The organism is Streptomyces sp. JN8 (assembly GCF_055808075.1).
In genome coordinates this window covers 3,533,828-3,588,156 of record NZ_CM147852.1, presented here as the reverse complement: position 1 = coordinate 3,588,156, position 54,329 = coordinate 3,533,828, and the positions used below count along the sequence as shown (strand labels likewise).

61 protein-coding genes and 4 tRNA genes (2 of these 65 running past the window's edge) are annotated in these 54,329 nt (G+C 69.7%); 56 read left to right on the top strand and 9 right to left on the bottom strand.

Annotated features, from left to right (window positions below; genetic code table 11):
• From ACY0MR_RS15575 to ACY0MR_RS15545, 7 genes are all read left to right on the top strand, one after another.
• On the top strand, positions 1-1,391 hold the 3' portion of the coding sequence (locus ACY0MR_RS15575) for an NADH-quinone oxidoreductase subunit 5 family protein (protein ID WP_473561220.1). 601 nt of this gene lie to the left of the window's left edge; only the last 1,391 of its 1,992 coding nucleotides appear in the window; its start codon lies beyond the left edge, outside the window; its stop codon occupies positions 1,389-1,391.
• Between the two features lie 27 nt (positions 1,392-1,418).
• Positions 1,419-2,972: a complex I subunit 4 family protein gene (locus ACY0MR_RS15570; protein ID WP_388794057.1), complete on the top strand. Its 1,554-nt coding sequence runs from the start codon at positions 1,419-1,421 to the stop codon at positions 2,970-2,972.
• Entirely contained in the window at positions 2,969-4,528 is a 1,560-nt protein-coding gene (locus ACY0MR_RS15565; RefSeq protein ID WP_473561218.1) for an NADH-quinone oxidoreductase subunit N, read from the top strand. Before ACY0MR_RS15570 ends, ACY0MR_RS15565 begins: the two co-directional genes overlap by 4 nt.
• A gap of 37 nt (positions 4,529-4,565) precedes the next feature.
• A complete protein-coding gene (locus tag ACY0MR_RS15560; protein WP_361858766.1) occupies positions 4,566-5,015 on the top strand; it encodes a large conductance mechanosensitive channel protein MscL in 450 nt (149 codons plus the stop codon).
• Between the two features lie 157 nt (positions 5,016-5,172).
• Positions 5,173-6,036, top strand: a complete 864-nt coding sequence (gene htpX, locus ACY0MR_RS15555; RefSeq protein WP_361858763.1) for a zinc metalloprotease HtpX — start codon at positions 5,173-5,175, stop codon at positions 6,034-6,036.
• The gene (locus ACY0MR_RS15550; RefSeq protein ID WP_361858760.1) at positions 6,033-6,437 is read left to right on the top strand and encodes a YccF domain-containing protein; all 405 of its coding nucleotides are present in this window, start codon (positions 6,033-6,035) and stop codon (positions 6,435-6,437) included. Before htpX ends, ACY0MR_RS15550 begins: the two co-directional genes overlap by 4 nt.
• 31 nt (positions 6,438-6,468) lie before the next feature.
• Positions 6,469-7,512: a hypothetical protein gene (locus ACY0MR_RS15545; protein ID WP_473561216.1), complete on the top strand. Its 1,044-nt coding sequence runs from the start codon at positions 6,469-6,471 to the stop codon at positions 7,510-7,512.
• Here the strand turns inward: ACY0MR_RS15545 and ACY0MR_RS15540 are convergent.
• The 4 genes from ACY0MR_RS15540 to ACY0MR_RS15525 form a co-directional block, all read right to left on the bottom strand.
• Positions 7,478-8,716: an APC family permease gene (locus ACY0MR_RS15540; protein WP_404079447.1), complete on the bottom strand. Its 1,239-nt coding sequence runs from the start codon at positions 8,714-8,716 to the stop codon at positions 7,478-7,480. The two genes, ACY0MR_RS15545 and ACY0MR_RS15540, sit on opposite strands and share 35 nt — an antisense overlap.
• 111 nt (positions 8,717-8,827) lie before the next feature.
• Entirely contained in the window at positions 8,828-9,463 is a 636-nt protein-coding gene (locus ACY0MR_RS15535; RefSeq protein ID WP_361862314.1) for an alpha-ketoglutarate-dependent dioxygenase AlkB family protein, read from the bottom strand.
• The gene (locus tag ACY0MR_RS15530) at positions 9,460-9,957 is read right to left on the bottom strand and encodes a methylated-DNA--[protein]-cysteine S-methyltransferase (RefSeq protein WP_473561213.1); all 498 of its coding nucleotides are present in this window, start codon (positions 9,955-9,957) and stop codon (positions 9,460-9,462) included. Before ACY0MR_RS15530 ends, ACY0MR_RS15535 begins: the two co-directional genes overlap by 4 nt.
• 118 nt (positions 9,958-10,075) lie before the next feature.
• The gene (locus ACY0MR_RS15525) at positions 10,076-10,567 is read right to left on the bottom strand and encodes a YajQ family cyclic di-GMP-binding protein (RefSeq protein WP_015035522.1); all 492 of its coding nucleotides are present in this window, start codon (positions 10,565-10,567) and stop codon (positions 10,076-10,078) included.
• Between the two features lie 170 nt (positions 10,568-10,737).
• Here ACY0MR_RS15525 and ACY0MR_RS15520 point away from each other — a divergent pair.
• Positions 10,738-10,819, top strand: a tRNA-Tyr gene (locus ACY0MR_RS15520).
• A gap of 60 nt (positions 10,820-10,879) precedes the next feature.
• On the opposite strand, the gene ACY0MR_RS15515 is transcribed toward ACY0MR_RS15520, so the two are convergent.
• Both ACY0MR_RS15515 and ACY0MR_RS15510 read right to left on the bottom strand, forming a co-directional pair.
• Complete coding sequence (locus tag ACY0MR_RS15515; RefSeq protein WP_388792678.1) at positions 10,880-11,536, bottom strand: NAD(P)H-binding protein; 657 nt, start codon at positions 11,534-11,536, stop codon at positions 10,880-10,882.
• Between the two features lie 2 nt (positions 11,537-11,538).
• Positions 11,539-12,819 carry an amidohydrolase family protein gene (locus ACY0MR_RS15510; protein ID WP_473561211.1) on the bottom strand — a complete coding sequence of 427 codons (1,281 nt, stop codon included), beginning with the start codon at positions 12,817-12,819 and terminating at the stop codon, positions 11,539-11,541.
• A 208-nt stretch (positions 12,820-13,027) separates the two neighbouring features.
• On the opposite strand from ACY0MR_RS15510, the gene ACY0MR_RS15505 reads away from it, so the two are divergent.
• The 9 genes from ACY0MR_RS15505 to ACY0MR_RS15465 all read left to right on the top strand — a co-directional run bounded on the left by ACY0MR_RS15505 (position 13,028) and on the right by ACY0MR_RS15465 (position 18,552).
• A tRNA-Thr gene (locus ACY0MR_RS15505) sits at positions 13,028-13,100 on the top strand.
• 44 nt (positions 13,101-13,144) lie between these two features.
• A tRNA-Met gene (locus ACY0MR_RS15500) sits at positions 13,145-13,217 on the top strand.
• An 86-nt stretch (positions 13,218-13,303) separates the two neighbouring features.
• The gene (rpmG, locus tag ACY0MR_RS15495; protein ID WP_003956487.1) at positions 13,304-13,468 is read left to right on the top strand and encodes a 50S ribosomal protein L33; all 165 of its coding nucleotides are present in this window, start codon (positions 13,304-13,306) and stop codon (positions 13,466-13,468) included.
• Between the two features lie 82 nt (positions 13,469-13,550).
• Positions 13,551-14,003, top strand: a complete 453-nt coding sequence (locus ACY0MR_RS15490; RefSeq protein ID WP_388792682.1) for an FAS1-like dehydratase domain-containing protein — start codon at positions 13,551-13,553, stop codon at positions 14,001-14,003.
• 2 nt (positions 14,004-14,005) lie between these two features.
• Positions 14,006-14,434 (top strand): MaoC family dehydratase, encoded by a 429-nt coding sequence (locus ACY0MR_RS15485; protein WP_361847412.1) that lies wholly within the window; start codon positions 14,006-14,008, stop codon positions 14,432-14,434.
• A gap of 90 nt (positions 14,435-14,524) precedes the next feature.
• Complete coding sequence (locus ACY0MR_RS15480) at positions 14,525-15,094, top strand: TetR/AcrR family transcriptional regulator (RefSeq protein ID WP_361847409.1); 570 nt, start codon at positions 14,525-14,527, stop codon at positions 15,092-15,094.
• 101 nt (positions 15,095-15,195) lie between these two features.
• Entirely contained in the window at positions 15,196-16,635 is a 1,440-nt protein-coding gene (locus tag ACY0MR_RS15475) for an MFS transporter (RefSeq protein WP_473561208.1), read from the top strand.
• A gap of 94 nt (positions 16,636-16,729) precedes the next feature.
• Positions 16,730-17,788 carry a UDP-N-acetylmuramate dehydrogenase gene (locus ACY0MR_RS15470; RefSeq protein ID WP_388792688.1) on the top strand — a complete coding sequence of 353 codons (1,059 nt, stop codon included), beginning with the start codon at positions 16,730-16,732 and terminating at the stop codon, positions 17,786-17,788.
• A gap of 50 nt (positions 17,789-17,838) precedes the next feature.
• A complete protein-coding gene (locus ACY0MR_RS15465; RefSeq protein WP_404079439.1) occupies positions 17,839-18,552 on the top strand; it encodes a hypothetical protein in 714 nt (237 codons plus the stop codon).
• On the opposite strand, the gene ACY0MR_RS15460 is transcribed toward ACY0MR_RS15465, so the two are convergent.
• Together ACY0MR_RS15460 and ACY0MR_RS15455 are read right to left on the bottom strand one after the other, a co-directional pair.
• Entirely contained in the window at positions 18,497-19,528 is a 1,032-nt protein-coding gene (locus tag ACY0MR_RS15460; protein WP_388792692.1) for an adenosine deaminase, read from the bottom strand. The two genes, ACY0MR_RS15465 and ACY0MR_RS15460, sit on opposite strands and share 56 nt — an antisense overlap.
• 118 nt (positions 19,529-19,646) lie before the next feature.
• Entirely contained in the window at positions 19,647-20,873 is a 1,227-nt protein-coding gene (locus tag ACY0MR_RS15455; protein WP_388792694.1) for a pyridoxal phosphate-dependent aminotransferase, read from the bottom strand.
• A gap of 207 nt (positions 20,874-21,080) precedes the next feature.
• On the opposite strand from ACY0MR_RS15455, the gene ACY0MR_RS15450 reads away from it, so the two are divergent.
• The 15 genes from ACY0MR_RS15450 to tuf all read left to right on the top strand — a co-directional run bounded on the left by ACY0MR_RS15450 (position 21,081) and on the right by tuf (position 39,767).
• Positions 21,081-21,153 (top strand) — tRNA-Trp (locus ACY0MR_RS15450).
• Positions 21,154-21,256: 103 nt separating this feature from the next.
• Positions 21,257-21,544 carry a preprotein translocase subunit SecE gene (secE, locus tag ACY0MR_RS15445; RefSeq protein WP_030318724.1) on the top strand — a complete coding sequence of 96 codons (288 nt, stop codon included), beginning with the start codon at positions 21,257-21,259 and terminating at the stop codon, positions 21,542-21,544.
• 44 nt (positions 21,545-21,588) lie between these two features.
• A complete protein-coding gene (gene nusG / locus ACY0MR_RS15440; protein WP_473561206.1) occupies positions 21,589-22,467 on the top strand; it encodes a transcription termination/antitermination protein NusG in 879 nt (292 codons plus the stop codon).
• A gap of 158 nt (positions 22,468-22,625) precedes the next feature.
• On the top strand, positions 22,626-23,060 hold the full coding sequence (gene rplK, locus ACY0MR_RS15435) for a 50S ribosomal protein L11 (protein WP_030318720.1): 435 nt from the start codon (positions 22,626-22,628) through the stop codon (positions 23,058-23,060).
• A 104-nt stretch (positions 23,061-23,164) separates the two neighbouring features.
• Entirely contained in the window at positions 23,165-23,893 is a 729-nt protein-coding gene (rplA, locus tag ACY0MR_RS15430) for a 50S ribosomal protein L1 (protein WP_361847389.1), read from the top strand.
• 113 nt (positions 23,894-24,006) lie between these two features.
• The gene (locus tag ACY0MR_RS15425) at positions 24,007-24,837 is read left to right on the top strand and encodes an SCO4651 family lipoprotein (protein WP_473561203.1); all 831 of its coding nucleotides are present in this window, start codon (positions 24,007-24,009) and stop codon (positions 24,835-24,837) included.
• 250 nt (positions 24,838-25,087) lie between these two features.
• Complete coding sequence (gene rplJ / locus ACY0MR_RS15420) at positions 25,088-25,618, top strand: 50S ribosomal protein L10 (protein ID WP_030318714.1); 531 nt, start codon at positions 25,088-25,090, stop codon at positions 25,616-25,618.
• Between the two features lie 109 nt (positions 25,619-25,727).
• Complete coding sequence (gene rplL / locus ACY0MR_RS15415) at positions 25,728-26,114, top strand: 50S ribosomal protein L7/L12 (RefSeq protein ID WP_361847383.1); 387 nt, start codon at positions 25,728-25,730, stop codon at positions 26,112-26,114.
• A 548-nt stretch (positions 26,115-26,662) separates the two neighbouring features.
• Complete coding sequence (gene rpoB, locus ACY0MR_RS15410) at positions 26,663-30,145, top strand: DNA-directed RNA polymerase subunit beta (RefSeq protein WP_148005756.1); 3,483 nt, start codon at positions 26,663-26,665, stop codon at positions 30,143-30,145.
• 109 nt (positions 30,146-30,254) lie between these two features.
• Positions 30,255-34,169 (top strand): DNA-directed RNA polymerase subunit beta', encoded by a 3,915-nt coding sequence (locus ACY0MR_RS15405; protein ID WP_361847380.1) that lies wholly within the window; start codon positions 30,255-30,257, stop codon positions 34,167-34,169.
• Positions 34,170-34,315: 146 nt separating this feature from the next.
• Complete coding sequence (locus ACY0MR_RS15400) at positions 34,316-35,143, top strand: ATP-grasp domain-containing protein (RefSeq protein ID WP_392861844.1); 828 nt, start codon at positions 34,316-34,318, stop codon at positions 35,141-35,143.
• 264 nt (positions 35,144-35,407) lie between these two features.
• A complete protein-coding gene (rpsL, locus tag ACY0MR_RS15395) occupies positions 35,408-35,779 on the top strand; it encodes a 30S ribosomal protein S12 (protein WP_003948652.1) in 372 nt (123 codons plus the stop codon).
• A 2-nt stretch (positions 35,780-35,781) separates the two neighbouring features.
• On the top strand, positions 35,782-36,252 hold the full coding sequence (rpsG, locus tag ACY0MR_RS15390) for a 30S ribosomal protein S7 (protein ID WP_015035567.1): 471 nt from the start codon (positions 35,782-35,784) through the stop codon (positions 36,250-36,252).
• Between the two features lie 39 nt (positions 36,253-36,291).
• Positions 36,292-38,421, top strand: a complete 2,130-nt coding sequence (gene fusA / locus ACY0MR_RS15385) for an elongation factor G (protein WP_055598868.1) — start codon at positions 36,292-36,294, stop codon at positions 38,419-38,421.
• 152 nt (positions 38,422-38,573) lie between these two features.
• Entirely contained in the window at positions 38,574-39,767 is a 1,194-nt protein-coding gene (tuf, locus tag ACY0MR_RS15380) for an elongation factor Tu (RefSeq protein WP_055598867.1), read from the top strand.
• Positions 39,768-39,862: 95 nt separating this feature from the next.
• Here the strand turns inward: tuf and ACY0MR_RS15375 are convergent, their stop codons facing one another.
• The gene (locus ACY0MR_RS15375) at positions 39,863-41,842 is read right to left on the bottom strand and encodes a PIG-L family deacetylase (protein WP_473561200.1); all 1,980 of its coding nucleotides are present in this window, start codon (positions 41,840-41,842) and stop codon (positions 39,863-39,865) included.
• Between the two features lie 213 nt (positions 41,843-42,055).
• Between ACY0MR_RS15375 and ACY0MR_RS15370 the strand changes: the two genes are divergently transcribed.
• From ACY0MR_RS15370 to secY, 24 genes are all read left to right on the top strand, one after another.
• A complete protein-coding gene (locus ACY0MR_RS15370; RefSeq protein WP_073910651.1) occupies positions 42,056-42,418 on the top strand; it encodes a YciI family protein in 363 nt (120 codons plus the stop codon).
• Positions 42,415-43,656, top strand: coding sequence for an RNA polymerase sigma factor (locus ACY0MR_RS15365; RefSeq protein ID WP_388792708.1), 1,242 nt, complete (start codon positions 42,415-42,417; stop codon positions 43,654-43,656). Before ACY0MR_RS15370 ends, ACY0MR_RS15365 begins: the two co-directional genes overlap by 4 nt.
• A gap of 445 nt (positions 43,657-44,101) precedes the next feature.
• Positions 44,102-44,410, top strand: a complete 309-nt coding sequence (gene rpsJ / locus ACY0MR_RS15360) for a 30S ribosomal protein S10 (RefSeq protein WP_003948644.1) — start codon at positions 44,102-44,104, stop codon at positions 44,408-44,410.
• Positions 44,411-44,423: 13 nt separating this feature from the next.
• Positions 44,424-45,068 carry a 50S ribosomal protein L3 gene (gene rplC, locus ACY0MR_RS15355; protein ID WP_361847362.1) on the top strand — a complete coding sequence of 215 codons (645 nt, stop codon included), beginning with the start codon at positions 44,424-44,426 and terminating at the stop codon, positions 45,066-45,068.
• 7 nt (positions 45,069-45,075) lie between these two features.
• Positions 45,076-45,726 (top strand): 50S ribosomal protein L4, encoded by a 651-nt coding sequence (rplD, locus tag ACY0MR_RS15350; protein WP_030318655.1) that lies wholly within the window; start codon positions 45,076-45,078, stop codon positions 45,724-45,726.
• A complete protein-coding gene (rplW, locus tag ACY0MR_RS15345) occupies positions 45,726-46,049 on the top strand; it encodes a 50S ribosomal protein L23 (RefSeq protein WP_024755407.1) in 324 nt (107 codons plus the stop codon). The genes rplD and rplW overlap by 1 nt, the downstream gene beginning before the upstream one ends.
• Positions 46,050-46,089: 40 nt before the next feature.
• Complete coding sequence (gene rplB / locus ACY0MR_RS15340) at positions 46,090-46,926, top strand: 50S ribosomal protein L2 (RefSeq protein ID WP_030208986.1); 837 nt, start codon at positions 46,090-46,092, stop codon at positions 46,924-46,926.
• Positions 46,927-46,938: 12 nt separating this feature from the next.
• Complete coding sequence (gene rpsS, locus ACY0MR_RS15335) at positions 46,939-47,220, top strand: 30S ribosomal protein S19 (protein WP_015035577.1); 282 nt, start codon at positions 46,939-46,941, stop codon at positions 47,218-47,220.
• Positions 47,221-47,262: 42 nt separating this feature from the next.
• Positions 47,263-47,610, top strand: a complete 348-nt coding sequence (rplV, locus tag ACY0MR_RS15330; RefSeq protein ID WP_004571827.1) for a 50S ribosomal protein L22 — start codon at positions 47,263-47,265, stop codon at positions 47,608-47,610.
• On the top strand, positions 47,610-48,458 hold the full coding sequence (gene rpsC / locus ACY0MR_RS15325; protein WP_017239578.1) for a 30S ribosomal protein S3: 849 nt from the start codon (positions 47,610-47,612) through the stop codon (positions 48,456-48,458). The genes rplV and rpsC overlap by 1 nt, the downstream gene beginning before the upstream one ends.
• A gap of 5 nt (positions 48,459-48,463) precedes the next feature.
• Positions 48,464-48,883: a 50S ribosomal protein L16 gene (gene rplP / locus ACY0MR_RS15320; RefSeq protein ID WP_015035580.1), complete on the top strand. Its 420-nt coding sequence runs from the start codon at positions 48,464-48,466 to the stop codon at positions 48,881-48,883.
• Complete coding sequence (rpmC, locus tag ACY0MR_RS15315) at positions 48,883-49,107, top strand: 50S ribosomal protein L29 (RefSeq protein WP_017239580.1); 225 nt, start codon at positions 48,883-48,885, stop codon at positions 49,105-49,107. The genes rplP and rpmC overlap by 1 nt, the downstream gene beginning before the upstream one ends.
• Positions 49,107-49,388: a 30S ribosomal protein S17 gene (rpsQ, locus tag ACY0MR_RS15310; RefSeq protein ID WP_015035582.1), complete on the top strand. Its 282-nt coding sequence runs from the start codon at positions 49,107-49,109 to the stop codon at positions 49,386-49,388. Before rpmC ends, rpsQ begins: the two co-directional genes overlap by 1 nt.
• A 100-nt stretch (positions 49,389-49,488) precedes the next feature.
• Positions 49,489-49,857, top strand: coding sequence for a 50S ribosomal protein L14 (gene rplN / locus ACY0MR_RS15305; RefSeq protein ID WP_003956455.1), 369 nt, complete (start codon positions 49,489-49,491; stop codon positions 49,855-49,857).
• Positions 49,858-49,859: 2 nt separating this feature from the next.
• The gene (rplX, locus tag ACY0MR_RS15300; RefSeq protein ID WP_015035583.1) at positions 49,860-50,171 is read left to right on the top strand and encodes a 50S ribosomal protein L24; all 312 of its coding nucleotides are present in this window, start codon (positions 49,860-49,862) and stop codon (positions 50,169-50,171) included.
• Positions 50,168-50,725, top strand: coding sequence for a 50S ribosomal protein L5 (rplE, locus tag ACY0MR_RS15295; RefSeq protein WP_361847418.1), 558 nt, complete (start codon positions 50,168-50,170; stop codon positions 50,723-50,725). The genes rplX and rplE overlap by 4 nt, the downstream gene beginning before the upstream one ends.
• A 5-nt stretch (positions 50,726-50,730) precedes the next feature.
• Positions 50,731-50,916: a type Z 30S ribosomal protein S14 gene (locus ACY0MR_RS15290; protein WP_003948630.1), complete on the top strand. Its 186-nt coding sequence runs from the start codon at positions 50,731-50,733 to the stop codon at positions 50,914-50,916.
• 222 nt (positions 50,917-51,138) lie between these two features.
• Positions 51,139-51,537, top strand: coding sequence for a 30S ribosomal protein S8 (gene rpsH, locus ACY0MR_RS15285; protein ID WP_015035585.1), 399 nt, complete (start codon positions 51,139-51,141; stop codon positions 51,535-51,537).
• Between the two features lie 21 nt (positions 51,538-51,558).
• Complete coding sequence (rplF, locus tag ACY0MR_RS15280) at positions 51,559-52,098, top strand: 50S ribosomal protein L6 (protein WP_148005764.1); 540 nt, start codon at positions 51,559-51,561, stop codon at positions 52,096-52,098.
• 3 nt (positions 52,099-52,101) lie between these two features.
• Positions 52,102-52,485 (top strand): 50S ribosomal protein L18, encoded by a 384-nt coding sequence (gene rplR / locus ACY0MR_RS15275; protein WP_352188391.1) that lies wholly within the window; start codon positions 52,102-52,104, stop codon positions 52,483-52,485.
• Between the two features lie 46 nt (positions 52,486-52,531).
• Positions 52,532-53,134 (top strand): 30S ribosomal protein S5, encoded by a 603-nt coding sequence (gene rpsE, locus ACY0MR_RS15270; RefSeq protein WP_015035588.1) that lies wholly within the window; start codon positions 52,532-52,534, stop codon positions 53,132-53,134.
• Positions 53,134-53,316, top strand: coding sequence for a 50S ribosomal protein L30 (rpmD, locus tag ACY0MR_RS15265; protein WP_015035589.1), 183 nt, complete (start codon positions 53,134-53,136; stop codon positions 53,314-53,316). Before rpsE ends, rpmD begins: the two co-directional genes overlap by 1 nt.
• A 1-nt stretch (position 53,317) precedes the next feature.
• Complete coding sequence (gene rplO, locus ACY0MR_RS15260; protein WP_030318646.1) at positions 53,318-53,773, top strand: 50S ribosomal protein L15; 456 nt, start codon at positions 53,318-53,320, stop codon at positions 53,771-53,773.
• A 213-nt stretch (positions 53,774-53,986) separates the two neighbouring features.
• Positions 53,987-54,329 carry the beginning of a preprotein translocase subunit SecY gene (gene secY, locus ACY0MR_RS15255; protein WP_030318644.1) on the top strand. Its footprint extends 977 nt past the window's final position, so 343 of the gene's 1,320 nt are visible here — the first part of the coding sequence; its start codon is at positions 53,987-53,989; the stop codon falls past the right edge of the window.

The following is a 54,329-nucleotide window of genomic DNA, read 5'->3' as shown; positions in this document are numbered from 1 at the left end:
GCGCCGTCGCGAGCGGCGGCCTCGACCACCCCACCCTGATCGCGCTGCTGCTGCTCGCCGGCGTGGCCGGCAAGTCGGCCCAGTTCCCGCTGCACACCTGGCTCCCGGACGCCATGGCCGGCCCCACCCCCGTCTCCGCGCTCATCCACGCGGCGACGATGGTCGCCGCCGGCATCTACTTCACGGCCCGGCTGCTGCCCGTCTTCGCCGAGTCCGCCGCCGCGATGACCGTGCTCGCCGTGATGGCCGCGATCACCATGGTCGGCTCCGCGCTCGCCGCGCTCGCCCAGGACGACATCAAGCGGGTCCTCGCCTATTCGACGATCGGCCAGCTCGGCTACATGGCCGGCGCCCTGGCCGTCGGCGACCGCGGGGCCGCCGTCTTCCACCTCCTCTCGCACGCCGCGTTCAAGGCCCTGCTCTTCCTCGCCGCCGGCACCGTCATCCACGCCGCCGGCACGAACTCGCTCACCGCCATGTCCCGTATGAGCGGCCTCGCGAAGCGCGTCCCGGACGCGTACTGGACGATGACCGTCGCCCTGCTCGCGCTCGCCGCGATCCCGCCCTTCGCCGGCTTCTTCTCCAAGGAGGCCGTCCTGGTGGCCGCCGAGCACACCGCGCTCGGTGACCGCACGGTCGCCCCCGCCGGAGCAGGCTGGACCGTCCTCGTCGCCGGCCTGCTGACCGCCCTCCTCACCGCCGCGTACGCGCTCCGCCTCTGGCTGCGGACCTTCCGCGGCCGCGGCGCCGAGGCCCCCGCGCACGGTCGCCAGCCGCTCGCCATGACGTCCGTCCTGTGGGTGCTCGCGGTCCCCTCCCTGGGCTTCGGCCTGACCGTCACGTACCTCGACGACTGGTTCGACGGGAACGCCCTCACCCCGACCCTCACCACGGCGGTCCTGGGCACCGGCCTCGCCGCCGCCGGCGCCGCCGTCACCTACGCGGTCTGGCGCACCCTCGCCGCGCGGACCCCGGCGGCGGCCGCCGCCCGGGTCCCCGCCCCGCACGTGGCCCACCCGGACGCCGACGCCGGACTCGTCGAGGCGGAGGCGCTGACCCTGCCGCAACCCGCCGAGGACCCGGCCGACCCCGGCCGCGCCCTCCTCGGCCCGCTGCACGGCCCCGCCGCCGACGGCTTCCACCTGGACGCCGTCTACCGGACGGCGTTCGTCCGCCCCGTCCTCGCCGCCGCCTCCCTGGTCCGCTTCCTGGACCGCGAGGTCGTCGACACCTACGTCCGCGGCGCGGGCGCCTCCGCCAAGGGACTCGGCTGGCTCGTCCGCCGCGCCCAGACCGGGAACGTGCAGACCTACCTCAGCGCCCTGCTCGCCGGCTCCGTCGTCCTGGCGATCGCCGCCGTCGCCCTCGCCAACGCCGTCGCCGGAGCGTGAGCCGTGATCGATATCAGCGAATCCGTGATGCAGTTCCTCCTGGCGTCGATCGTCGCCGGACCGCTCCTGGGAGCGGTCGCCGCCCTCCTCCCCGCCCCGCCGGGGCTGAAGGGGAAGTCGCCCGACCAGGCCGTGCTTCGCCACGGCGTCACCGTCACCGCCGTGATCCTGCTGGCCGCGATCGTCCTCGCGCTCGGCTTCGACCACGACCGGCCGTCGAGGATGCAGGCCACGACGGACATCAGCTGGATCCCGGCACTCGACGTGCGGATCCACCTCGGTGTCGACGGCATCTCCCTCCCCCTCCTGGTCCTGACCGCGCTCCTGAGCTTCCTCTGCGCGCTGTACAGCTACTTCAAGATGCCCTCCGGCCCTTCCCCCAAGGGCTTCGTGGCGCTGCTCCTCGTCCTGGAGTCCGGCACCCTCGCCACCTTCGCCGTCCTCGACCTGGTCCTGTTCTTCCTGGCCTTCGAGATGGTCCTCATCCCGATGTACTTCCTCATCGCCCGCTGGGGCGGCGCGGGCAGGCAGGCCGCGGCCTGGAAGTTCATCCTCTACACGCTGCTCGGCTCCGTCGTCATGCTGCTCGGCCTGCTCCTCATCGGCGTGAAGGCGGGCACGTTCGACATGGTGGCGCTGGCCGCTGACAACGGCCGGGGACTGACCACATCGGTGCAGGTCATCGCCGTTCTCGCGATCGGCCTGGGACTCGCGGTGAAGACCCCGATGTGGCCGCTGCACAGCTGGCTCCCGGACGCCCACACCGCCGCCCCGACGGTCGGCTCGGTCCTCCTCGCCGGCGTCCTGCTCAAGATGGGCACGTACGGCTTCGTCCGGATCGTCCTGCCGATCGCACCCGACGGCATGCGGGTCTTCGCCCCCTACCTCGCCGCCTTCGCCGTCGCCGGGATCATCTACGGATCGCTCGCCTGCCTCGCCCTCGCGCGCCCCGGCAACAAGGGCGACCTCAAGCGCCTGATCGCGTACTCCTCCGTCGGCCACATGGGCTTCGTGCTCCTCGGCATCGCCACCATGACCCCCACCGGGGTCAACGGCGCCCTCTTCGCCAACGTCGCCCACGGCCTCGTCACCGGCCTGCTCTTCTTCCTCGTCGGAGCGGTCAAGGACCGGTACGGCACCGCGGACCTCGACACCCTCGCCGGAGCCACCGGCGCTGCCCTCTACGGCCGCGCCCCCCGCCTCGGCGCGCTCCTCGCCTTCGCGGCCGTCGCCTCCCTCGGACTGCCCGGCCTGGCGGGCTTCTGGGGCGAGATGCTGGCCCTGTTCGGCGCCTTCGAACCCGCCGAGGGCCTCAGCCGCCCCGCCTTCCTCACCTTCATGGCGATCGGCGCCTTCGGCACCCTCCTCACCGCCGCGTACCTCCTCATCGTGGTCCGCCGCGTCTGCATGGGCGGCCCCCGCCCCGTCGGGGAGACCCCGATCGCCGACGTCCAGGGCTACGAGGTCGCCGCCTGGACCCCGCTCGTCGCCCTCACCGTCCTCGCCGGGCTCTGGCCCGCGATCCTCCTCGGCCTCACCGACCCGGCCGTCCAGCAGCTCCTCGCCGGAGGCACCCGATGACCCCAGTGACGGCGCTCGCCGGAGACTCCCTCGTCCAGTCCGTCGACTGGCTCACGATCGCGCCCCCCACCCTCACGGCCCTGGTCGCGCTCGTCGTGCTCGTCGCCGACCTGTTCGTCCCCCAGGAGCGCAAGCGGCTCCTCGGCTGGACCGCGATCGCCGGCCTCACGGCCGCCCTCGCCCTGCTCGTCCCGCTGCGGGCCGGCGACCGCTCCACCTTCTGCCTCACCGCGGACACCGGGGTCGCCGCGTGCAGCTACACGGCCGACCACTTCACCCTCGTCATCCAGCTGCTCGTCCTCGGCGGCGCACTCCTCACGGCCCTGCTCTCCCTCACCGAGACCCGCGACCGGCTCCCGGCCGGCGAGTACTGGTTCCTGCTGCTCTCCTCGGCCGCCGGCGCCGCCCTGCTGCCCGCCTCCCGGGACCTCGCGACCCTCGTGGTCGCCCTGGAGGTGGCCTCGCTGCCCGCCTTCGCGCTCGTCGGCCTCAAGCGCGGCGACCGCATGTCGGGCGAGGCGGCGCTCAAGTTCTTCCTGTCCTCCGTGACCGCGACCGCCGTCACCCTGCTCGGCGTCAGCTTCGTGTACGCGGCGACCGGCACCCTCCACCTCACCGAGCTCGCCCAGCGCCTCGACGACGTCCCCGGCCAGCTCCAGACGCTCGCCGAGGCGGGTGTGGCCCTCACCCTCGTCGGCTTCGCCTTCAAGACGGCCGCCGTCCCCTTCCACTTCTGGGTGCCCGACACCTACGTCGGAGCCCCGCTGCCCGTCGCCGCCTATCTGTCGGTGGTCGGCAAGGCCGTCGGCTTCACCGGGCTCATCCTCGTGACGGTCGTCGCCTTCCCCTCGTACGCCGACGTGTGGGGACCCGCGCTCGCCGCCCTCGCCGCGCTCACCATGACCGCCGGGAACGTCGCCGCCCTCCGGCAGCTGTCCACGCGCGCGCGGAGCGCCGTCCGGCTGCTCGCCTGGTCCTCCGTCGCCCAGGCCGGCTACCTGCTCGTACCGATCGCGGCCGCCGCGTACTCCAGCGACGACCAGATCGGCGCCACCGTCGCGTACGCCCTGATGTACGCCGTCGTGAACCTCGGCGCGTTCGCCGTCGTCGCGCTCGTCGCCCGCAGGCACCCCGGGAACCGGCTCGCGGACTACCGGGGCCTGTACGCGGCGAGCCCCGCCGCCGCCCTCGCGCTCGCCTTCTTCCTCCTGAATCTGGCCGGTTTGCCCCCGGGTATCATCGGCCTCTTCGCCAAGGTGACCGTCTTCTCGTCGGCCGTCGACGCGGGCCTCGGCTGGCTGGCCGTGGTCATGGGCGTCAACGTCGCCGTCGGGCTGTACTACTACCTGCGCTGGACGGCCCTGCTGTTCCGGCCGCCGGCGGGTCCGCACGGCACGCCGGACGGCGGACCGGCGGCCGCGTCCGAGGCACGGACCGTCCCCCACACGGTCCCCGCGCCGATCACCCTGGCGATCGCGCTGACCGCCGCCGTCGGAGTCGTCCTGTCGGGCTACCCGCAGATCGCGCTCCGCTTCGCGGCGAACAGCCTGTTCTGACCCCCCCACCGACGAAAGCCAGGGAGCGAGCACCACCGTGCTGAACGGATTCAAGGACTTCATACTTCGCGGGAACGTCATCTCGATGGCCATCGGCCTGGCCGTCGGCACGGCGTTCACGGCCGTCGTCACCGGCTTCAGCAAGGCCTTCATCACGCCCCTCATCGGCCTCGCGACCGGAACCGTGGGCAACTTCAACGACGCCCAGTTCCACGTCGGCAAGACCATCTTCCCGTACGGCCTGGCCATCTCCGCCGCCATAGCGTTCCTCATCACCGCCGCGGTCCTCTACTTCCTGATCGTCGCCCCGCTGGCGAAGGTCCAGACGAGGTTCGCCAAGCAGGAGGCCGCCGACCCGAAGTCCGAGAAGCGCGACTGCCCCCGCTGCTACACCGAGATCCCGGCCATCGCCTCCCGCTGCGCCCACTGCACCAGCGAGGTCGAGCCGACCGTCCTCCTGGAGGAGAAGGTCCCGGCCGCCCGCTGATCACCCGAACGGCTCACACCCCGCCACCGGCCTCCCCGGTGCGGCCGGGGGAACCGGAACCTCCCGCCTGGCGTTGACCAGTACGGAAGGGTCCACTGGACACGTGGACGACCACGAAGCAAAGGGTTCCCCTGCCGCACCACCTGGAGGGCGTACCGTGCACCGCCGGCACAACGGGCTGAGGACCGCCGTACTTCTCGGAGGGCTCTCCGCCCTCATCATCGTCATCGGCAGCTTCTTCGGACGTACGGGGCTGATCGTCGCGCTGTTGGTCGCGCTCGGCACCAACGCGTACGCGTACTGGAACAGCGACAAGCTGGCGCTGCGGGCCATGCGCGCCCGGCCCGTCAGCGAGTTCGAGGCCCCCGCCCTGTACCGGATGGTGCGGGAGCTCTCCACCCAGGCGCGCCAGCCCATGCCCCGGCTCTACATCTCGCCGACCCAGGCGCCGAACGCCTTCGCGACCGGCCGCAACCCGAGGAACGCGGCGGTCTGCTGCACCGAGGGCATCCTCGCGATCCTCGACGAGCGCGAGCTGCGCGGCGTCATCGGCCACGAACTGAGCCACGTCTACAACCGGGACATCCTCATCTCCTCGGTCGCCGGGGCGCTCGCCTCCGTGATCATGTTCCTGGTCAACTTCGCCTGGCTGATCCCGGTCGGCCGGTCCAGCGACGACGACCGCCCCGGACTGCTCGGCATGCTGCTCGTCATGATCCTCGGCCCGATCGCCGCCTCGGTCATCCAGCTCGCGATCTCCCGCTCCCGGGAGTACGAGGCCGACGCCTCCGGAGCCCAGCTCACCGGTGACCCGCTCGCCCTGGCCGCCGCCCTGCGGAAGCTGGACGCGGGCACCAAGCAGCTGCCCCTGCCCGCCGAGCCCCGGATCGAGACCGCGAGCCACATGATGATCGCGAACCCCTTCGGGCCCGGACAGGGCCTCTCCAAGATGTTCTCCACCCACCCGCCGATGGCCGAGCGCATCGCCCGGCTCGAACAGATGGCAGGTCGACGCCCGTGAAGACAGTCCTCAACATCATCTGGCTGGTGCTCTGCGGATTCTGGATGTTCCTCGGCTACATGCTGGCGGGCGTCCTGCTCTGCATCACGATCATCGGCATCCCCTTCGGACTCGCCGCGTTCCGCATCGGGGTGTACGCCCTGTGGCCCTTCGGCCACACGGTCGTGGACCGCCGCGACGCGGGCGCGCCCTCCTGCGTGGGCAACGTCCTGTGGCTGATCCTCGCCGGCTGGTGGCTCGCCCTCGGCCACATCACCACCGGCATCGCCCTCTGCATCACGATCATCGGCATCCCCCTCGGCATCGCGAACTTCAAGCTGATCCCGGTATCCCTGCTGCCCCTCGGCAAGGAGATCGTCCCCACGGACCAGGCCTACGGATACGGATACGCGGACCGCTAGCAGCGGACCGTCAGGAGGGGACGCCCCGATCGTGCAGAACGCCCGCTACGCGCTCCTCTCCGACGCGTACCCCGTCGCCCTCTGCCAGGACGTCGACGGCCTCTACGCGGACCCCGCGCCGACGCCGCCCGTGCGGTACGAGCTCCGCGGCTGCGAGCCCCGCGGCGAACTGGCCCGGGCCGTCACCGAGGCACTCGTGGAGGGCACGGCGCCGCTCGGCCCGCTCGACGTGGAGGTCCCCGACGGACTGTGGCGCCTCGACGGCGTCCGGGTCGTCGGCGCCCGCGGGGACGCCGTGACCGTCGAGACGACGGGGGAGCCCCGCCGCCGGACCCGCGCCGCGAACCCCGCCCGCTGCGCCAACCTCATACGGGTCCCGGACGAGCCGCCCGCGGCCCCCGCCCGCACCGGCGTCACCTTCCTCGGCTGCTCCCCGCGCGGGGCGCTGCGCGAGGCCCTCGCGGCCGGGGCGGAGGGCTTCGGTCCGGTCGACTACCGGGTCCTCGCCCGGATCGGCGACCTGCACCACGGCGGCGAGGCGGGCCGCGTCACCGGCTGGGCGGCCTCCGCCCGCCACCACGACCTGGTCGACCTGACCGTGGACTTCCCCCGGACCCGGCTCGTGCCCCCGCAGACCCGCGGGGTCTGGGAGCTGTTCTTCGGCGGCAGGCCCGCCGAGCCCGGCACCTGGCGGCGGTTCTCCGGCGCGGCGCGCGCGGAGTGGCTGCGGCAGGCCGCCCGGCGGCCGCGGGCCGCCGCCGCGCCCGTGCCGGGAGCCGTCTACGAGCTCGACGGCACGGACGTCGTCGACGAGGTGTCCTTCCTGTGCGCGCTCGGGGAGGCCGTGTACGGCCCCGGCCGGGACCCGGGGGCGGGGGCGCCGGGCGGCGCGGCGGGACCGGGGGCGCCCGGCGCGTTCGGGCCGGAGTGGGCGGACGTCACGCTCGTCTGGCACCGGGCCGACGTGGCCCGGGCCTGCCTGGGCGTGCAGCCGTGGAGCGGACCCCGTCCCGCGACCTTCCAGGAGCTCGCCGACGCCCTCAGGAAGGCGGGGGTGCGGCTCGTCCTCGACTGATCGCCCACGCCACCACGCCGGCCGCGACCACCCCGGCGCCGGCGAGGACCGAGCCGAGCGGCAGCGCGAGGGCGAGGGCCGCGCACCCGGCGAGCCCGAGGGCGGCGAGCGGCCGGTGCGCGGGCCCGAGGGTCCAGGCGGAGGCGTTCGCGATGCCGTAGTAGACGAGCACCCCGAAGGACGAGAAGCCGATGGCGCCCCGCACGTCCGCCGTCGCGGCCACCAGGGCCACCACCGCACCCACCGCGAGCTCTGCCCGGTGCGGCACCCGGGTCCGGGGGTGGACGGCCGCGAGCGCGGTCGGCAGACCGCCGTCCCGGGCCATCGCCAGGGTCGTACGGGAGACGCCGAGGATCAGCGAGAGCAGGGAGCCGAGGGCCGCCACGGCCGCACCCACCGCCACCACAGGGACCAGCCACGGGGCGCCCGCGGCCCGCGCGGTGTCCGTCAGCGGCGCGGGGGACGCGGCGAGGGCGGCGGGTCCGAGGACCGTGAGCACCGTCACCGCGACGAGCACGTAGACGGCGAGGGCGATGCCGAGGGCGAGGGGCACGGCGCGGGGGATCGTCCGGGCGGGGTCGCGGACCTCCTCGCCGAGCGTGGCGATTCGCGCGTACCCCGCGAATGCGAAGAAGAGCAAACCGGCGGCCTGGAGCACCCCGCCGGCGGTGAGGTCGGCGCCGAAGGCGGCGGGTGCGGCCCCGCCCGCCCCGAGGCCGACGGCGACGACCGCCGCGAGGACCGCCAGGACGAGCCCGACGATCACCCGGACGGCCAGCGCGGACTTCTGAACTCCCGCGTAGTCGACGGCGGTCAGCACGACCACGGCGGCCACCGCCACGGCGTGCGCCTGCTCCGGCCACACATAGCTGCCGACGGTCAGCGCCATGGCGGCGCAGGAGGCCGTCTTGCCGACCACGAACGCCCAGCCGGCCAGGTACCCCCAGAACGATCCCAGGCGTTCGCGACCGTACACATAGGTGCCGCCCGAACTCGGGTACCGGGCCGCGAGCCGGGCCGAGGCCATGGCGTTGCAGTACGCGACGACGGCGGCGATCCCGAGCGCGGTCAGCAGCCCGCCACCGGTCCCGGCGGCCCCCGCGGCCGGCCCGAGCGCGACGAAGATCCCGGCGCCGACCATGGCACCGAGCCCGATCACGACCGCGTCGAGGACACCGAGGGACCGGCGCAGCTCAGCACTCATGCGCGGCAGCCTAGAGGGTGTGGTCGAACGCCCGGCCGCCCGCGGGTGACGAGGGGCCGTCCGGCGACCGGGCACGGGCCGGCCCGTCCGGGTGTCGCATTCCTCCGCCGGTCAGGCCGGGGCGGGCAGCCCGGTCTCCCGCAGGGTGATGTTCAGCCGCCCCACCAGGCCGAGCGCGGGATCGGCCGTGCCCGGCCGGACCTTCGGGACGCCGTGGTGGGCCCAGCGCGAGGCCCCGCCGAAGACGAACAGGTCGCCGGAGGCGAGCTCGACGTCCTGGTAGGGACGGCCGCGCCCCTCCGCGTTCCCGAAGCGGAAGACGCACCGGTCACCGAGGCTCAATGACACCACCGGCGCACCCGAACGCTCCTCACGGTCCTGGTGCATGCCCATCCGCGCCCCCGGCGCGTAGAAGTTCACCAGGGCGGTGTCGGGAGTGAAACCGCCGTCGTCCCCGTACGCCTCGGCGACCGCCTCCCGGCCCAGGTCCACGAGCCACCGGGGCAGCGGGACCCCGACGGCGTCGAGATAGCGGTACGGCACCCACTGCCGGCCCAGGCACAGCGAGCGCACCGACATGACCCCGCCGCCGGGCAGCACGGTCTGCCGGTACGGAACCGGCCCGCGCCCCCACTCCCGGCAGGCCTCCACGAGCGCCCGCTGCCGTGCGGGCGGGAGCCACGCGGGCACGTGCACCGCGCCCGGCGCGATCGCCGCCCGCTCGCGGGGGAACAGTCCCTCGGTCACACCGGGGCCCCCTCCAGGCCGAGCAGCCGCTCCTTGCGCCCGATCCCCGCCGCGTATCCGCGCAGGCTCCCGTCGGCGCCGATCACCCGGTGACAGGGCCGCACCACGAGCAGCGGGTTGCGGCCGATCGCGGTCCCCACGGCCCGGACCCCGGCGCCGGGCGATCCGACCCGGCGGGCGATCTCCCCGTACGAGACGGTCGTGCCGTACGGGATCTCCTCCAGGGCCCGCCAGACGCGCCGCTGGAACGCGGTCCCGGCCTCGCCGTCGAGCGGCAGGTCGAACCGGTCGCGGCGGCCGGCGAAGTACTCGTCGAGCTGCCCGGCCGCCTCGGCGAAGGCCCCGGGCGCGAGGGTCCAGCCCTCCTCGACCTCCACGGCGCCCTTCTGCCCCGGCAGGGACAGCGAGCGCAGCACGGCACGGCCCCCTTCGGCGAGCCGCCCGACCAGCAGCATCTCGCCCAGGGGGCCGTCGACGTACGCGTACACGGTCATGGCTGGTTCCTCTCCCCGCACCGGGTCTTCCACAGACCCAGTGTGCGGGGACCGCCGAGCCCCGGGCTGGCGGTATTCGGACACGGCCCTCACGACCGGTGCACGGCCGGCCGCCGGGTCAGCGGTAGTTCACGAACTGGATCGCGAAGTCGAAGTCCTTGCCCTTGAGCAGCGCCTGCACGGCCTGCAGGTCGTCCCGGCTCTTCGAGCTGACCCGCAGCTCGTCGCCCTGGACCTGGGCCTTGACGCCCTTGGGGCCCTCGTCGCGGATGGCCTTCGCGACCTTCTTGGCGTTCTCCTGGGAGATGCCCTCGGTGACCGACGCGAAGAGCTTGTACTCCTTGCCGGACAGCTGCGGCTCCCCCTCGACGTCCAGCGACTTCAGCGAGATGCCCCGCTTGATCAGCTTGGTCTGGAAGATGTCGAGGATCGCCATGACGCGCTCCTCGCCGTTCGCCTGCATGAGGATCTTCTCGCCCGACCACGAGATCGAGGCGTTGGTTCCCTTGAAGTCGTAGCGCTGCGAGATCTCCTTCACGGCCTGGTTGAGGGCGTTGTCGACCTCCTGCCGCTCGACCTTGGAGACGATGTCGAAACTGGAGTCGGCCATGACTCGTGGCTCCTTGCTCGGATGCTTGGGGTACAGCGCAAAGCCTAGGGGGTGAGCCACGGCCCGAACCGCTGATCAATCCGGTGGCGAACCACCCCCGGGGATCAGGTATTGTTTACGTCGTTGCCACGGAACACCGCCGAAAAGCGGCTCCACGGCAGCGATCTCATGGCGATGTGCCCGAGTGGCCAATGGGAGCGGACTGTAAATCCGTCGGCTTAGCCTACCCAGGTTCGAATCCTGGCGTCGCCACGCGAAACGGAAGGTCCCCGGTGCTTGCACCGGGGACCTTCCTTCGTTTGTGGTGGGTGGTCAGTTTCCGGCCACGTCCTTCACCGCGACCGAGAGCGGGGTCGAGCCCGCGATGAGTTCCAGGGTCAGGCCGGCGGTCGCCGGGGTGTCCAGGAGTTCGGCGAGCGTCGCCGCCACGTCGTCGCGGGGGACCGGGCCGCGGCCCGTGCGCGCCTCCAGGCGGACCAGGCCCGAGCCCGCGTCGTTCGTCAGGGCGCCGGGGCGCAGGATCGTCCAGTCCAGGGCCGTCCGGGCGCGGACCGCGTCGTCGGCTGCGCCCTTGGCGCGCAGGTAGGCGTCGAAGACCTCGTCGCCCGGGTGCGCGGCGTCGGCGCCCATGGACGAGACGACGATGTACCGGCGTACGCCCGCGCGTTCCGCCGCGTCGGCGAACAGGACCGCCGCCGCGCGGTCCACGGTGTCCTTGCGGTCCACGCTGCTGCCCGGGCCCGCGCCGGCCGCGAAGACGGCCGCGTCGGCGCCCTGGAGCACGGCGGCGACCATCTCGACCGAGGCCGACTCCAGGTCCAGGACGACCGGCTCGGCCCCGGCGTCCCGCAGGTCCCCGGCCTGTTCCGGTCTGCGGATGATCCCCGCCACCTCGTGCCCGCCCGCCGAGAGCAGCCTCTCCAGGCGCAGGGCGATCTGTCCGTGTCCTCCAGCGATGACGATGCGCATACTCACGACCGTACGACGGGACCGGCCGGAGGGCTCCCCGGCTCGGGCGGTCGCTCCGGGCGCGCCTGGCGGGGCAGGTCCAGCGCCGCCGCCGAGTCGCAGTACTCGCGCACCGCGCTGGTCCGGGCCACCACCCGCCCCCGGTGCACCACGATGCGGCTGTACGCGAGGGACAGCACGCCCGACAGGCGCTCGCCGCGCACCGCGAGCAGCTCCGCCGGGAAGCCGGCCTCGACGCGCACCTCCGGCAGGCCCGTGACGGCCCGCGCCTCCCCGCCGACCGCCGCGTAGGCCTCGTCGACCGACAGGCCGCCGAGCGAGGCGAGGAGGTACGCGGCCTCCAGCGGGTCGCCGCGGCCCACCGGGTTGGCCACGTCCCGCATCGCCCCGCTGCCCGCCGCGACCCTGACCCCGGCCGCCCGCAGGAGCCGGACCGGTGCCGTGCCGCGCAGCCCGGTGCTCGCGCAGCCGCCCTGCGGCAGGCAGACCACGGTCACGCCGGCCGCCGCGAGTCCGTCGGCCGCGCGCCGGGCCGCGTCGGCGGGGAGCCGGCCGAGGCCCGCGCAGGGGCCGATCGTCACCCCGGGCCGCAGTCCGCCGGCCATCGCCGCGAGCCTGGCGAGCCGGGCCGGGTCGGCGCCGTCGGTGTGCAGGTCGACGGGGACGCCGTGCTCGGCCGCGACCTCCAGGACGGCCTCGACGTACCCGGCCGGGTCCGGGTCGAGGTCCGGGCAGCCGCCCACCACCCCGGCGCCCATCTTCACCGCGTCCCGCAGCATGGCGAGCCCGTCCGCGCCCGCGGCCCCGGTGAGCAGCCTCGGCACCGCGACCGCGGTGAGGTCCACGAGGCCGCGCAGCGAGCGCCGGGCCTGGAGGACGGCTTCGAGGGGGCCGAGTCCGTGGACGTCGCCGATCCGGACGTGCGCGCGCTGCGCGGTCGCGCCGTGGCCGAGCTGGAGCAGCGCGGCCTCGGTGGCCCGGCGCTGGACCTGCTCGGGGGCGTACGAGACGGGGCCGGGGGAGTCCGCGGTGAGTGCGGTGTCGGCGTGGGCGTGGGGTTCGGCGGCGGCGGGCAGCAGCAGGTAGCCGGTGAGGTCGACGCGTGCGCCCGTGGCGGTGAGGCTGCCGGCCGTGCCGACCGCCTCGATCCGGCCGCCGGCCATCCGTACGTCGACGTTCCGCCCGTCGGCGAGGCGTGCGTGGGAGAGCAGGAGCGAGGTCGAGTCGGCCGTGGCGGCGGCCCCGTCCTCGGGCGGCTGGGGCTGCTTGCTGTCGGCTGACATCCGGGGCTCCTCAAGGCTCCTCAAGATCAAGATCACGAAGCGTGGGGCCGAGCCTAGGGGCGCTCGGAGCGCGCTTCGCGGAGGAGCGCAATAGTCGTACCGATGAGGCCACGAGTGGCGTACGGGACCCCTGGTGGGGGCGGTCGCGGGGGCGTCCCGAAACGGATTTGGGTGATGGGCCGGAGACCGTGTAATGTCTTCCTCGCTCGCCCCAATAGCTCAGTCGGTAGAGCGTCTCCATGGTAAGGAGAAGGTCTACGGTTCGATTCCGTATTGGGGCTCTGGTGAGAAGGAACCCGTCCTCGGACGGGATCCGGATCATCAAAGCGGTGTAGCTCAGTCGGTAGAGCAAGCGGCTCATAATCGCTGTGTCACCGGTTCAAGTCCGGTCACCGCTACACACGGTAGCCGATTGCGGGGTCGGTCCTTCGATCGGCTACTCTTTTATGCGTTCATCCGTCCCATCCGTCCAAGGAGCACTCACGTGGCTGCCACCGACGTCCGCCCGAAGATCACGCTGGCCTGCGTGGAGTGCAAGGAGCGGAACTACATCACCAAGAAGAACCGGCGTAACAACCCGGACCGTCTTGAGATGAAGAAGCACTGCCCCCGCTGCAACTCGCACACTGCACACCGCGAGACGCGCTAATCAGGCTCGCACACGAGGCCGTCCCCACTCGGGGGCGGCCTCGTGTCGTTTGTCGGCAACAGATCCAGGAGGTATCGAGTCCATGGCGCTCGACCAGTCCTTCGTGGGCCGGACCTATCCGCCCACCCCGGCCTACGAGGTCGGCCGCGAGAAGATCCGCGAGTTCGCCGAGGCGATCGGGGACGCGAATCCGGCCTACGTCGACCAGGAAGCGGCCAAGGAGCTCGGGCACCCCGACGTGATCGCTCCGCCGACCTTCGTGTTCGCCATCACGTTCAAGGCGGCCGGCGCGGTCATCGAGGACCCCCAGCTGGGTCTCGACTACAGCCGGGTCGTCCACGGCGACCAGAAGTTCGCCTACAGCCGGCCCGTGCGGGCCGGGGACCGGCTCTCGGTCACTTCCACCATCGAGGCGATCAAGTCCCTCGCCGGCAACGACATCCTGGACATCCGCGGCGAGGTCCACGACGCCTCCGGCGAGCACGTCGTGACCGCCTGGACGAAGCTCGTCTCCCGCGCACCCGAGGGGGTCTGACCATGACCGCGAAGATCGCCTACGACGAGGTCGAGGTCGGCACCGAGCTGCCCGCGCAGTCCTTCCCGGTGACCCGCGCCACCCTCGTCCGGTACGCCGGCGCCTCCGGGGACTTCAACCCCATCCACTGGAACGAGAAGTTCGCGGTCGAGGTCGGCCTGCCCGACGTCATCGCCCACGGCATGTTCACCATGGCCGAGGCGATCCGCGTCGTCACCGACTGGGCGGGCGACCCGGCCGCCGTCGTCGAGTACGGCGTCCGCTTCACCAAGCCGGTCGTCGTCCCGAACGACGGGACCGGCGCGCTGGTCGAGGTCAGCGCCAAGGTCGCCGCCAAGCTGGACGACCAGCGGGTCCGGGTCGACCTCACGGCGACGAGCGCCGGGCAGAAGGTCCTGGGCATGTCGCGGGCCGTGGTCCGGCTCGCGTAACCACATCCTGCGCAGGGGGCGGGCGGCCGCGGAGAGCGGCCGCCCGTTCTTTCCCTTGCGGAGTTAGTGATTGCGTACTAACTTTGCCTCATGGTCAGGATGAGTGCGGAGGAGCGGCGGGAGAGCGTCATCCGCGCGGCGATGAGCGAGTTCAGCCGCGGCGGGTACCACGGCACCTCCACCGAGGCGATCGCCCAGCGCGTCGGCGTCTCGCAGCCGTACCTCTTCCGGCTCTTCCCCGGCAAGAAGGCCATCTTCCTGGCCGCCTCCGAGCGCTGCATCAGCGACACCGTCCGGGTCTTCGAGGAGGCCTCGGAAGGGCTGACCGGTGAGGAGGCCCTGCACGCCATGGCCACCGCGTACACCCGGATCATCGCCGAGGACCCCGACCGGCTCCTCATGCAGATGCAGGTGTACGTGACCGTCGCCGCCGCCGAGGCGGCCGGCGACCACGAGTTCGGCGAAGCCGTCCGGGCCGGCTGGACGTCCCTCTGGGAGACCGTCCACCTCGCGCTCGGCGCGGACGTCGAGGAGACCACCACCTTCCTGGCGTACGGGATGCTCATCAACACCCTCGTCGCCATGGGCTTCCCGTCCGAGCACCGCGTCTGGGAGGGGTTCTACCCCTCCATCCACCGCTCGGGCCGTTCCGAGGAGTAGCGCCGCCGCCCGCCTCCGCGCCATCCCGCGGGTCCGCCCCCGCCTCCCCGTGGGCATGAAAGTTAGTCAGCGATAACTAACCTGAGATCTGAGGGGCCGACATGCACCAGCCAGCAGCCCGCCGCGGTTCCGCCGCCTGGGCCCTCGTCATCACCAGCGCCGCCGGCTTCATGGCGGCCCTCGACAACCTCGTCGTCACCACCGCCCTCCCCTCGATCCGCGAGGACCTCGGCGGAGCACTCCACGACCTCGAATGGACGGTGAGCGCCTACACCCTCACCTTCGCCGTCCTGCTCATGTTCGGCGCCGCCCTCGGCGACCGCTTCGGCCGCCGCCGGCTCTTCCTCGTCGGACTCGCCGTCTTCACCGCCGCCTCCGCCGCGGCCGCCCTCGCCCCCGGCATCGACGCCCTGATCGCCGCCCGCGCCGCCCAGGGCGTCGGCGCCGCGATCATGATGCCGCTGACGCTCACCCTCCTCACCGCCGCCGTCCCGGCCGCCCGCCGAGGCGCCGCCTTCGGCATCTGGGGCGCCGTCCAGGGGCTCGCCGTCGCCTCCGGACCCCTCATCGGCGGCACCCTCACCGAACACCTCTCCTGGCAGTGGATCTTCTGGCTGAACGTCCCGCTCGGCCTCGCCCTGCTGCCGCTCGCCCGGCTGCGCCTGGCCGAGTCGCACGGCACCGGCGCCCGCCTCGACATCACGGGCACGCTCCTCGCCAGCGGCGGCCTGTTCGGCATCGTGTACGCGCTCATCCGCGGGCCCATCGACGGCTGGACCTCCGCGACCGTCCTCACCGGGCTGATCGCCGGAGCCGCCCTCCTCGGCGGATTCGTCCACCACGGCATACGCGCCAGGGCGCCCATGCTGCCCATGCGGCTCTTCCGCAACCGGGCCTTCTCCGGCATCAACGCGGCCAGCCTGCTGATGTTCCTCGGCATGTTCGGCTCGATCTTCCTGCTCAGCCAGTTCATGCAGGGCGTCCTCGGCTACTCGCCCACCGAGTCCGGGCTGCGGATGCTCCCCTGGACCGGCATGCCGATGCTCGTCGCACCGCTCGCCGGCGCCCTGTCCGACCGGATCGGCGGCCGCCCCGTCGTCGCCGCCGGCCTCGCCCTCCAGGCGATCGGCCTCGCCTGGTTCGCCCTCGTCCTGACCCCCGACGTCTCCTACGCCGCCCAGCTCCCCGCCCTCGTCGTCAGCGGAGTCGGCATGGCGCTGTACTTCGCACCGGCGGCCAACCTCGTGATGTCCAGCGTCCGCCCCTCCGAACAGGGCATCGCCTCCGGCGCCAACAACGCGCTGCGCGAGGTCGGCGGCGCGCTCGGCGTCGCCGTGATGGCCTCGATCTTCGCCGCCCAGGGCGGCTACGAGTCCGGCCAGAGCTTCGTCGACGGGCTGGTGCCCGCGCTGTGGGTCGGCGCCGGGGCCGTCGCCCTCGGCGCGGTGGCCGTGCTCTTCGCGCCCTCCCGCCGCCAGGAGGCCCGCCGGAAGGCCGAGACGGAGGCGGAGGCCGGCGAGAAGGACCTGGTCGGCGTGTGAGCGGGTCCTCGCGCCCCGCGTGAGCGGGTCCCGCGCCGTCCCGGCCGGGCGACGAAGCGTCTCCCGGCCGGGACGGCCCCGTACCCTTGAGCCCGTGCAGCCTCTTCTCGACGCCCCCCTCGCGCCCCTGACCACCTTCCGCCTCGGCGGCCCCGCGGCCCGGCTCGTCACCGCCACCACGGACGACGAGGTGGTCGCGGCGGTCCGTGAGGCCGACGCCACGGGAACGCCGCTGCTGATCATCGGCGGCGGCTCCAACCTCGTCATCGGCGACAAGGGCTTCGACGGCACCGCCCTGCGCATCGCCACCCGCGGCTTCGCCCTCGACGGCACGCGGCTGGAACTCGCCGCCGGCGAGGTCTGGACCGACGCCGTCGCCCGCACCGTCGAGGCCGGACTCGCCGGGATCGAGTGCCTGGCCGGCATCCCCGGCTCGGCCGGCGCCACCCCGATCCAGAACGTCGGAGCCTACGGGCAGGACGTCTCCGCCACCGTGACGGAGGTCGTCGCCTACGACCGGCGCACCGAGGAGACCGTCACCCTCACCAACGCCGAGTGCGCCTTCTCGTACCGCCACAGCCTCTTCAAGGAGCACCCCGAGCGGTACGTGGTGCTCCGGGTCCGCTTCGAGCTGGAGGACGCGGACGGGCTGTCCGCGCCGGTCAAGTACGCCGAGACCGCCCGCGCCCTCGGCGTCGAGGCGGGCGACCGGGTGCCGCTCGCCCGGGCCCGCGAGACCGTCCTGAGCCTGCGCGCCGGCAAGGGCATGGTCCTCGACCCGGCGGACCACGACACCTGGTCCGCGGGCTCCTTCTTCACCAACCCGATCCTCACGGCGGGGGAGTACGAGACCTTCCTCACCCGCGTCGCCGGACGCCTCGGCGCGGACGTCACCCCGCCGGCCTTCCCCGCCGGCGAGGACGGTGCCGTGAAGACCTCCGCCGCCTGGCTGATCGACCGGGCCGGGTTCACCAAGGGATACGGCTCCGGGCCCGCGCGCATCTCGACCAAGCACACGCTCGCGCTGACCAACCGCGGCGAGGCGACCACCGAGGACCTCCTCGCGCTGGCCCGGGAGGTCGTCGCCGGCGTCCACGAGGCCTTCGGGATCACCCTGGTCAACGAGCCCGTGACGGTGGGCGTCAGCCTCTAGGCCGGCTAAAGCGTTTGTGCCGGACCCGCGCGGGCCCGCAGGCTGACGGGATGCGACTCACGGCCCGGGAGCACCGGATCCGCGCGGGGCGGCACGAGCACCGGATCGTCCAGCCGTGGCCGCCGCTGCGGCACACCACCGTCAACTCGCCCCTCCACGACCGCTGGGGCTACCTGGTCGGCGACCACGACGGCCTCGCCCGGCTCGCCGGCCTCTTCTCCTTCGCCGCGTTCTCCCGGCACACCCTCGTCCACGTCCCGCTGCGCGACAGCCTGCCGCGCGACTACGCGCCGGGCACCCCCGTCGACCTCGTCCTCGCCCACCGGGACACCGCCGGCCTGCGCCCCTCCGCCTGGCCCGCGCTGCGCGCCCGGCTCCGGGACGGGCGGCCGCTGACCCTCCGTACGGACGAGCGGCGCACCGCCGACCGGGCCGCCGCCTGGGAGGCGGCCCCCGAGCGGGTCGCCGGACGGCTGCGGACCGCCGTGCACGCCCGCACGCTCTTCCTCCTCGGCGACCGGGACGTGCTCTGCGCCGCCGCCGGGGAGCTCGCCGTCGCGGCCGGACACGGGCCGCTGCACGAGCGGGCCCCGCAGGGCCACGACGTGCTGCTCGCCTCGCTGACCCCGCTCCTGGATCGGCCCGCGTCCGGGCCGGACCGCACCGAGCTGGACATCGGCTTCCAGGCGCGGCCCCCGCTGCACCGCTTCACCCCGCCGGGGCGGCCAGCCAGTCGTCGATCCCGGACAGCAGCTTCCCCCTGACGTCCTCCGGCGCCGCCGAGCCCCGGACCGACTGCCGGGCCAGCTCCGCCAGTTCCCCGTCCGTGAAGGCGTGGTGCCTGCGGGCGATCTCGTACTGCGCCGCCAGCCGGGACCCGAAGAGCAGGGGATCGTCCGCGCCGAGGGCCATCGGCACCCCCGCGTCGAAGAGCGTCCGCAGCGGGACGTCCTCGTGCTTCTCGTACACCCCGAGGGCCACGTTGGAAGCCGGGCAGACCTCGCAGGTCACGCCCCGCTCCGCGAGCCTGCGCAGCAGCCGCGGATCCTCGGCGGACCGGACCCCGTGGCCGACCCGGGACGCCCGCAGGTCGTCCAGGCAGTCCCGTACCGACGAGGGCCCCGTGAGTTCGCCGCCGTGCGGCGCCGCGAGCAGGCCGCCCTCGCGCGCGATGGCGAAGGCCCGGTCGAAGTCGCGCGCCAGGCCGCGCCGCTCGTCGTTGGAGAGCCCGAAACCGACCACGCCCCGGTCCGCGAACCGCACCGCGAGCCGGGCGAGCGTCCGCGCCTCCAGCGGGTGCTTCATCCGGTTCGCCGCGACCAGCACCCGCATCCCCAGCCCGGTCTCCCGCGAGGCCGAGTCGACCGCGTCGAGGATGATCTCCAGCGCGGGGATGAGACCGCCGAGGTGCGGGGCGTACGAGGTGGGGTCGACCTGGATCTCCAGCCAGCCCGAGCCGTCCCGGACGTCCTCCTGGGCCGCCTCGCGGACGAGCCGCTGGATGTCCTCGGGGGCGCGCAGGCAGGAGCGGGCGATGTCGTACAGCCGCTGGAAGCGGAACCAGCCGCGCTCGTCGGTCGCCCGCAGCTTCGGCGGCGTACCGCTGCTCAGCGCCTCGGGGAGGTGCACGCCGTACTTGTCGGCCAGCTCGATGAGGGTGGTGGGCCGCATCGATCCGGTGAAGTGCAGATGCAGATGGGCCTTGGGCAGCAGGGTGAGGTCGCGGTAGACGTGCTCCATTGGCTGATCCTGCCGCACCCGAACGGAGGAAGACACCCCGTTTCCCCGATCGGGTTCTTGCCCGAACGCAGAAACGGGCCCCCGGCTCCGAGGAACCGGGGGCCCGCGAGGAGTGCGGTCAGTCCGTCGCCTCGGCGAGGAGCTTCTGCAGGCGGGACACGCCCTCCGCCAGGTCCTCGTCGCCCAGCGCGTACGACAGGCGCAGGTAGCCCGGCGTGCCGAAGGCCTCGCCCGGGACGACCGCGACCTCGGCCTCGTCCAGGATCAGGGCGGCCAGCTCGACGGAGGTCTGCGGGCGCTTGCCGCGGATCTCCTTGCCGAGCAGCCCCTTCACCGAGGGGTACGCGTAGAAGGCGCCCTCGGGGGTGGGGCAGTACACGCCCTCGATCTCGTTGAGCATCCGCACGATCGTCTGGCGGCGGCGGTCGAACGCCGTCCGCATCTCCGCGACGGCGTCCAGGTTCCCCGAGACGGCGGCGAGTGCGGCGATCTGCGCCACGTTGCTCACGTTGGAGGTGGCGTGCGACTGCAGGTTCGTCGCGGCCTTCACGACGTCCTTCGGGCCCACGATCCACCCGACGCGCCAGCCGGTCATCGCGTACGTCTTCGCCACGCCGTTGACCACGATGCACTTGTCGCGGAGCTCGGGGACGATCGCCGGCAGCGAGGTGAACTTCGCGTCGCCGTAGACCAGGTGCTCGTAGATCTCGTCCGTCAGCACCCAGAGGCCGTGCTCGACGGCCCAGCGGCCGATCGCCTCGGCGTCGGCCTCGGAGTACACCGCGCCGGTCGGGTTGGACGGCGACACGAAGAGGACGACCTTGGTCCGCTCCGTGCGGGCGGCCTCCAGCTGCTCGACCGAGACCCGGTAGCCGGTGGTCTCGTCGGCGACGACCTCCACCGGGACGCCGCCCGCGAGGCGGATCGACTCGGGGTAGGTGGTCCAGTAGGGGGCCGGGACGATGACCTCGTCGCCCGGGTCGAGGATCGCGGCGAACGCCTCGTAGATGGCCTGCTTGCCGCCGTTGGTCACCAGGACCTGGGAGGCGTCGACCTCGTAGCCGGAGTCGCGCAGCGTCTTCGCGGCGATCGCGGCCTTCAGCTCGGGCAGGCCGCCGGCCGGCGTGTAGCGGTGGTACTTCGGGTTCTTGCAGGCCTCGACGGCCGCATCGACGATGTAGTCCGGAGTGGGGAAGTCGGGCTCACCCGCGCCGAAACCGATCACCGGGCGCCCGGCGGCCTTGAGGGCCTTGGCCTTGGCGTCGACGGCGAGGGTGGCGGACTCGGAGATCGCACCGATCCGGGCGGAGACCCGACGCTCGGTGGGAGGGGTAGCAGCGCTCATACGGCCCATCGTCCCAGACCTCATCAAGGCCCGGCACACAGGTTTCACGGACCGGACAGGAACGGTCATTCCCGGTCGTACGCGCGTCCGGGAGCAGGCCCGTCGTGGTTCCTGTTCGACGCGAGGGCCCCCGACCACGTATGCTCACTCCTCGTTGGCCCGCACCGACCACATCTCACGATGCGGTACGTTGAGGGACACCAACAAAGGGTCGTAGCTCAATTGGTAGAGCACCGGTCTCCAAAACCGGCGGTTGGGGGTTCAAGTCCCTCCGGCCCTGCTACACACACCGCCAGGTGTTGTGCGCATGTACGTACTTCATTGCACCGCCGTGCGGCTCCACCCGGGCGCGGCACGGCCGACCCGGAATCAGGTGAGAGATCGTGACGGACGCCGTAGGCTCCATCGACATGCCTGATGCCGATGACGAGGCCTCCGAGTCGAAGAAGAAGTCCCGCAAGGGCGGCAAGCGCGGAAAGAAGGGCCCTCTGGGTCGTCTCGCGCTCTTCTACCGCCAGATCGTCGCCGAGCTCCGCAAGGTCGTCTGGCCCACGCGCAGCCAGCTCTCGACGTACACCACCGTGGTGATTGTCTTCGTCGTCATCATGATCGGCCTTGTCACCGTGATTGACTATGGCTTCCAGGAAGCAGTCAAGTACGTCTTCGGCTGACTTTTTGTTCCACCCCATCTGTATCGCAGGAAGAAGCAGCCACCGTGTCTGACGCGAACCTGAACGACGCCTTCGAGTCCGAGTCCGCCGAGGACGAGCGGGACATCGTCGAGGCCGCCGACGAGGACCAGGCCGACGCTGCTGACGACGCCGCCGCCGAGGAAGCCGCTCTCGAGGTCGAGGACGCCGAGGACGAGGCGGAGACCGACGAGGACGCCGAGGGCGCGGAGGACGACGAGTCCGTCGCCGTCGAGGTCGAGGACGACGCCGCGGACGCCGACGAGGAGGCCGAGCCGGCCGCCCCGGTCGACCCGGTCGCCGCGCTCCGCGAGGAGCTGCGCACCCTGCCCGGCGAGTGGTACGTCATCCACACCTACGCGGGCTACGAGAAGCGCGTGAAGGCCAACCTCGAGCAGCGTGCCGTCTCGCTCAACGTCGAGGACTTCATCTACCAGGCCGAGGTCCCCGAGGAAGAGATCGTCCAGATCAAGGGCGGCGAGCGGAAGAACGTCAAGCAGAACAAGCTGCCCGGCTACGTTCTCGTCCGCATGGACCTGACGAACGAGTCCTGGGGCGTCGTCCGCAACACCCCCGGCGTCACCGGCTTCGTGGGCAACGCCTACGACCCGTACCCGCTGACCCTGGACGAGATCGTCAAGATGCTCGCCCCGGAGGCCGAGGAGAAGGCCGCCCGCGAGGCCGCCGAGGCCGAGGGCAAGCCGGCTCCGGCCCGCAAGCTGGAGGTCCAGGTGCTGGACTTCGAGGTCGGCGACTCGGTCACCGTCACCGACGGCCCCTTCGCCACCCTCCAGGCGACCATCAACGAGATCAACCCCGACTCGAAGAAGGTCAAGGGCCTCGTCGAGATCTTCGGTCGCGAGACCCCGGTCGAGCTCAGCTTCGACCAGATCCAGAAGAACTGATCTCACAAGTTTCCGACCAGGTCAGAGTGGCTCTCGCAGCCGCTCTGACCTGCTCGGTTTTTGGCCGCGCGTGTATACCCGTTATCGTTGTGCGGTATGCCTCCATCCGGATGACCGGATGGCGGGCTGAACACTCTCACTAGGACCCGGAGAGAGCAATGCCTCCCAAGAAGAAGAAGGTCACGGGGCTTATCAAGCTCCAGATCAACGCTGGTGCGGCCAACCCGGCCCCGCCGGTCGGTCCCGCGCTGGGCCAGCACGGCGTCAACATCATGGAGTTCTGCAAGGCCTACAACGCCGCGACCGAGTCGCAGCGTGGCATGGTCGTGCCGGTGGAGATCACGGTCTACGAAGACCGCTCCTTCACCTTCATCACCAAGACTCCGCCGGCCGCCAAGCTGATCCTCAAGGCAGCGGGTGTGGACAAGGGCTCCGGCGAGCCGCACAAGACCAAGGTCGCCAAGCTCACGGCCGCCCAGGTCCGCGAGATCGCCACGGTCAAGCTCCCCGACCTGAACGCCAACGACCTGGACGCCGCGTCCAAGATCATCGCTGGCACCGCCCGTTCCATGGGCATCACGGTCGAGGGCTGATCAGCCCCCTCGTGACCTAGTGGTAGGACCAGCGCCGGTCCGCACCACGACTCCATACCTGCCACGCGGCGACAGCCGCATGGTGTAACTGCACAGGAGAAGCAGTGAAGCGCAGCAAGGCCCTCCGCGCAGCGGACGCCAAGATCGACAGCGAGAAGCTCTACGCTCCGCTCGAGGCCGTCCGTCTCGCCAAGGAGACCTCCAGCACGAAGTTCGACGGCACCGTCGAGGTCGCCTTCCGCCTGGGTGTCGACCCGCGCAAGGCCGACCAGATGGTCCGTGGCACCGTGAACCTTCCGCACGGCACCGGCAAGACCGCCCGGGTCCTGGTCTTCGCGACCGGTGACCGTGCCGAGGCCGCGATCGCCGCGGGCGCCGACATCGTCGGCTCCGACGAGCTCATCGACGAGATCTCCAAGGGCAACCGCCTGAACGAGTTCGACGCCGTCGTCGCCACCCCGGACCTCATGGGCAAGGTCGGCCGCCTCGGCCGCGTCCTCGGCCCGCGTGGTCTCATGCCGAACCCCAAGGTCGGCACCGTCACCCCCGATGTCGCCAAGGCTGTCAACGACATCAAGGGCGGCAAGATCGAGTTCCGCGTCGACAAGCACTCGAACCTGCACTTCATCATCGGCAAGGTCTCCTTCGATGACACGAAGCTGGTCGAGAACTACGCCGCGGCGCTCGAGGAGATCCTCCGTCTGAAGCCGTCCGCCGCCAAGGGTCGCTACATCAAGAAGGCGACCGTCACGACGACGATGGGCCCCGGCGTCCCGCTGGACTCCAACCGCACCCGCAACCTCCTCGTCGAGGAGGACCCGGCCGCGGTCTGAGCCCATCAGGCTCACTGAGTGGTCAGCCGGCCCCGCACCTCCTCCGAGGTGCGGGGCCGGCTTCTTGTTACCGTCCGGAGGACGGAGATCGTCGATCAAGGGTGGGGAACGAGATGAGCAGGTCCGTGTGGAAGCGCGCCGGGGTGGCCCTGGCGGCCGCCGCCCTCCTGGCGGGCGCCGCGGGATGCCAGGACGGTGACACGGGGCCGGAGTCCTCCGGAGCCTCCGCGACGGCGAAGCCGGGCACGCAGGGCTCGGAGCAGGCCGCGGAGGCCCTCCGGGCCGCCCACGCCAAGGCCTCGGGGGCCAAGAGCGCCAAGGTCGAGATGCGGCTCAGCGTCGCGGGCGGCACGGCGCCCGGCAGCAGCACCTTCACCGGGGTGCAGGCCTGGGGCCCGCAGGCCGCCGAGCTGAAGGTCTCCGACTCCTCGTACCTGGCCGCCATCCCCGGCGCGCCCGCCGAGACGCGCGTGGTGACGACCGGCGGGACCACCTACGTGGACCTGGGCGCCGACCTGACCGCGCAGACGGGCGGCAAGCGCTGGCTGAAGGCGCAGCCCGAGGGGGCCGCCGCGGGCGACGAGCTGATGCTCCAGCTGACCGGCGGCCTCGCCGCCGTGAACATGGACCTGCCCAAGGAGCTCGGGCTGCTCGCCGGGTCCTCGGCGGTCGAGCACCTCGGACCCGCGAAGGGCGCCGACGTCCGGGCGGAGAGGTACCGGGGGGAGCTCCCCGACGGCCGGACCATGGAGGTCTGGATCGGTCCGGACGGGTTCCCGGTGAGGAGCGTCGTCCGCACGGAGAGCGGGGAGTCGGTCACCTCGCTCACCACGACCTACGCCGACTACGGCGCGGAGGCCGGCTTCCGCGCCCCGCCCGCGGGGGACACCGTCGACTTCGTCGAGCTGCTGAAGAAGGTCCTGGCCGGGGGCGGTCGGGGCTGATTTGCCCCCGGGCGTGTCGGTCACGTACTCTTCCGAGGAAGCCAAAGACCGCTGGTCGTCACTGTGCCGTCAAGGTGCGGTGGCCGAAGGATTCGCTGCGACGCGAACGACCCGCGCAGGTGATTGTGGAAGAGTTCCCGGATTCTCGTGATGCGGTTGAGCTGAGCCCCGAGCGCCTGCGCCCGGGGCGTTTTCGTTGTGGCAGCGCCTTCTGAGCGGTCCTCATCACCCGGAAGGAGGCCGACGCTCTATGGCAAGGCCCGACAAGGCTGCCGCGGTAGCCGAGCTTGAGGACAAGTTCCGCAGCTCGAACGCCGTCGTGCTGACCTCGTACACGGGGCTCACCGTGGCGCAGCTCAAGACGCTGCGTCGTTCGCTCGGTGAGAACGCCCAGTACGCCGTGGTGAAGAACACGCTGACCAAGATTGCGGCCAACCAGGCCGGCATCTCCGCGCTGGACGACCAGCTTGCTGGTTCGACCGCGGCCGCCTTCGTCACCGGTGACCCGGTGGAGTCGGCGAAGGCTCTGCGTGACTTCGCCAAGGAGAACCCGAACCTCGTCATCAAGGGCGGTGTCCTTGACGGCAAGGCGCTGTCCGCCGACGAGTTCAAGAAGCTCGCGGACCTCGAGTCCCGCGAGGTTCTGCTCAGCAAGCTGGCCGGCGCGTTCAAGGGCAAGCAGTCGCAGACTGCCTCGCTCCTCCAGGCGCTGCCGTCGAAGTTCGTCCGCACCGCGGAGGCGCTTCGCGTCAAGCTCGCCGAGCAGGGCGGTGCCGAGTAATTCGGCTCGCGTCATGATCTGCGCCGCCTAGGCGCAGGTCGTAGCGGGCCGTAACGCCCGCCTCTCTATACATCCGGCACCTGCCGAATTAGTGGAAGGATCGCCCATCATGGCGAAGCTCTCTCAGGACGACCTCCTCGCCCAGTTCGAGGAGATGACCCTCATCGAGCTCTCCGAGTTCGTGAAGGCCTTCGAGGAGAAGTTCGACGTCACCGCCGCCGCGGCCGTCGCCGTTGCCGCCCCGGGTCAGGGTGGTGGCGACGCCGCCGCCGCCGCCGAGGAGCAGGACGAGTTCGACGTCATCCTCGAGGGTGCCGGCGACAAGAAGATCCAGGTCATCAAGGTCGTGCGTGAGCTCACCTCCCTGGGCCTCAAGGAGGCCAAGGACCTCGTCGACGGCACCCCGAAGCCGGTCCTCGAGAAGGTCGCGAAGGAGGCCGCCGAGAAGGCTGCCGAGTCCCTCAAGGCCGCCGGCGCCTCCGTCACGGTCAAGTAAGACCGTTTCGGCTCGCTGAGCTGACTCCTGCCCCCGTGTAACGCGGGAGCAGCGAAAGGCGATCACCCTTGTGGGTGGTCGCCTTTCGGCGTTCCCCGGGAAGGGCGTGGCGGGGGCTCGACGGCCGCCGGGAGCGGAGTATGGTGATCTTCGCCGTGCGCCCCGCAGACCGGGGGGGCCTTGACGAACCGCACGCAGCGCGCAATTCTCAGGACGCGTCGTCACAACGATCCGTATCCGAGGCATGGATCGACGACTGAACGGGCAGTATCGAGGTGCGCCGCACGGCGCGAGGTACCGCGGAGTTGAGAGCAACGAGGGTCGCGAATTATTCGCCCTGGACATCAGTGAGCCAAGTGGCTACACTGACCCTTTGCGCTGCCTGTTAGCTGCCCCCTGCCCGTCACCAGGGGCATACCTTCGCATCCGCTGCATCGGCCGACCCCGTCTGACCTGGCCTTTCGGTCATCTCAGGAAACGTCTGCCATGAAGCTCTGCTGGGGACCGGTACGCGCGTAGTGAGTCCGAGCCCTCGGAAGGACCCCCTCTTGGCCGCCTCGCGCAACGCCTCGACCAATACGAACAACGGCGCAAGCACCGCCCCGCTGCGCATCTCCTTTGCAAAGATCAAGGAGCCCCTCGAGGTTCCGAACCTCCTCGCGCTGCAGACCGAGAGCTTTGACTGGCTGCTCGGCAACGCCGCCTGGAAGGCTCGCGTCGAGGCTGCCCTTGAGTCGGGACAGGACGTCCCCAGGAAGTCCGGTCTGGAGGAGATCTTCGAGGAGATCTCTCCGATCGAGGACTTCTCCGGGTCGATGTCGCTGACCTTCCGCGACCACCGCTTCGAGCCGCCGAAGAACTCGATCGACGAGTGCAAGGACCGTGACTTCACGTACGGCGCCCCGCTCTTCGTCACCGCCGAGTTCACCAACAACGAGACCGGCGAGATCAAGTCCCAGACGGTCTTCATGGGCGACTTCCCGCTCATGACGAACAAGGGCACCTTCGTCATCAACGGCACCGAGCGTGTCGTGGTGTCGCAGCTGGTCCGTTCGCCGGGTGTCTACTTCGACTCCTCCATCGACAAGACGTCCGACAAGGACATCTTCTCCGCCAAGATCATCCCGTCCCGGGGTGCCTGGCTGGAGATGGAGATCGACAAGCGCGACCTGGTCGGTGTCCGCATCGACCGCAAGCGCAAGCAGTCCGTCACCGTCCTGCTCAAGGCTCTCGGCTGGACCACCGAGCAGATCCTGCAGGAGTTCGGCGAGTACGAGTCCATGCGCGCCACCCTGGAGAAGGACCACACCCAGGGCCAGGACGACGCGCTGCTCGACATCTACCGCAAGCTGCGTCCGGGCGAGCCGCCGACCCGTGAGGCCGCTCAGACGCTGCTCGAGAACCTCTACTTCAACCCGAAGCGCTACGACCTCGCCAAGGTCGGCCGCTACAAGGTGAACAAGAAGCTCGGCGCCGACGAGCCGCTGGACGCCGGCGTGCTCACCACCGACGACGTCATCGCCACGATCAAGTACCTGGTCAAGCTCCACGCGGGCGAGACCGAGACGATCGGCGAGAACGGCAACGAGATCGTCGTCGAGACCGACGACATCGACCACTTCGGCAACCGTCGTCTGCGCAACGTCGGCGAGCTCATCCAGAACCAGGTCCGCACGGGTCTGGCTCGTATGGAGCGCGTCGTGCGCGAGCGCATGACCACCCAGGACGTCGAGGCGATCACGCCGCAGACCCTGATCAACATCCGGCCGGTCGTCGCCTCCATCAAGGAGTTCTTCGGCACCAGCCAGCTGTCGCAGTTCATGGACCAGAACAACCCGCTGTCGGGTCTGACGCACAAGCGTCGTCTCTCGGCGCTGGGTCCCGGTGGTCTGTCCCGTGAGCGGGCCGGCTTCGAGGTCCGAGACGTGCACCCGTCCCACTACGGACGCATGTGCCCGATCGAGACCCCCGAAGGCCCGAACATCGGTCTGATCGGTTCGCTCGCCTCGTACGGCCGCGTCAACGCGTTCGGCTTCATCGAGACGCCGTACCGCAAGGTCGTCGACGGCCAGGTCACCGACGAGGTCGACTACGTCACGGCCGACGAGGAGGACCGCTTCGTCATCGCGCAGGCCAACGCCGCGCTCAACGACGACCTGCAGTTCACCGAGCCCCGTGTCCTGGTCCGCAAGCGTGGCGGCGAGGTCGACTACGTCGAGCCGTCGGACGTGGACTACATGGACGTCTCGCCGCGCCAGATGGTGTCGGTCGCGACCGCCATGATCCCGTTCCTCGAGCACGACGACGCCAACCGTGCCCTCATGGGCGCGAACATGATGCGTCAGGCGGTGCCGCTGATTAAGTCGGAGGCCCCGCTCGTCGGCACCGGCATGGAGTACCGCTGCGCCACCGACGCCGGCGACGTGCTCAAGGCCGAGAAGGACGGTGTCGTCCAGGAGCTCTCCGCGGACTACGTCACCGTCGCCAACGACGACGGCACGTACATCACGTACCGCCTGCACAAGTTCTCGCGCTCGAACCAGGGCACCTCGGTCAACCAGAAGGTCGTCGTCGACGAGGGCGACCGCGTGATCGAGGGCCAGGTCCTCGCCGACGGTCCCGCCACCGAAGACGGCGAGATGGCGCTCGGCAAGAACCTGCTCGTGGCGTTCATGCCGTGGGAGGGCCACAACTACGAGGACGCGATCATCCTGTCGCAGCGCCTCGTGCAGGACGACGTCCTCTCCTCGATCCACATCGAGGAGCACGAGGTCGACGCCCGTGACACCAAGCTCGGCCCGGAGGAGATCACCCGGGACATCCCGAACGTCTCCGAGGAGGTCCTCGCCGACCTCGACGAGCGCGGCATCATCCGTATCGGTGCCGAGGTCGTCGCCGGCGACATCCTCGTCGGCAAGGTCACGCCCAAGGGCGAGACCGAGCTGACCCCGGAGGAGCGCCTGCTCCGCGCGATCTTCGGTGAGAAGGCGCGTGAGGTCCGTGACACCTCGCTGAAGGTCCCGCACGGCGAGATCGGCAAGATCATCGGCGTCCGCGTCTTCGACCGCGAGGAGGGCGACGAGCTTCCCCCGGGCGTGAACCAGCTGGTCCGCGTCTACGTCGCCCAGAAGCGCAAGATCACCGACGGTGACAAGCTCGCCGGCCGTCACGGCAACAAGGGCGTCATCTCGAAGATCCTGCCGATCGAGGACATGCCGTTCCTGGAGGACGGCACCCCGGTCGACATCATCCTCAACCCGCTGGGTGTCCCGTCCCGAATGAACCCGGGACAGGTCCTGGAGATCCACCTCGGCTGGCTCGCCAGCCGCGGCTGGGACGTCTCCGGCCTCGCGGACGAGTGGGCGCAGCGCCTCCAGGCGATCGGCGCCGACCAGGTCGCCCCCGGCACCAACGTCGCGACCCCGGTCTTCGACGGTGCGCGTGAGGACGAGCTGGCGGGTCTGCTCAACCACACCATCCCGAACCGCGACGGCGAGCGCATGGTGCTCCCGACCGGTAAGGCGAGGCTGTTCGACGGCCGCTCCGGCGAGCCGTTCCCGGACCCGATCTCCGTCGGGTACATGTACATCCTCAAGCTGCACCACCTGGTCGACGACAAGCTGCACGCGCGTTCGACCGGCCCGTACTCGATGATCACCCAGCAGCCGCTGGGTGGTAAGGCCCAGTTCGGTGGCCAGCGCTTCGGTGAGATGGAGGTGTGGGCGCTGGAGGCTTACGGCGCCGCGTACGCCCTCCAGGAGCTGCTGACGATCAAGTCCGACGACGTGACCGGCCGCGTGAAGGTCTACGAGGCCATCGTCAAGGGCGAGAACATCCCTGAGCCCGGCATCCCCGAGTCCTTCAAGGTGCTCATCAAGGAGATGCAGTCCCTGTGCCTCAACGTGGAGGTGCTGTCCTCGGACGGCATGTCCATCGAGATGCGCGACACCGACGAGGACGTCTTCCGCGCAGCGGAGGAGCTCGGCATCGACCTGTCCCGGCGCGAGCCGAGCAGCGTCGAAGAGGTCTGACGGGAGTCCGGTCGGGGGCTCGGCGATTTCACCGCCGAGTCCCCGGCCGGCCCCAGGACCCCCGTATCAGACCCCAAAGCCTTACAACCCTGAGAGGGATTGACGCATAGTGCTCGACGTCAACTTCTTCGACGAGCTCCGGATCGGTCTGGCCACCGCTGACGACATCCGTCAGTGGAGCCACGGCGAGGTCAAGAAGCCGGAGACCATCAACTACCGCACGCTCAAGCCCGAGAAGGACGGACTCTTCTGCGAGAAGATCTTCGGTCCGACCCGGGACTGGGAGTGCTACTGCGGCAAGTACAAGCGTGTCCGCTTCAAGGGCATCATCTGTGAGCGGTGTGGCGTCGAGGTCACCCGCGCCAAGGTGCGCCGTGAGCGGATGGGCCACATCGAGCTGGCCGCTCCCGTCACCCACATCTGGTACTTCAAGGGCGTTCCGTCGCGCCTCGGCTACCTGCTCGACCTCGCCCCGAAGGACCTGGAGAAGGTCATCTACTTCGCGGCGTACATGATCACGTACGTCGACGACGAGCGTCGTACGCGTGACCTGCCCTCGCTGGAGGCGCACGTCTCCGTCGAGCGCCAGCAGATCGAGAACCGTCGCGACTCCGACCTGGAGGCCCGCGCCAAGAAGCTCGAGAACGACCTCGGCGAGCTGGAGGCCGAGGGCGCCAAGGCCGACGTGCGCCGCAAGGTGCGCGAGGGTGCCGAGCGCGAGATGAAGCAGCTGCGCGACCGCGCGCAGCGCGAGATCGACCGTCTGGACGAGGTCTGGTCGCGCTTCAAGAACCTCAAGGTCCAGGACCTGGAGGGCGACGAGCTCCTCTACCGCGAGCTGCGTGACCGCTTCGGCACGTACTTCGACGGTTCGATGGGTGCCGCGGCGCTGCAGAAGCGCCTGGAGTCCTTCGACCTGGAGGAGGAGGCCGAGCGCCTCCGCGAGATCATCCGCACCGGCAAGGGCCAGAAGAAGACCCGTGCGCTCAAGCGCCTCAAGGTCGTCTCCGCGTTCCTGCAGACCGCGAACAGCCCCAAGGGCATGGTTCTCGACTGCGTGCCGGTCATCCCGCCGGACCTGCGTCCGATGGTGCAGCTGGACGGTGGCCGCTTCGCGACCTCCGACCTGAACGACCTGTACCGCCGCGTGATCAACCGCAACAACCGTCTGAAGCGTCTGCTCGACCTCGGTGCCCCCGAGATCATCGTGAACAACGAGAAGCGGATGCTCCAGGAGGCGGTCGACGCCCTCTTCGACAACGGCCGCCGCGGTCGCCCGGTCACGGGCCCCGGCAACCGTCCGCTGAAGTCCCTCAGCGACATGCTGAAGGGCAAGCAGGGTCGTTTCCGTCAGAACCTGCTCGGCAAGCGTGTGGACTACTCCGCGCGTTCCGTCATCGTCGTCGGTCCGCAGCTGAAGCTGCACCAGTGCGGTCTCCCGAAGGCCATGGCGCTGGAGCTCTTCAAGCCGTTCGTGATGAAGCGCCTGGTCGACCTGAACCACGCGCAGAACATCAAGAGCGCCAAGCGGATGGTCGAGCGCGGCCGCACGGTCGTGTACGACGTCCTCGAAGAGGTCATCGCCGAGCACCCGGTCCTGCTGAACCGTGCGCCCACGCTGCACCGCCTCGGCATCCAGGCCTTCGAGCCCCAGCTGGTCGAGGGCAAGGCCATCCAGATCCACCCGCTCGTCTGCACCGCGTTCAACGCGGACTTCGACGGTGACCAGATGGCCGTGCACCTGCCGCTCTCCGCGGAGGCGCAGGCCGAGGCCCGCATCCTGATGCTGTCCTCGAACAACATCCTCAAGCCGGCCGACGGCCGTCCGGTCACGATGCCGACCCAGGACATGGTCCTCGGTCTGTTCTTCCTGACCACCGACGGTGAGCTCCGTGACACCAAGGGCGAGGGCCGCGCGTTCGGCTCCACGGCCGAGGCGATCATGGCGTTCGACGCCGGCGAGCTCGCGCTGCAGTCGCAGATCGACATCCGCTTCCCCGTCGGCACCGTCGCTCCGCGCGGCTGGGTTCCCCCGGTCGCCGAGGAAGGGGACGACCACGTCGCCGCGGGCGAGTGGCAGCAGGGGGACTCGTTCCGCCTGCGCACCTCGCTGGGCCGCGCGCTCTTCAACGAGCTGCTGCCCGAGGACTACCCGTTCGTCGACTACTCGGTCGGCAAGAAGCAGCTCTCCGAGATCGTCAACGACCTCGCCGAGCGCTACCCCAAGGTCATCGTGGCGGCGACGCTCGACAACCTGAAGGCGGCGGGCTTCTACTGGGCGACCCGCTCCGGCGTCACCGTGGCCATCTCCGACGTCGTCGTGCCCGAGGCCAAGAAGGCCATCGTCAAGGGCTACGAGGAGCAGGACGAGAAGGTCCAGAAGCAGTACGAGCGCGGTCTCATCACGAAGGAAGAGCGCACTCAGGAGCTCATCGCGATCTGGACCAAGGCGACCAACGAGGTCGCCGAGGCGATGAACGCGAACTTCCCGAAGACGAACCCCATCTTCATGATGGTCGACTCGGGTGCCCGAGGAAACATGATGCAGATGCGTCAGATCGCGGGTATGCGTGGTCTGGTGTCGAACGCCAAGAACGAGACGATCCCGCGTCCCATCAAGGCGTCCTTCCGTGAGGGCCTCACCGTTCTGGAGTACTTCATCTCCACGCACGGTGCCCGTAAGGGTCTGGCGGACACCGCCCTGCGTACCGCCGACTCGGGTTACCTGACCCGTCGTCTGGTGGACGTCTCGCAGGACGTCATCATCCGCGAGGAGGACTGCGGCACCGAGCGCGGTCTGAAGCTGCGGATCGCCGAGCGCGGCGCCGACGGCGTCCTGCGCAAGACGGACGACGTCGAGACCTCCGTGTACGCGCGGATGCTCGCCGAGGACGTCGTCGTCGACGGCAAGGTCATCGCGCCGGCCAACGTCGACCTGGGTGACGTGCTCATCGACGCCCTCGTGGGCGCCGGTGTCGAGGAGGTCAAGACCCGCTCGGTCCTGACCTGCGAGTCCGCCGTCGGTACCTGTGCGTTCTGCTACGGCCGTTCGCTCGCCACCGGCAAGCTGGTCGACATCGGTGAGGCGGTCGGCATCATCGCCGCCCAGTCCATCGGTGAGCCCGGTACCCAGCTGACGATGCGTACCTTCCACACCGGTGGTGTGGCCGGTGACGACATCACCCAGGGTCTGCCCCGTGTCGTCGAGCTCTTCGAGGCCCGTCAGCCCAAGGGTGTCGCCCCGATCTCGGAGGCGGCCGGCCGCGTCCGTATCGAGGAGACCGAGAAGACCAAGAAGATCGTCGTCACCCCGGACGACGGCACCGACGAGACGGCGTTCCCGATCTCGAAGCGTGCCCGTCTGCTCGTGGGCGAGGGCGACCACGTCGAGGTGGGCCAGAAGCTCACCGTGGGTGCCACCAACCCGCACGACGTGCTGCGGATCCTCGGTCAGCGCGCGGTCCAGGTCCACCTGGTCGCCGAGGTCCAGAAGGTCTACAACTCGCAGGGCGTGTCGATCCACGACAAGCACATCGAGATCATCATCCGGCAGATGCTGCGCCGCGTGACGATCATCGAGTCCGGCGACGCGGAGCTGCTGCCGGGCGAGCTCGTCGAGCGCTCGAAGTTCGAGACCGAGAACCGTCGTGTGGTCACCGAGGGCGGTCACCCCGCCTCCGGCCGTCCGCAGCTGATGGGTATCACCAAGGCCTCGCTGGCGACGGAGTCCTGGCTGTCGGCCGCCTCCTTCCAGGAGACGACCCGAGTCCTGACGGATGCGGCGATCAACGCCAAGTCCGACAGCCTCATCGGCCTCAAGGAGAACGTCATCATCGGTAAGCTCATCCCGGCCGGTACGGGTCTGTCCCGCTACCGCAACATCCGGGTGGAGCCGACCGAGGAGGCCAAGGCCGCGATGTACTCGGCCGTCGGCTACGACGACATCGACTACTCGCCGTTCGGTTCGGGCTCCGGCCAGGCCGTTCCGCTGGAGGACTACGACTACGGTCCGTACAACCAGTAAGCGAGTCGCCTGACGCCAGGGCGGTCACCCCACGGGGTGGCCGCCCTTCGGCGTTCCCCGGGAGCGGCGGGCCGCCGGCCGGTCCGTCCGCGCGCTCCCGCGCGGGCGCCGGGTAGGTTGGCGGCCCCCGACCGAGGAGCCGCCCCGTGCCCGCCGCCCGCCCCCGCCTGCTGTACGTCACCGACCTCGCCTATCCGGCCCGGGGACGGCGCTACGGCGACGAGGACGTCCACCTCGCCGCGCGACTGCGCGAGGCCTTCGACCTGGCGCTCTGCCACCCGCTCGACGCCGCGGCCCTCATGGACGGCTTCGACGCCGTCGTCGTCCGCAACAGCGGCCCGGTCATCGGCTACCAGAAGGAGTACGAGGCCTTCCGCGAGCGCGCCCTGGCCGCCGGGACCCGGGTCTACAACCCGCTCCACGGGCGCGGGGACATGGCGGGCAAGCAGTACCTGCTGGACCTGACCGCCGCCGGGCACCCGGTCATCCCCACCGTGGACCGCCCCGAGGACCTCCACCGGCTGCCCGAGTCGGCCGCGTACGCGGTCAAGCCCAAGGCCGGGGCGGATTCCATAGGCCTGCGCTTCCTGGACCGTGAGGAGCTCGCCGGCCTGGCCTACGAGGGCCTCCTCGTCCAGCCGCGGATCGACTTCCGGTACGAGGTCTCCTTCTACTTCGTCGACGACCGCTTCCAGTACGCCCTGCACGCCCCCGACCCGGACCGCCGCTGGGTCCTGGAACCGTACGAGCCCACCGCGGAGGACCTCGCCTTCGCCCGCGGCTTCGTCGACTGGAACACCCTCGACCACGGCATCCAGCGGGTGGACGCCTGCCGCGCCCCCGGCGGCGAGCTGCTCCTCGTCGAGCTGGAGGACCTCAACCCGTACCTCTCGCTGGACCGCGTCCCCGCGGAGACGCGCGAGCGCTTCACGGTCGCCTTCAGGGACTCGCTGCACCGCTTCCTCGCGGCCTGAGGCGTAGCGCGCGGTGACGGAGGGTACGCGTGGCCATTTGTTTTGACCGGAGTCCATGCGATAGGTACGCTCAAGCCTTGTGCCTGGGGTGTGCCTGGGCTCGCGTGCGTGTCCTCAACCGCAGGGCGAGTCATATATCGGCCACCGTGATCCGCACCTTTCCGCCCTGGTGGAGAGGTCCGCGAGATTCGACACACCCGACCGCGTGGGTCGGCGAATGTTCCAGGTTAGTTTCACCGACGGCACACAGAAACCGGAGAAGTAGTGCCTACGATCCAGCAGCTGGTCCGGAAGGGCCGGCAGGACAAGGTCGAGAAGAACAAGACGCCCGCACTCGAGGGTTCCCCTCAGCGCCGCGGCGTCTGCACGCGTGTGTTCACGACCACCCCGAAGAAGCCGAACTCGGCCCTCCGTAAGGTCGCGCGTGTGCGTCTGACCTCCGGCATCGAGGTCACGGCCTACATCCCGGGTGAGGGTCACAACCTGCAGGAGCACTCGATCGTGCTCGTGCGCGGTGGCCGTGTGAAGGACCTGCCGGGTGTTCGTTACAAGATCATCCGCGGTTCCCTCGACACGCAGGGCGTCAAGAACCGTAAGCAGGCTCGCAGCCGCTACGGCGCCAAGAAGGAGAAGTAAGAATGCCTCGTAAGGGCCCCGCCCCGAAGCGCCCGGTCATCATCGACCCGGTCTACAGCTCTCCTCTTGTCACCTCGCTGATCAACAAGATCCTGCTGGACGGCAAGCGTTCCACCGCCGAGCGCATCGTGTACGGCGCCATGGAGGGTCTTCGCGAGAAGACCGGCCAGGACCCGGTCATCACGCTGAAGCGCGCTCTCGAGAACGTGAAGCCGGCCCTCGAGGTCAAGTCCCGCCGTGTCGGTGGCGCCACCTACCAGGTGCCGATCGAGGTCAAGCCGGGCCGCGCGTCCACGCTGGCCCTCCGCTGGCTCGTCGGTTACTCCCGCGCCCGTCGCGAGAAGACCATGACCGAGCGCCTCATGAACGAGCTCCTCGACGCCTCGAACGGCCTCGGTGCGGCCGTCAAGAAGCGTGAGGACACGCACAAGATGGCCGAGTCCAACAAGGCCTTCGCGCACTACCGCTGGTAGTCGCAACCCACATCGAGACCGAGAGAAGACTGAGCCGATATGGCTACCACTTCGCTTGACCTTGCCAAGGTGCGCAACATCGGCATCATGGCTCACATCGACGCGGGCAAGACGACCACCACCGAGCGGATCCTGTTCTACACCGGTGTCTCGTACAAGATCGGTGAAGTCCACGACGGCGCTGCCACGATGGACTGGATGGAGCAGGAGCAGGAGCGCGGCATCACGATCACGTCTGCCGCGACGACCTGCCACTGGCCGCTCGAGAATGTCGATCACACGATCAACATCATCGACACGCCGGGTCACGTCGACTTCACCGTCGAGGTGGAGCGTTCGCTGCGCGTGCTCGACGGTGCTGTCACCGTGTTCGACGGTGTGGCCGGCGTCGAGCCCCAGTCCGAGACTGTCTGGCGTCAGGCGGACCGCTACGGCGTGCCGCGCATCTGCTTCGTCAACAAGCTCGACCGTACGGGCGCCGAGTTCCTCCGCTGCGTCGACATGATCGTGGACCGCCTCGGCGCCGTCCCGATCGTCATGCAGCTCCCCATCGGTGCCGAGATGGACTTCCAGGGCGTTGTCGACCTGGTCCGCATGAAGGCGCTCGTCTGGTCCGCCGAGGCCAGCAAGGGCGAGATGTACGACGTCGTCGACATCCCGGCCTCGCACACCGAGCTCGCCGAGGAATGGCGCGCCAAGCTGGTCGAGACCGTCGCGGAGAACGACGAGGAGCTCATGGAGCTCTTCCTCGAGGGTGTCGAGCCCACCGAGGAGCAGCTGTACGCGGCTGTCCGTCGTATCACCATCGCCTCCGGCAAGGGCAACGGCGAGAAGACGGTCACCCCCGTCTTCTGCGGTACCGCGTTCAAGAACAAGGGTGTTCAGCCCCTGCTCGACGCGGTCGTCCGCTACCTGCCGTCGCCGCTGGACGTCGAGGCCATCGAGGGCCACGACGTCAAGGACGCCGAGCTGGTCGTCAAGCGCAAGCCGTCCGACGACGAGCCGCTGTCGGCCCTCGCGTTCAAGATCGCGAGCGACCCGCACCTCGGCAAGCTCACCTTCGTCCGGATCTACTCCGGTCGCCTGGAGGCCGGCACCGCGGTGCTGAACTCCGTCAAGGGCAAGAAGGAGCGCATCGGCAAGATCTACCGCATGCACGCGAACAAGCGTGAGGAGATCGACTCGGTGGGCGCCGGCGACATCGTCGCCGTCATGGGCCTCAAGCAGACCACCACCGGTGAGACGCTGTGCGACGACAAGAACCCGGTCATCCTGGAGTCCATGGACTTCCCGGCGCCGGTCATCCAGGTCGCCATCGAGCCCAAGTCCAAGGGTGACCAGGAGAAGCTGGGTGTCGCCATCCAGCGTCTCGCGGAGGAGGACCCCTCCTTCCAGGTTCACTCGGACGAGGAGACCGGCCAGACCATCATCGGTGGTATGGGCGAGCTTCACCTCGACATCCTCGTCGACCGCATGCGTCGCGAGTTCAAGGTCGAGGCGAACGTCGGCAAGCCGCAGGTCGCGTACCGCGAGACGATCCGCAAGGCCGTCGAGCGCGTGGACTACACCCACAAGAAGCAGACCGGTGGTACCGGTCAGTTCGCCAAGGTGCAGATCGCGATCGAGCCCATCGAGGGTGGCGACGCCTCCTACGAGTTCGTGAACAAGGTCACCGGTGGCCGCATCCCGAAGGAGTACATCCCTTCGGTCGACGCGGGTGCGCAGGAGGCCATGCAGTTCGGCATCCTGGCCGGCTACGAGATGACCGGCGTTCGCGTCATTCTTCTCGACGGTGGCTACCACGAGGTCGACTCCTCCGAGCTCGCGTTCAAGATCGCCGGTTCGCAGGCCTTCAAGGAGGCCGCGCGCAAGGCTTCCCCCGTCATCCTTGAGCCGATGATGGCCGTTGAGGTCGTCACGCCCGAGGACTACATGGGTGAGGTCATCGGCGACATCAACTCCCGCCGTGGCCAGATCCAGGCCATGGAGGAGCGCAGCGGCGCTCGCGTCGTGCGGGGCCTCGTGCCCCTCTCGGAGATGTTCGGCTACGTCGGCGACCTCCGCAGCAAGACCTCGGGTCGCGCAAGCTACTCGATGCAGTTCGACTCCTACGCCGAGGTTCCGCGGAACGTCGCCGAGGAGATCATCGCGAAGGCCAAGGGCGAGTAACTCTCCCGAGTTGACGCTTTAGGCTTGACACCAGTCGTCGGGGCTCGCCCCCCGAAACCCGAGGGAATCGGGCCCCGGCGAATGGCATCCCAGCAAAGATCACCTGGCGCCGATGAAGCAAGGCGTACAGAACCACTCCACAGGAGGACCCAGTGGCGAAGGCGAAGTTCGAGCGGACTAAGCCGCACGTCAACATCGGCACCATCGGTCACATTGACCACGGTAAGACGACCCTCACGGCCGCCATTACCAAGGTGCTGCACGACGCGTACCCGGACCTGAACGAGGCCTCGGCCTTCGACCAGATCGACAAGGCTCCCGAGGAGCGCCAGCGCGGTATCACGATCTCGATCGCGCACGTCGAGTACCAGACGGAGTCGCGTCACTACGCGCACGTCGACTGCCCGGGTCACGCTGACTACATCAAGAACATGATCACGGGTGCCGCGCAGATGGACGGCGCCATCCTCGTGGTCGCCGCCACCGACGGCCCGATGCCGCAGACCAAGGAGCACGTGCTCCTGGCCCGCCAGGTCGGCGTTCCGTACATCGTCGTCGCCCTGAACAAGGCCGACATGGTGGACGACGAGGAGATCCTGGAGCTCGTCGAGCTCGAGGTCCGTGAGCTCCTCTCCGAGTACGAGTTCCCGGGCGACGACCTTCCGGTCGTCCGTGTCTCGGCGCTCAAGGCGCTCGAGGGCGACAAGGAGTGGGGCGAGAAGCTCCTCGGCCTCATGCACGCGGTGGACGAGTCCATCCCGCAGCCCGAGCGTGACGTCGACAAGCCGTTCCTGATGCCGATCGAGGACGTCTTCACGATCACCGGTCGTGGCACCGTCGTCACCGGTCGTATCGAGCGTGGTGTCCTCAAGGTCAACGAGACCGTCGACATCATCGGCATCAAGACCGAGAAGACCACCACCACGGTCACCGGCATCGAGATGTTCCGCAAGCTGCTCGACGAGGGCCAGGCCGGTGAGAACGTCGGTCTGCTCCTCCGTGGCATCAAGCGCGAGGACGTCGAGCGCGGCCAGGTCATCATCAAGCCGGGTTCGGTCACGCCGCACACCAGCTTCGAGGCCCAGGCCTACATCCTGTCGAAGGACGAGGGTGGCCGTCACACCCCGTTCTTCAACAACTACCGCCCGCAGTTCTACTTCCGTACCACGGACGTGACCGGCGTCGTGACCCTCCCCGAGGGCACCGAGATGGTCATGCCGGGCGACAACACCTCCATGACCGTCGAGCTGATCCAGCCCGTCGCCATGGAGGAGGGCCTCAAGTTCGCCATCCGTGAGGGTGGCCGGACCGTCGGCGCCGGCCAGGTCGTCAAGATCAACGCCTGATCGTTGATCTGACCTGGTAGCTCCACGAGCTGCAGCAGAAGGCCCCGCACCTTTCGGTGCGGGGCCTTCTCGCATGTCCGCGCGGATCCCGGGGCCTACGGCCGCCAGCTCCACGGGTGCCCGTCCGGGCCCAGGCCCACCACCGTCGGTCCGGCCTCGCCCAGGTGCAGGGCCGCCGAGACTCCCGGTGCCCCGTCCGCGCGGGTCCGCACCCGGTCACCGGTCCGCACCCGGACCCGGCCGTCCTCGCCGGTGCCCAGGAGGACCGTCCCCCGTGCGGCGGACCGCGCGGCGACCACGCCGCCGAAGCCGTCGAGCCCCGTGTCCCCTCCGGGGCCGAGGAGTGCCCCGCTCGCCGGGCGCCGGTAGTAGAGGTCGCCGCCGACGGCCGCCACGGTGGATCCGGAGCGCGGCAGCGGGTCCGTCTGCTCGATCCCGTCGACCCAGTGCCGTACGGACTCCCGACCCGCCGCGTACAGGTGGGTCCGGCCGGTCCCGTCGACCGAGGCGGCGAGTCCGTCCTGGACCTCCGACGTCCCGGGGAGCGTCCGCCAGGGGCCCCAGCCGCCGTCCGCGGCCCGCACCCGGGTCGAGACGTTCCGGTCGGCGTTCCGCACGAAGAGGTGGACCCGGCCGTCCGGGGCGGCCACGGGCACCGGCGCACCGACCCGGCGGCCCCGGTCGTCCGTGCGCTCCGGGTTCCCGAGGCCCCGCCAGGCCAGGAACGGGCCGCCGGGGGAGCGCTGCTCCAGGAGCACGAGCTCGCGCCGGTTGCGTCCGCCGTGACCGTCGATCGCGGAGAACCGCACGCCGAACAGCAGCACCCTGCCGTCGTCGAGCACCGCCGAGCCGAGGGCGGGCGCCAGCGGCCCGCCGCCGAGGTCCGCCGGCTCGCTCCAGACGCCGGGCGCGGTCTCCCGCCAGCGGACCGCGCGCAGCCCGAGCACCCCGTAGGCGGCGAGCCGGCCGTCCGGCTGCTCGGCGAGGGCCGGCCCGGCGGTGGGCCAGCGGTGGTGGGTGGAGCGGACCCAGCCCTTGCGGTTGGTGAGGGGCCGCTCGCCGCCCACGCCGTAGTCGCCGCAGCCCGAGGGGTTGCCGCACTCCCAGGAGGGGTCCCCGCCGTACGGGACGAGGCGGGCGGCCTTCGCCGCGAGGAGCCGGGGAGGGAGGTTCTTGGGCCAGTGCCGGTTGTAGTAGCCGCGGAACGCGGTCGTCGTGAACGCCGGTATGGGTTCGCCGTCCCGGACGGCGTCCGCGACCCAGCGGCTCATCGCGGCCCAGGTGAAGGACGCGACGGCTGTGTGGTCGCCGTGGTCCGAGTAGCCGGGCTGCTCCGAGTCCCGTCTGCGGGTGGCCTCGTCGCTGAGCTGGATGTCCGGGTCGGGGTCCAGGGTGTGCACGACGGTGGGCCGGTAGCGGGCGAGCAGCCCCACGAGGACGCCGACCAGCTGGTCGTAGTCGTAGGTGTCGGAGCGGGTGACGGGCGACCCGGCCGACAGGTGGGTCCGCAGCTCCAGGGCGCGGTCCTGCCAGAGGGCCGGCAGGGCCATGTAGCGCCGGTTCGTGTGCATCGGCAGGTTGAGGAAGACCAGCTCGACGCGGCGGCGGCCGCGGTCGAGGGTGTCGATCTCGGCCCGGCGGCCCCCGGGGAGGGTGAGCACCCGGCGCCGCCAGGGCGTGAACAGCGGCAGGCCGAGCGCCGCCGCGTAGGACTGGCGCAGGCCCTGGTGGCGGGCCGAGGAGTAGGCGGCGCGGTCCGGGGGAGTGTCCGGCATCCCCGCGACCCGGTTGCGGCCGGTGTGCTCGCCGGCGGTGACGTACACGGAGACGAGCGGGACCCCGGCGTCGAGGAGGCGCTGGCTGTCCGGGTTCATGAAGTACAGGTCGTCGTCCGGATGGGCGGCTATCTGCAGGAGCAGCGCCCGCCTGGTGCGCGCGGAGGCGATGGGCTTGCCGGGCGCGGGGTCGGCGGTCGGCGCGGTCCTGCGCGGCTCCGGTACGGAGCACCCTGCGGCGGCCGTGGTGACGGCGAGGGCTGCGGCGAGAACCGTCCGCCGGCGGGGTGCTGTGGTCACGTGGGCGGTCCGTCCCCTGGGCAGTGCGGTCCCCGGTAAGACGAACGTTCGAAGTCTGGGGTTGTGTGCGGACAGGCCCGCGACTGGCAGGATGCGGCCACCGGAAGAAGATCTTCGAAAAGCGTCGCCGGTCATGTCGAGGACCGGACGCCGGTTCCGACCGAGGGGTGACAGCACGCCACAGGGGCGCGCGGGACGGGGAGGACGACCACCATGAAGTACGTCGCGATGATCTACGGGAACCAGGCCAAGTGGGACGCCTTCCCCGCCGAGGCCTGGCCCGAGGCGATCGCCCGGCAGGAGGCCTTCAACAGGAAGTACCGCGAGAGCGGCGAGCTGATCGGCGCGTACGGCCTCGCGGACGCGGCCGCCGCCCAGCTCGTCCGGCGCGTGGACGGCGTCCCCGCGGTCACCGACGGCCCGTACCTGGAGACCAAGGAGTACCTGGCCAGCTTCTACCTGCTCGACTGCGACGGCCCGGAGCGGGCCCGGGAGATCGCCGCGGACATGCCCTTCGCGGACGTCGACCCGGTGGAGCTCTGGCCGGTCCTGCACGAGTCAGCGGCGGACGTGTGACCGGCACCGACGGGATCGAGGACCTGCTGCGCACGTACGCGCCGCAGGTCCTCGGCGTCCTCGTGCGGCGGTACGGGACCTTCGACACCTGCGAGGACGCCGTCCAGGAGGCCCTGATCGCGGCGGCCCGCCAGTGGCCCGAGGAGGGCGTCCCCGACAACCCGCGGGGCTGGCTGGTCACCGTCGCCGCCCGCCGGCTCGTCGACCAGGTGCGCAGCGAGGCCGCGCGGCGCCGCCGCGAGGACTCCCTGGCCCTGGCCACGCCGGCCTCGGAACTCCTGGCGCACGCCGCCGACGAGGAGCCCGGGACGGACCGGGACGACTCGCTGTCCCTGCTGTTCCTCTGCTGTCACCCCGAGCTCTCCCCGCCCAGCAGGGTCGCCCTCACTCTGCGGGCCGTCGGCGGCCTCACCACCGGGCAGATCGCGGCCGCCTTCCTGGTGCCCGAGTCGACGATGGCGCAGCGGATCAGCCGGGCCAAGCAGACGATCCGGGAGGCGGGCGGCTCCATGGCGCTGCCGCCGGGGGAGGACCGCACGGCCCGGCTCGCCGAGGTCCGGCACGTGCTCTACCTGATCTTCAACGAGGGGTACACGGCGAGCGGCGGGGACCGGCTGACCGCGCCCGAGCTGTCCACCGAGGCGATCCGGCTCGGGCGGCTGCTTCACCGGCTGCTGCCCGAGGACACCGAGACGGCGGGGCTGCTGGCGCTGATGCTGCTCACCGACGCCCGCAGGCCCGCGCGCACGGGCCCGCACGGCGAGCTGGTGCCGCTCGCGGAGCAGGACCGGGGGCGCTGGGACGCCGGGCTGGTGGCGGAGGGCGTCGAGCTGATCAGCCGCACCCTGCCGCACGGCCGGATCGGCCCGTACCAGCTGCAGGCGGCGATCGCGGCCGTGCACGACGAGGCGGAGAGCGCGGGGGACACCGACTGGCCGCAGATCCTCGCCCTCTACGAGCTCCTGGAGCGCACCGGTCCGAACCCGATGGTGACGCTCAACCGGGCGGTCGCCGTGGCGATGGTGGAGGGGCCCGCGGCCGGGCTCGCGGTGCTGGACGGACTGGCCCGGGACAAGAGGCTCGCGCGGCACCACCGGTTGCTCGCCACCCGGGCCCATCTGCTGGAGCTGCTGGGGGAGCGGGGGCCCGCGGCGGAGGCCTATCGGGAGGCCGCGCGGCGGACGACCAGCGCTCCGGAACGCCGCCATCTCACCGAGCGGGCCCGGGACTTGGGGTGAGGCGACGGGGGCGCCAGGGGAGGGCGCGTGCGCCCCGGCGCATGGCAGGACGTGACGTGGGGTACAGTCTTCGATCCCGATTGGCGGCCGGATGGCCCCGTATGGCAGACTGTCGGGGTTGCTCGGTTGAGTGCCGATGCTGCGCGCCTCCCGTCGGGAGGACCGGAAGCGAGTCCCACAGTACTCGTCGCTCCTTCTCAGGAGCGGACGTACGGGAATCTTCTGGGAAGCGTCAGCGGGGTGCCGACCAGGCGCCCGGTGGGTGTCCTGCCCCCGGCCTGCGGTCATGGCGACCGTGCCCCCTTGGTTGGGAAATCCTTAGGGATTTCTGCGTAGAGGGAGTGCGACACGCCCGACCGCGTGGGTCGGAGACACGACAACGCTTCTCCGTGAGCGAAGCCGATCGGGTTCCAGAGCGTTACGAGACAAAGGACTACTAGTAGCCATGGCGGGACAGAAGATCCGCATCCGGCTCAAGGCCTACGACCACGAGGTCATCGACTCCTCGGCGAAGAAGATCGTCGAGACGGTGACCCGCACTGGTGCGTCGGTCGCGGGCCCGGTGCCGCTGCCCACTGAGAAGAACGTGTACTGCGTCATCAAGTCGCCGCACAAGTACAAGGACTCGCGCGAGCACTTCGAGATGCGCACGCACAAGCGCCTCATCGACATCCTCGACCCCACGCCGAAGACGGTCGACTCGCTCATGCGACTCGACCTGCCGGCGGGCGTCGACATCGAGATCAAGCTCTGAGGTGACGCGCGAGATGGCTAAGAACATCAAGGGCATCCTGGGCGAGAAGCTCGGCATGACGCAGGTCTGGGACGAGAACAACCGGGTCGTCCCGGTGACCGTCGTCAAGGCCGGCCCGAATGTCGTGACCCAGGTCCGTACGAACGACGTCGACGGCTACGAGTCGGTCCAGATCGCCTTCGGCGAGATCGACCCGCGCAAGGTGAACAAGCCCCTCAAGGGCCACTTCGCCAAGGCCGACGTCACCCCGCGCCGCCACCTGGTGGAGCTCCGCACCGCTGACGCCTCCGAGTACACGCTCGGCCAGGAGATCACCGCCGAGGTCTTCGAGGCCGGCGTGAAGGTCGACGTCACCGGCAAGAGCAAGGGCAAGGGCTTCGCCGGTGTCATGAAGCGCCACAACTTCCGTGGTGGCAAGGCGTCGCACGGTGCCCACCGCGTGCACCGCAAGCCCGGTTCCATCGGTGGCTGCGCCACCCCGGGCCGTGTCTTCAAGGGCATGCGCATGGCGGGTCGCATGGGCAACGAGCGTGTGACCACCCAGAACCTGACCGTCCACGCCGTTGACGCCGAGAAGGGTCTGCTGCTCATCAAGGGCGCCGTCCCCGGCCCCAACGGTGGCCTCGTCCTGGTCCGCACCGCGGCCAAGGGGGTTTGAGGAACCGATGAGCACCATTGACATCCTTTCGCCGGCAGGCGACAAGACCGGGACCGTCGAGCTCCCCGAGGAGATCTTCGGCGCCAAGGTCAGCGTTCCGCTGATCCACCAGGTCGTCGTCGCGCAGCTGGCCGCGGCCCGTCAGGGCACGCACAAGACCAAGACCCGTGGCGAAGTCCGCGGTGGTGGCAAGAAGCCTTACCGCCAGAAGGGCACCGGCCGCGCCCGTCAGGGTTCGACCCGCGCCCCGCAGTTCGCCGGTGGTGGCGTCGTGCACGGTCCCGTGCCGCGTGACTACTCGCAGCGGACCCCGAAGAAGATGAAGGTCGCCGCTCTCCGTGGTGCCCTCTCGGACCGGGCCACCCACTCCCGCATCCACGTCGTCTCCGGCGTGGTCGAGGGTGAGATCTCCACCAAGGCCGCGAAGACGCTGTTCGGCAAGATCTCGGAGCGCAAGAACCTGCTCCTGGTCGCCGAGCGCTCCGACGAGGCCGCGTGGCTGTCCGCTCGTAACCTGCCCCAGGTGCACATCCTGGAGCCGGGCCAGCTCAACACGTACGACGTGATCGTCTCCGACGACGTGGTCTTCACCCAGGCCGCCCTCGAGTCCTTCGTGTCTGGCCCCCAGACCGCTGAGACCGAAGGGAGCGACGCCTGATGACTGAGGCCGTCGTCACCAGCAAGACCTTCTCGGACCCGCGCGACATTCTCGTCAAGCCGGTCGTCTCGGAGAAGAGCTACGCACTGCTGGACGAGAACAAGTACACGTTCATCGTCGCGCCTGGCTCCAACAAGACCCAGATCAAGCAGGCCGTCGAGGCGGTCTTCTCGGTCAAGGTCACCGGGGTCAACACGATCAACCGCCAGGGCAAGCGCAAGCGCACCAAGGCCGGTTTCGGTAAGCGCAAGGACACCAAGCGCGCCATCGTGACCCTTGCCGAGGGCAACCGTATCGACATCTTCGGCGGTCCGACCGCCTAAGGGCGGTCTGGATCGTCCGGAATCGGACGAGGACTGAGAAATGGGAATCCGCAAGTACAAGCCGACTACGCCGGGCCGTCGTGGCTCCTCCGTAGCCGACTTCGTCGAGATCACGCGGTCCACGCCGGAGAAGTCGCTGGTCCGCCCCCTGCACAGCAAGGGCGGCCGTAACAACACCGGTCGTGTGACCGTCCGTCACCAGGGCGGTGGCCACAAGCGCGCCTACCGCGTGATCGACTTCCGTCGTCACGACAAGGACGGCGTGCCGGCCAAGGTCGCTCACATCGAGTACGACCCCAACCGCACCGCGCGCATCGCGCTGCTCCACTACGTGGACGGCGAGAAGCGCTACATCATCGCCCCCAAGGGTCTGACGCAGGGTGACCGCGTCGAGAACGGCCCCGGCGCGGACATCAAGCCCGGCAACAACCTGGCGCTCCGCAACATCCCGGTCGGTACCACGATCCACGCGATCGAGCTCCGTCCCGGTGGTGGCGCCAAGTTCGCCCGTTCCGCGGGTGCCTCCGTGCAGCTGCTGGCGAAGGAGGGCACGATGGCCCACCTTCGTATGCCGTCCGGTGAGATCCGTCTCGTCGACGCCCGCTGCCGCGCCACGATCGGCGAGGTCGGCAACGCCGAGCAGTCGAACATCAACTGGGGCAAGGCCGGCCGTAAGCGCTGGCTGGGCGTTCGCCCGACCGTCCGCGGTGTGGCGATGAACCCGGTCGACCACCCGCACGGTGGTGGTGAGGGCAAGACCTCCGGTGGTCGCCACCCGGTCTCCCCGTGGGGTCAGAAGGAGGGTCGTACTCGTTCGCCGAAGAAGGCTTCGAACAAGTACATCGTCCGCCGCCGCAAGACGAACAAGAAGCGCTAGGAGCGGGTTTAGATGCCGCGCAGTCTCAAGAAGGGACCCTTCGTCGACGGCCACCTCGTCAAGAAGGTGGACGCCCAGAACGAAGCCGGTACCAAGAACGTCATCAAGACCTGGTCCCGTCGCTCGATGATCATCCCGGCCATGCTCGGCCACACGATCGCGGTGCACAACGGCAAGACCCACATTCCGGTGTTTGTCACCGAGTCGATGGTCGGCCACAAGCTCGGCGAGTTCTCGCCGACGCGCACCTTCCGGGGTCACGTGAAGGACGACCGGAAGTCGAAGCGCCGCTAGTAGCGGGGTGGAATGACCATGACAGACACTGGAAGGACAACCATGGAAGCCAGGGCCCAGGCGCGGTACATCCGCGTCACGCCCATGAAGGCCCGCCGCGTGGTGGACCTTATCCGTGGCATGGACGCCACGGAGGCTCAGGCGGTCCTGCGTTTCGCCCCGCAGGCCGCGAGCGTGCCGGTTGGCAAGGTGCTGGACAGCGCCATCGCCAACGCTGCACACAACTACGACCACACCGACGCCTCTTCGCTGGTCATCAGCGAGGCGTACGTGGATGAGGGCCCGACCCTGAAGCGGTTCCGTCCGCGTGCCCAGGGCCGTGCCTACCGGATCCGTAAGCGGACCAGCCACATCACCGTGGTCGTCAGCAGCAAGGAAGGAACCCGGTAATGGGCCAGAAGGTTAACCCGCATGGGTTCCGGCTCGGCATCACCACGGACTTCAAGTCCCGCTGGTACGCCGACAAGCTGTACAAGGACTACGTCAAGGAAGACGTCGCCATCCGTCGGATGATGACGTCCGGCATGGAGCGCGCCGGCATCTCGAAGGTCGAGATCGAGCGCACCCGTGACCGCGTGCGGGTGGACATCCACACCGCGCGTCCCGGCATCGTCATCGGCCGCCGTGGCGCCGAGGCCGACCGCATCCGCGGCGACCTCGAGAAGCTCACGGGCAAGCAGGTCCAGCTGAACATCCTCGAGGTCAAGAACCCCGAGATGGACGCCCAGCTGGTCGCCCAGGCCGTTGCCGAGCAGCTCTCCTCCCGCGTCTCCTTCCGTCGCGCCATGCGTAAGAGCATGCAGGGCACGATGAAGGCCGGCGCCAAGGGCATCAAGATCCAGTGTGGCGGCCGTCTCGGCGGCGCCGAGATGTCCCGCTCGGAGTTCTACCGCGAGGGCCGCGTGCCCCTGCACACGCTCCGCGCGAACGTCGACTACGGCTTCTTCGAGGCCAAGACGACCTTCGGCCGCATCGGCGTGAAGGTCTGGATCTACAAGGGCGACGTCAAGAACATCGCCGAGGTCCGCGCCGAGAACGCCGCGGCCCGTGCGGGTAACCGCCCGGCCCGTGGTGCCGGCGCTGGCGACCGCCCGGCCGGCCGTGGTGGCCGCGGTGGCGAGCGTGGCGGCCGCGGCCGCAAGCCGCAGCAGCAGTCCGCGCCGGCTGCCGAGGCCCCCAAGGCCGACGCTCCCGCCGCCGCTGCCGCTCCGGCTGAGAGCACCGGAACGGAGGCCTGACCGAAATGCTGATCCCCCGTAGGGTCAAGCACCGCAAGCAGCACCACCCCAAGCGCTCGGGTATGAGCAAGGGTGGTACGCAGGTTGCGTTCGGCGAGTACGGCATTCAGGCCCTCACGCCGGCGTACGTGACCAACCGCCAGATCGAGGCGGCTCGTATCGCGATGACCCGCCACATCAAGCGTGGCGGCAAGGTCTGGATCAACATCTACCCGGACCGCCCCCTCACGAAGAAGCCCGCCGAGACCCGCATGGGTTCCGGTAAGGGTTCTCCCGAGTGGTGGATCGCGAACGTCAAGCCGGGTCGGGTGATGTTCGAACTGTCCTACCCGAACGAGAAGATCGCGCGCGAGGCCCTGACCCGTGCGGCCCACAAGCTGCCGATGAAGTGCAAGATCGTGAAGCGCGAAGCAGGTGAGCTGTGATGTCGGCCGGTACCAAGGCGTCCGAGCTGCGCGAGCTGGGCAACGAGGAGCTTCTCAACAAGCTCCGCGAGGCCAAGGAAGAGCTGTTCAACCTCCGCTTCCAGGCGGCGACCGGTCAGCTCGAGAACCACGGTCGGCTCAAGTCCGTCCGTAAGGACATCGCCCGGATCTACACCCTGATGCGTGAGCGCGAGCTGGGCATCGAGACGGTGGAGAACGCCTGATGAGCGAGAGCAACGTGACTGAGAAGACCGAGCGCAACGCTCGCAAGGTCCGCGAGGGCCTGGTCGTCAGCGACAAGATGGACAAGACCGTCGTCGTCGCTGTCGAGGACCGCGTCAAGCACGCGCTGTACGGCAAGGTCATCCGCCGTACGAACAAGCTCAAGGCTCATGACGAGCAGAACGCTGCCGGCATCGGCGACCGCGTCCTCCTGATGGAGACCCGGAAGCTGTCCGCCACGAAGCACTGGCGCGTCATCGAGATCCTCGAGAAGGCCAAGTAATTCTTGAAGGGGTAACCCTTCGAGTTCGTTCCGCCAGGCTCGGCCGGGGCTTCCTCGTGAAGCCCCGGCCGGGAACCGGCAGACAAATCAGGAGATAGACGTGATCCAGCAGGAGTCGCGACTGCGTGTCGCCGACAACACTGGTGCCAAGGAGATCCTTTGCATCCGTGTTCTCGGTGGCTCGGGTCGCCGCTACGCGGGCATCGGTGACGTCATCGTCGCCACCGTCAAGGACGCGATCCCCGGTGGCAACGTGAAGAAGGGTGACGTCGTCAAGGCGGTCATCGTTCGCACCGTCAAGGAGCGCCGCCGCCAGGACGGCTCGTACATCCGCTTCGACGAGAACGCCGCTGTCATTCTCAAGAACGACGGCGACCCTCGTGGCACCCGTATCTTCGGCCCGGTCGGCCGTGAGCTGCGCGAGAAGAAGTTCATGAAGATCATCTCGCTCGCGCCGGAGGTGCTGTAAGCATGAAGATCAAGAAGGGCGACCTGGTCCAGGTCATCACCGGTAAGGACAAGGGCAAGCAGGGCAAGGTCATCACGGCCTTCCCCCGTGAGAACCGCGTCCTCGTCGAGGGTGTCAACCGGGTCAAGAAGCACACCAAGGCCGGCCCGTCGCAGGCCGGTGGCATCGTCACGACCGAGGCTCCGGTCCACGTCTCCAACGTCCAGCTGGTCGTGGAGAAGGACGGCAAGAAGGTCGTCACGCGTGTCGGTTACCGCTTCGACGACGAGGGCAACAAGATCCGCGTTGCCAAGCGGACGGGTGAGGACATCTGATGGCTACCACCACTCCGCGTCTCAAGACGAAGTACCGCGAGGAGATCGCGGGCAAGCTGCGTGACGAGTTCTCGTACGAGAACGTCATGCAGGTTCCCGGCCTCGTGAAGATCGTGGTCAACATGGGTGTCGGCGACGCCGCCCGTGACTCGAAGCTGATCGACGGTGCGATCCGCGATCTCACCACGATCACCGGTCAGAAGCCGGCCGTCACCAAGGCCCGCAAGTCCATCGCGCAGTTCAAGCTGCGTGAGGGTCAGCCGATCGGTGCGCACGTCACCCTCCGTGGCGACCGCATGTGGGAGTTCCTGGACCGCACCCTGTCGCTCGCGCTTCCGCGCATCCGCGACTTCCGCGGCCTGTCCCCCAAGCAGTTCGACGGCCGTGGCAACTACACCTTCGGTCTCACGGAGCAGGTCATGTTCCACGAGATCGACCAGGACAAGATCGACCGTGTCCGGGGTATGGACATCACCGTGGTGACCACGGCGACCAACGACGACGAGGGCCGTGCCCTTCTGCGTCACCTCGGCTTCCCGTTCAAGGAGGCGTAAGCGAGATGGCGAAGAAGGCTCTCATCGCGAAGGCTGCCCGCAAGCCCAAGTTCGGCGTGCGTGGCTACACGCGCTGCCAGCGCTGTGGTCGTCCCCACTCCGTGTACCGCAAGTTCGGCCTGTGCCGCGTGTGCCTTCGTGAGATGGCTCACCGTGGCGAGCTGCCGGGCGTGACCAAGAGCTCCTGGTAACTCCCTTCTGTCCATAGGACGTTAGGGATTACCTGAGACTCTCGGTAAGCATTGGGTCGGCGGAGGCCCACCCCCGCATGCTTTAGGCTTGTGGGGTTGGGCGTCCGCCGCCCGTACGACTTACTACGCCGTAGGTCCCCGCGCCGCACCCGTCCCGCCCCTGTGTGGGGAGAGGGATGGCGCATACAGGAAACCCCGGCGAGAGAGGCCGAAGGCCAATTCATGACCATGACTGATCCGATCGCGGACATGCTGACTCGTCTGCGTAACGCGAACTCGGCATACCACGACTCCGTGACGATGCCGCACAGCAAGATCAAGTCTCACATCGCGGAAATCCTCCAGCAGGAGGGCTTCATCACGGGCTGGAAGGTCGAGGACGCCGAGGTCGGCAAGAACCTCGTCCTCGAGCTCAAGTTCGGTCCGAACCGTGAGCGCTCCATCGCGGGCATCAAGCGGATCTCGAAGCCCGGTCTCCGGGTTTACGCGAAGTCCACCAACCTGCCGAAGGTCCTCGGCGGCCTGGGCGTGGCGATCATCTCCACGTCCCACGGTCTCCTGACCGGCCAGCAGGCAGGCAAGAAGGGCGTAGGTGGGGAAGTCCTCGCCTACGTCTGGTAGTCGGGAACGGAGGAATAGCTAATGTCGCGTATTGGCAAGCTGCCTATCCAGGTTCCCGCCGGCGTGGACGTCACCATCGATGGCCGCACGGTCACGGTCAAGGGTTCCAAGGGCACCCTGACCCACACCGTCGCCGCTCCGATCGAGATCGTTAAGGGCGAGGATGGCGTGCTCAACGTCAACCGTCCGAACGACGAGCGTCAGAACAAGGCCCTTCACGGCCTGTCCCGCACGCTGGTGGCCAACATGATCACCGGTGTGACCCAGGGTTACGTGAAGGCGCTCGAGATCAGCGGTGTCGGTTACCGCGTCGCCGCGAAGGGCTCCAACCTGGAGTTCCAGCTCGGCTACAGCCACCCGATCCTGGTCGAGGCGCCCGAGGGCATCTCGTTCAAGGTCGAGTCGCCGACCAAGTTCTCGGTCGAGGGCATCGACAAGCAGAAGGTCGGCGAGGTCGCGGCGAACATCCGCAAGCTGCGGAAGCCCGACCCGTACAAGGCCAAGGGCGTCAAGTACGCCGGCGAGGTCATCCGCCGCAAGGTCGGAAAGGCTGGTAAGTAAGCCATGGCATACGGTGTGAAGATCGCCAAGGGCGACGCTTACAAGCGTGCCGCCAAGGCGCGCCGCCACATCCGCATCCGCAAGAACGTGTCGGGTACGGCGGAGCGTCCGCGCCTCGTCGTGACGCGTTCGAACCGTGGTATCACCGCTCAGGTCATCGACGACCTCAAGGGTCACACCCTTGCGTCCGCGTCGAACCTGGACGCGTCGATCCGCGGTGGCGAGGGTGACAAGTCGTCGCAGGCCAAGCAGGTAGGGGCTCTCGTCGCCGAGCGCGCCAAGGCCGCTGGTGTCGAGGCTGTCGTGTTCGACCGTGGTGGCAACAGGTACGCCGGGCGCATTGCCGCTCTGGCTGACGCCGCCCGCGAAGCCGGGCTGAAGTTCTAAGCCCCGGTTCCGGGACTAACGGACGTAACAGAGAGAGGTAAATCCAATGGCTGGACCCCAGCGCCGCGGAAGCGGTGCCGGTGGCGGCGAGCGGCGGGACCGGAAGGGCCGCGACGGTGGCGCTGCCGCCGAGAAGACCGCGTACGTTGAGCGCGTTGTCGCGATCAACCGCGTCGCCAAGGTTGTCAAGGGTGGTCGCCGCTTCAGCTTCACCGCGCTGGTCGTGGTGGGCGACGGTGACGGCACCGTAGGTGTCGGTTACGGCAAGGCCAAGGAAGTTCCCGCGGCCATCGCCAAGGGTGTCGAGGAAGCCAAGAAGAACTTCTTCAAGGTTCCGCGCATCCAGGGCACCATCCCTCACCCGATCCAGGGCGAGAAGGCCGCGGGCGTCGTCCTGCTCAAGCCGGCTTCCCCCGGTACCGGTGTCATCGCCGGTGGCCCGGTGCGCGCCGTGCTCGAGTGCGCCGGCGTTCACGACATCCTGTCGAAGTCGCTCGGCTCCGACAACGCGATCAACATCGTGCACGCGACCGTGGAGGCCCTCAAGGGCCTGCAGCGTCCCGAGGAGATCGCGGCTCGCCGTGGTCTGCCCCTCGAGGACGTCGCCCCCGCGGCTCTGCTCCGTGCACGTGCCGGGGCGGGTGCGTAATGGCTCGCCTCAAGGTCACGCAGACGAAGTCGTACATCGGCAGCAAGCAGAACCACCGCGACACCCTGCGTTCGCTCGGCCTCAAGAAGGTCAACGACGTGGTTGTCAAGGAGGACCGCCCCGAGTTCCGCGGAATGGTGCACACCGTCCGCCACCTCGTGACGGTCGAGGAGGTTGACTGACATGGCGGAGACCAACCCGCTGAAGGCCCACAACCTCCGTCCCGCCCCCGGTGCCAAGACCGCGAAGACCCGTGTCGGTCGTGGTGAGGCGTCGAAGGGTAAGACGGCCGGTCGTGGTACCAAGGGCACCAAGGCCCGTTACCAGGTTCCGCAGCGCTTCGAGGGTGGGCAGATGCCCCTCCACATGCGTCTGCCGAAGCTCAAGGGCTTCAAGAACCCGTTCCGCACCGAGTACCAGGTCGTGAACCTGGACAAGCTCACCGCGCTCTACCCGCAGGGTGGCGAGGTCACGGTGGCCGACCTGGTCGCCAAGGGTGCGGTTCGCAAGAACCAGCTCGTCAAGGTGCTCGGCACCGGCGAGATCACCGTGGCGCTGCAGGTGACGGTCGACGCCGTCTCCGGCTCCGCCAAGGAGAAGATCGCCGCTGCCGGCGGCACCGTCACCGAGCTCGTCTGAGACGACTCGATGGCATGAACATCCGATCGGGGATGCCTCCCAAAAGGGGCATCCCCGATTGGTCGTTCCTAGGGGGGCATGGTCGCCGGTAAGGTGGCGTGCACTGTCTAGGCTCCGTGCGGTATGCCCGCACGGGATTGATGACCGATACCCAATCGTCGAACCTCAAGACCGTCACCCTTGACGCATAGCGCGGGGGTCGCAGGAGGCACCGTGCTTACCGCGTTCGCCCGGGCGTTCAAGACGCCCGACCTGCGCAAGAAGCTGCTCTTCACGCTCGCCATCATCGTGCTGTACCGCCTCGGGGCCCACATCCCGGTCCCCGGCGTCAGCTACGAGGCCGTCCAGCAGTGTGTCAAGCAGGCCAGCGAGGGCAACAACAGCCTCTTCGGCCTGGTCAACATGTTCAGTGGCGGGGCGCTGCTCCAGATCACCATCTTCGCGCTCGGCATCATGCCGTACATCACGGCGAGCATCATCCTGCAGCTGCTGACCGTCGTGATCCCGCGCCTGGAAGCCCTCAAGAAGGAGGGCCAGTCGGGTACTGCCAAGATCA

Excerpts from the sequence above, each read along its gene's own strand:
- fusA (WP_055598868.1), top strand. The coding sequence starts at position 36,292 with ATGGCTACCACTTCGCTTGACCTTGCCAAGGTGCGCAACATCGGCATC.
- rplL (WP_361847383.1), top strand. The coding sequence starts at position 25,728 with ATGGCGAAGCTCTCTCAGGACGACCTCCTCGCCCAGTTCGAGGAGATG.
- ACY0MR_RS15485 (WP_361847412.1), top strand. The coding sequence starts at position 14,006 with ATGACCGCGAAGATCGCCTACGACGAGGTCGAGGTCGGCACCGAGCTG.
- rpsJ (WP_003948644.1), top strand. The coding sequence starts at position 44,102 with ATGGCGGGACAGAAGATCCGCATCCGGCTCAAGGCCTACGACCACGAG.
- rplR (WP_352188391.1), top strand. The coding sequence starts at position 52,102 with ATGGCATACGGTGTGAAGATCGCCAAGGGCGACGCTTACAAGCGTGCC.
- rpsC (WP_017239578.1), top strand. The coding sequence starts at position 47,610 with ATGGGCCAGAAGGTTAACCCGCATGGGTTCCGGCTCGGCATCACCACG.
- rplJ (WP_030318714.1), top strand. The coding sequence starts at position 25,088 with ATGGCAAGGCCCGACAAGGCTGCCGCGGTAGCCGAGCTTGAGGACAAG.
- ACY0MR_RS15455 (WP_388792694.1), bottom strand. The coding sequence starts at position 20,873 with ATGAGCGCTGCTACCCCTCCCACCGAGCGTCGGGTCTCCGCCCGGATC.
- rpmD (WP_015035589.1), top strand. The coding sequence starts at position 53,134 with ATGGCTCGCCTCAAGGTCACGCAGACGAAGTCGTACATCGGCAGCAAG.
- rpsG (WP_015035567.1), top strand. The coding sequence starts at position 35,782 with ATGCCTCGTAAGGGCCCCGCCCCGAAGCGCCCGGTCATCATCGACCCG.
- ACY0MR_RS15480 (WP_361847409.1), top strand. The coding sequence starts at position 14,525 with ATGGTCAGGATGAGTGCGGAGGAGCGGCGGGAGAGCGTCATCCGCGCG.
- rplD (WP_030318655.1), top strand. The coding sequence starts at position 45,076 with ATGAGCACCATTGACATCCTTTCGCCGGCAGGCGACAAGACCGGGACC.
- ACY0MR_RS15510 (WP_473561211.1), bottom strand. The coding sequence starts at position 12,819 with ATGTCAGCCGACAGCAAGCAGCCCCAGCCGCCCGAGGACGGGGCCGCC.
- rpsS (WP_015035577.1), top strand. The coding sequence starts at position 46,939 with ATGCCGCGCAGTCTCAAGAAGGGACCCTTCGTCGACGGCCACCTCGTC.
- ACY0MR_RS15565 (WP_473561218.1), top strand. The coding sequence starts at position 2,969 with ATGACCCCAGTGACGGCGCTCGCCGGAGACTCCCTCGTCCAGTCCGTC.
- ACY0MR_RS15475 (WP_473561208.1), top strand. The coding sequence starts at position 15,196 with ATGCACCAGCCAGCAGCCCGCCGCGGTTCCGCCGCCTGGGCCCTCGTC.
- ACY0MR_RS15460 (WP_388792692.1), bottom strand. The coding sequence starts at position 19,528 with ATGGAGCACGTCTACCGCGACCTCACCCTGCTGCCCAAGGCCCATCTG.
- ACY0MR_RS15530 (WP_473561213.1), bottom strand. The coding sequence starts at position 9,957 with ATGACCGTGTACGCGTACGTCGACGGCCCCCTGGGCGAGATGCTGCTG.
- rpmC (WP_017239580.1), top strand. The coding sequence starts at position 48,883 with ATGTCGGCCGGTACCAAGGCGTCCGAGCTGCGCGAGCTGGGCAACGAG.
- rplC (WP_361847362.1), top strand. The coding sequence starts at position 44,424 with ATGGCTAAGAACATCAAGGGCATCCTGGGCGAGAAGCTCGGCATGACG.
- ACY0MR_RS15525 (WP_015035522.1), bottom strand. The coding sequence starts at position 10,567 with ATGGCCGACTCCAGTTTCGACATCGTCTCCAAGGTCGAGCGGCAGGAG.
- rplO (WP_030318646.1), top strand. The coding sequence starts at position 53,318 with ATGGCGGAGACCAACCCGCTGAAGGCCCACAACCTCCGTCCCGCCCCC.
- rpsH (WP_015035585.1), top strand. The coding sequence starts at position 51,139 with ATGACCATGACTGATCCGATCGCGGACATGCTGACTCGTCTGCGTAAC.
- rplP (WP_015035580.1), top strand. The coding sequence starts at position 48,464 with ATGCTGATCCCCCGTAGGGTCAAGCACCGCAAGCAGCACCACCCCAAG.
- rpsE (WP_015035588.1), top strand. The coding sequence starts at position 52,532 with ATGGCTGGACCCCAGCGCCGCGGAAGCGGTGCCGGTGGCGGCGAGCGG.
- rplW (WP_024755407.1), top strand. The coding sequence starts at position 45,726 with ATGACTGAGGCCGTCGTCACCAGCAAGACCTTCTCGGACCCGCGCGAC.
- ACY0MR_RS15290 (WP_003948630.1), top strand. The coding sequence starts at position 50,731 with ATGGCGAAGAAGGCTCTCATCGCGAAGGCTGCCCGCAAGCCCAAGTTC.
- ACY0MR_RS15540 (WP_404079447.1), bottom strand. The coding sequence starts at position 8,716 with ATGAGTGCTGAGCTGCGCCGGTCCCTCGGTGTCCTCGACGCGGTCGTG.
- rplF (WP_148005764.1), top strand. The coding sequence starts at position 51,559 with ATGTCGCGTATTGGCAAGCTGCCTATCCAGGTTCCCGCCGGCGTGGAC.
- ACY0MR_RS15515 (WP_388792678.1), bottom strand. The coding sequence starts at position 11,536 with ATGCGCATCGTCATCGCTGGAGGACACGGACAGATCGCCCTGCGCCTG.
- ACY0MR_RS15570 (WP_388794057.1), top strand. The coding sequence starts at position 1,419 with ATGCAGTTCCTCCTGGCGTCGATCGTCGCCGGACCGCTCCTGGGAGCG.
- ACY0MR_RS15425 (WP_473561203.1), top strand. The coding sequence starts at position 24,007 with ATGAGCAGGTCCGTGTGGAAGCGCGCCGGGGTGGCCCTGGCGGCCGCC.
- rplX (WP_015035583.1), top strand. The coding sequence starts at position 49,860 with ATGAAGATCAAGAAGGGCGACCTGGTCCAGGTCATCACCGGTAAGGAC.
- rpsQ (WP_015035582.1), top strand. The coding sequence starts at position 49,107 with ATGAGCGAGAGCAACGTGACTGAGAAGACCGAGCGCAACGCTCGCAAG.
- ACY0MR_RS15465 (WP_404079439.1), top strand. The coding sequence starts at position 17,839 with ATGCGACTCACGGCCCGGGAGCACCGGATCCGCGCGGGGCGGCACGAG.
- ACY0MR_RS15490 (WP_388792682.1), top strand. The coding sequence starts at position 13,551 with ATGGCGCTCGACCAGTCCTTCGTGGGCCGGACCTATCCGCCCACCCCG.
- rplV (WP_004571827.1), top strand. The coding sequence starts at position 47,263 with ATGGAAGCCAGGGCCCAGGCGCGGTACATCCGCGTCACGCCCATGAAG.
- rplB (WP_030208986.1), top strand. The coding sequence starts at position 46,090 with ATGGGAATCCGCAAGTACAAGCCGACTACGCCGGGCCGTCGTGGCTCC.
- ACY0MR_RS15370 (WP_073910651.1), top strand. The coding sequence starts at position 42,056 with ATGAAGTACGTCGCGATGATCTACGGGAACCAGGCCAAGTGGGACGCC.
- rplK (WP_030318720.1), top strand. The coding sequence starts at position 22,626 with ATGCCTCCCAAGAAGAAGAAGGTCACGGGGCTTATCAAGCTCCAGATC.